This is a genomic window from Thermoplasmata archaeon (assembly GCA_036395115.1).
Classification (GTDB): domain Archaea; phylum Thermoplasmatota; class Thermoplasmata; order RBG-16-68-12; family RBG-16-68-12; genus RBG-16-68-12.
Genome location: DASWDU010000050.1, coordinates 1 through 55324, shown reverse-complemented (window position 1 = coordinate 55324; position 55324 = coordinate 1). Strand labels below are relative to the sequence as shown.

The following is a 55324-nucleotide window of genomic DNA, read 5'->3' as shown; positions in this document are numbered from 1 at the left end:
ATTCCGACGGCGCATCAGCTCGCGCATCGTCACGATGCCGACGAGCTTCTTCCGCTCCAGGACGGGGATCTCGTGGATGTCCCTCGTCTTCATCTTGCCGAGGACGTCCCCGATCGTGTCGTCCGGCATCGCGGTCACAAGGTCCGTGGACATGTAGTCCGAGACGCGGAGGTCTTGGACCTTGTTCCGCTTCATTGGCGAACCTGCCGTCGGGGGTGCAGCGATAGCGGGGGCGCGTATAATAAAGTTCTTTAGAGGCCGGATCGGCCGGGCGTCTCATTCCGTCGGGACGCCTGCCGAGGCCGGCCGACTACCACCACCGGCCGTCGCCGAGCCGGCGGATGACCCACTCCTGATCGCCGCGTTCGGCGATCTCGGCGAGGGACCGGCCGATTGCGTGATGCAAGGGCTCGTGAGTGAACACGTGAACGAATACGCGACGCCACGAGATCCTCGACGGAAGACTGTCTATTTGCCAGAGATGCACGGCGGTCGTGCTCCGATACTCGCGCGACGCCGGATCCGTCGAGCCGAAGGTGACGGCGAGGCGGAGGAGCTTCTCCTGCTTGGCTTGCGAGACCACTCGGAGTTCCCGGGGTGGGACGTCGGACTTTCGGAAAAAGAAGACCCAGCGGATGCCTCCGTCGCGGAGCCGGTACATCTCGTTCGGATCGGACACGTGGCCCTCCGCCGCGCGAATATGCGGACGGGAGCGGTTTCGTAAAGTTCTTTCCATCCCTCTCGATTTGGCAACGCCATGGACGGCCGAGCCCGCGTGATCTTCCGCGGCCGCGTGCAAGGTGTCTACTTCCGCGCGCACTGCGCGGAGAGGGCGGAGGCCCTGCGCCTCGACGGATATGTGCAGAACCTCCCGGACGGGAGCGTCGAGGCGGTCTTCGAGGGCGATCGGTCCGCCATCGAATCGTGCATCGAATGGAACAAAGCCTCCCAGCCGTACGCGCAAGTCACCGGCGTCGAGATTTCGTGGACGTCGCCGAGAGGGGACCTGAAAGGGTTCCACGTACGACGCGGTTGAGATGGGACCCGCCGTCGCCGCGTCATCCGCGAAGCTCGATGCCGTACGTGCGCTCGGGGAGGTCCTTGTGGATCTGCCACGCGTCCTCTTCCCGGAGGACGCCTCGTTCGAGCCAGGCCCTCGTCTTCCGCGGGACGGTGGCGGGGCCGAGAACCGCACCGGGCCGCCGAGGGTCGTCGATGTAGTCCGTCTCGAGCAAGAACCGCGGACCGCCCCGAAGGGCCGTCGCCACGAGATCCTCCTTCGCGAGGATCGAGGGCACGACGCCGTGCGTGTCCTCCGGCCGCGTGACTGGCGTCGAGTGATGTTTCACGACCCGGTCCGGGGCGAGGCCGGCTCTCGACGCGATCTCGGCGAATTCTGCGAACGTCTGCGGCGTCGGATCTTCCGTGTGCAGGATGACCGCGCACCCGAGGCCTTTCGCGCTCCGCATCGCATATTCGAGGAGACCATTACACGCGGAAATCGCGTCGGCGGCGACGGGGAAATGCGGCCGTCCGACTTCGCCGAATGCGATCGCGCGACCCTCCGCGATGTGTCGGGCGGCTCCGTCGATCCCCTGCTGCATCGCCTCGACGGCCGCCTCGGGTCCGATCGTCTCCCGAAGGCCGAGGAACTCGACGGGATATGGACCCAGGGCGACGAAGACCTGAAGCGACGTCGCCGCGCGCACTGCGTCGGCCATCGACAGGGTCTTGCGGTACGCCCCTTCGAAATCTTCCCCGCGGAGGATTGGCACCTCGTCGTACGGCGTATGGGTCAAGAGCATCGCGGTGCCGCCGGCTTGCTCGAACGCCTTCGCCGCCGTGACCCCTTGGAACTCGGCTCGAAGGTGGATGTGATTGTCGAAAATGGGTGTCCGCACGGTCGGTCGCACGCGTTCGCCGAGACGTACCCCGCCGCGGAGATAAGCCTTCTCGCCCGCGCCGTCCCGACGTTGTCAGGGAGGCGGCATCGACTCCGTCCGCGTTCTGAGTGCACGGTTCATCTCCTCGAAGCCGCGTCTCGCGTCCCGATCGAGGCTCCGAGTGAGGAGCGGGACCAGGATGCCCCGGAACCGCTCGCGCTGGACGAAGCGCACGCGTTTCGGTCCGGCCTCCTCGATTTCGAAGATGTGCTCGCCGTCGAAGAGCCCGGGCACGCCGAGATGCCCGAGCCAACGGAGTTCGCGGTTCCGGTCCGCCTTCGTCACGGTCGGTCGGAATGTCATTCCCCGGGTCCCCGACGACTGCATGAACACCTCGAGTTTCGTGCCGACCTTCGGTACGCCGGACACGTGACGGATGAACGGATTCCATTCGGCAAAGGCGGGGAAGTCCGTGAGCGAATGCCACACACGGTCCGCGGAGGCCTCGATGTCGATCTCCGTCCGGATTTCCTTCATCGATCCTCCGGCGACAGACGGCGCGAGGTCAGCGGAGCAACCCGGCGGCCTTGAGCTCCTGCGTGATCTTCTCCACGGCCTGCTCGACGTCAGAGGGCTTCCGCGCGCCCGTGCACACGAGCTTGCCGCTGCCGAACAACAGGACGACGACCTTCGGCACGTCGATCCGGTACACGAGGCCCGGGAACTGCTCCGGTTCGTACTCGACCTTTTCCAGTCCGAGGGAGATCGCGATCGCGTTCAGGTTGATCTCCGTCCCGAGATCCGATGAGGCGACGATGTTCTGCACCTCGATCTCCGGGTTCTTCTTGATCGGGATGCCGGCGGCCTCGATCTGCTTCGCGACCATGTCGATCGCGGTCTTGACGTGCTCGAGGCTCTTCGCGCCCGTGCAGACGACCTTGCCGCTTCGGAACAGGAGGGTCGCCGTCTTGGGCTCCTTCAGGCGATAGATGAGGCCGGGGAACTGCTCCGGTTCGTACTCGGCGCCGCCGAGCGCGAGGGCGATCGCCTGAAGGTCGAGTTCCTCTCCGAGGGAGGTCGACGCGACGACGTTCTCGATCTTGATTTTCGCCAAGGTCACACCTCCGATCCTCTCCGCTCCCGGATCGAGGCGCGGACGGGGGTCGCCGCGGAGGGGAGTTAAATAGTCGTTTATAAAGGTTAGTTGGCGAACTTCGACTCCGACGTCTCCCGGACCGCCGACTCTCGCGCGCGTACGAGGGCGTGCAGCGCCCGGTTCAGTGGTACGGGGATTCCGTGCCGTCCCGCGGCGCGGACGACCGCACCGCTGATCGAATCGATCTCCGTGCGTCGATGCCGGTCGAGGTCTTGGAGCATGCTGCCGCGGTTCGCCGCGGTCCGGCGCGCGACGAGGACCGTGCGGTGGAGGAGTTCGTCCGGATCGACGGAGGCCCCCTCCGCCTTCGCGACGGACGTTGCCTCGCGGCACACAGCCTCCATGCACGCCAAGAGACCGTTGTCACGGACGAGCCGTCCGTTCGGGACGCCGGCGAGGGCGGCGAGCGGATTGATCGACGCGTTCACGACGAGCTTCGACCACAGTTCGGTCTTGGCATCGCCGGTGATCTGGGCGACGACGCCGACGTCCGCGAGGAGGTCGCGCAGTCGGACGAGGTCCGCTTCGCGAACCCCGGCCCACGCGCCGAGGACCGTCTCGCCGACGCCCGCATGGCGAATCTCCCCGGGCCCGAGGTACGTCACCCCGTGCGCCGTCGTCCCCGCGACGACTCGGTGCGCGACCTTCGCGATCGCCTCGGCGTTCCCGAGGCCGTTCTGCACGGTGACGAACAGCGCTTCATCGGCGAAGGGGCGCAACGTGCTCATCGCCTTGGCCGTGTCGTACGACTTCGTCGTGAGGAAGATGAGCTCCGGCTCCGCGCCGGCCGGGAGGCGCGTGGCCGCGTGGGGCCTCGCGATCATCGCGGTCTTCCCGGTGATGCGGAGGCCGCGCGCTCGGATCGCCGCTACGTGGTCCGCTCTCCCGATGAGCGTGACGTCGTGACGTCGTGACAAGAGGCCGCCGAAAAAGCTCCCCATGGCGCCGGCGCCGAAGACGACGATTCGCACACCGCGGGGATGCTTGCGCGCAGAAAAAACGGTTTCGATTCGCCTATCGCATCCCGTCTTTTTTATAAAAGTCGAAAAATGGACCATCTATCGATGCTTCGCTACTTTTAAAACCCCACAAACGATACAGATGACAGGGAGGAAACGAGTGGCCAAGAAGAAGAAGGGCAAGAAAAAGAAGAGATAGGCCGCTTGCCCGCACAACCTCGCGGTGACCCGCGACGGTCGCGCCTCACCGCCTCGCACCCTTTTCCCGTTTTTCATTCCTTTTCATTTCTTTAGATGCTCGATCGGCGAGCACGAGCGGTTCCGGATACCGGTGTCGCGTCGTCCGCCTCACCAGGTCCAGTGACGTCGCGAGCGAGATCCGATGGCCCACGGAGACGAAGATCGGTCGGCCGCGACCTGGAGGGACCCAAGCGTAGCCGCGCGTCACGCCGCCGAGGGCGACCGGAATCGCCGCCGCGTCGCCGCCTAACGCTTTCATCGCGTGCCCAACGAGGGGATGCTTCGCCACCCCGATCGTCGGGATGTCGAGGCGCACACCCGCGTCGCATGCGACGCCGAACAGAGCGGGGTGCAACCGTCCGTGGCCGTCCACCATCAGGACGTCCGGTCTCGCGGAAAGGCGGCGAGTCGCCGCCTCGATTCCCGGAAACTCACGCCTCGCGAGATACGTGGGAATGTATGGGAACGAAACGGCGCGGGCGACCGTTGCGACCTCGGTGACGGCCAGCGTGCTTGCGTCGACGCAGACCGCCGCCGCGTACATCCGACCGTCGTCGTACGCCACGTCGACGCCCGCGATCCGTCGTGCGGGGCCACCCTCGTCCTTCTCGGTCACCGCGCGGGAGAGGTCCCGTTGCTCCCGGCGGAGGCGGTCGAGCAGCCCCTCCGGCGTTCGCACGGGCACGAACCGATTCGCCGGAACGCGGTCGCCCCGCAGCGGGATCCGTTCGCTCACGAGCCGTTGGCTTGCGGTCGGGAGCACCGGCCGCCCGTCGGCCCGGACGACTCGGTGGCCGGTACGGGTCGCCGGGTACTCGGTCAACCAGGAGGCCACGGCCCGAGCGGCCCGGACGTCGCCGAGGGCGCGCGCGATCCCACCGCACGTCGCAACGCGACCACGGGGGATCTGTCGCAGGCATCGGTCGAGCGCGTCCCGGAACTCGTCCACGCCCGCGTATCGGCGCCCGCCCGCAAAACCTTTCTACAGATCGTCCCATCGACGCCGCTGCCTTGTCCCTCCTGCTCCGCGGCGGGCTCATCGTCACGCAGGACGCTCGGCGGCGGATCCTGACGGGGGACGTCCTCGTGGACCGCGATCGGATCGCGGCCGTGGGCGCCGTGGCGGCGACCGGAGACGAGGTGATCGACTGCTCGGGCTGCGCGGTCCTGCCGGGTTTCGTCAACCTCCACCAGCATGTCGCGAACACGCTCCTCCGGGGCATCGCGGACGACGTCCCGCTCGAGGAGATGGTGCCGAGGGCCTCGGCGATCGACGCGAAACTCACGCGGCGCGACGTGCAAATCGGCGCCCTCCTCGGATGCGTCGAGATGATTCGATCCGGCACGACGAGCTTCCACGACCTGTTCTACTGGGAGGACGAAGTCGCCCGCGCCGTCCGTGAGTCCGGCATGCGCGGTTTCCTGTCGTGGGTGACACTCGACGAATCGGCGACGACCCAGCACGGGAGCCCGGTGAAGAACGCCGACCAGTTCGTCGCGAAGCACAACGGCGACCCGCTCGTCACCCCGTCCGTCGGCGTTCAAGGCGTCTACGCCGCCTCCGAGGAGACCTACGTCAAAGCGAAGGAGGTCGCATCCCGACACGACGTCCGGATGCACACGCATCTCTCGGAGACGCGCGGCGAGATCGAGGCCCATCGCCGGAAGACGGGCCTCCGTCCCGTCGAGTGGCTCGAGAAGATCGGGTTCCTCGATGGCCGCCTGACGGCCGCGCACTGCGTGTGGATGACCCTCAACGAGGTACGGTCCCTCGCGCGCCAAGGCGTGAGCGTCGCCCACTGCCCCGTCTCGAACATGAAGCTCGCCTCGGGCGGGGTCGCGCCCGTCCCCGAGATGATCCGCGAAGGCGTTTGCGTCGGCCTCGGCACCGACTCGCCCATCTCGAACAACGGCATGGACATGTTCGAGACGATGAAGGTCGCCACGCTCCTGCACAAGGCGACGCGCTGGGACGCGTCCGCGTTGCCCGCGCAATCGGCGCTCGACCTCGCGACGATCGAGGCGGCACGGGCGCTCCGCGTCGACGCCACACTCGGATCGATCGAGCCGGGGAAACGGGCGGACCTTGCGGTCGTCTCGTTGAAAGGCGCGCACACTACGCCTTTTTATCCCGCTAACGTCATCAGTCACCTCGTCTACGGTTGCCGCGGGAGCGATGTCCGGGCGACGGTGGTCGATGGACAGATTCTCATGGCGGACGGCGTCGTTCGGACGGTGGACGAGCCCGAGGTCGTCGCGCGAGCGCAGGAGACGGCCCGGGAACTGTTCGAGGCATGATCCGTGATTGCGGGCGTCGACGAGGCGGGCCGCGGTCCCGTCCTCGGACCCCTCATCGTCGCCGGCGTCGCGATCGAGTCGGACGTGCCGTTGCGGCAGATGAACGTCCGCGATTCGAAGAAGCTCACGCCCGAACGGCGGGAGGTCCTGGCCCCGGAGATTGAGAAGGTCGCGCGGTACGAGCTCATCGTGATCCCGGCGGAGCGGATCGACGTCATGCGGGCGGAGATGTCCCTGAACGACTTCGAGGCGAAGCTCTTCGCCGAGCTGATCGACAAGCTCCGGCCCGAGACGGCGTACGTCGACGCGGCCGACGTCGACGAGATTGAGTTCAAGAAGGCGGTGCAGCGGGAACTGCCCGTCCATGTGGAGATCGTGTCGCAGCACAACGCCGACGAGCTCTTCCCCGTCGTCAGCGCCGCCTCGATCCTGGCGAAGGTGCGCCGCGATCGCGAGATGCGATTGATTGAACAGGAGTTCGGCGTGCCGATCGGGTCGGGATATTCCCACGACGCCGTGACGATCGCCTTCCTGGAAAAGTGGATTAGGGACCACGGTTCTCTGCCGCCGCACACGCGGGCCTCGTGGGACACGGCCCGCCGCCTCATTTCGGAGTCCCGCAACCGGAAGCTCGACGAGTTCGGCGGGGGCAAGTCATGAGGGCGATGCTTGAGGGCCTGATCCAGAAGTTCAACGCGAAGGCCGAATCGGACCCCACGTTCCGGGCGGAGCTCGGCGACCTCTCGAAGACCGTGATGATCGATCTGAAAGACGGGACGAAGTATCACTTCACGGTCAAGGATGCGAAGGTCGCGGAACTCCTCGAGGGCGGAGTGGACCAGGCGGACATCACGATCCTCACGGACGCGGACACGCTCCGCGCGCTGATCCTGCGGGAGATTGGTCCGTTCAAGGCGTATGCCACGGGCAAGATCAAATTGAAAGGCAGCCTCGAAGACCTCGCGCGGTTCCGGAAGTTTTTCTGAGATCGCGCGATAGGTTTATCCGACACATCCCAATGCGGACGCTCGACCGCCTCCGCGGGCCGCGAATTGATCCGAAGATGAAGCGGGGTGGGGTAGCCAGGATATCCCGTCGGGCTCATACCCCGGGACTCCCAGGTCCCCGGTGAGACACCCGGAGATCGATGGTTCAAAAGGGCCGCGAGGACGGACCTCCGGCCCGGGACATCCATCCCCCGCTATGGGGACGCGCGGCACGCGGAGCGGCCTTCCGAGGCGCCGGAGGCGGATCGGCGGTTCCTTTCGGCTGTTCCGCGCCCGCTCAGTCGCAACGCCCGGCCGTCTCTGGCGCGCGCTGATTCTCACGACGCAACGTTTATCCTGAATGGGCCGGGTGGCTCGATTGGCGGCAGGCCTTCGATGGATCGCATCAAGACAGGCGTGGCCGGCCTCGACACGATGCTGAGCGGGGGACTCTTGCCCGCCCGGCCGTACGTCGTGTCGGGCCCCACGGGGAGCGGCAAGACGATCCTCTCGGCCCACTTCCTTCTAGAGGGCCTCCATGCGCAGGAACCGTGCCTCCTCGTCACGCTCGACGAGCCTCCGATCGAGGTCAAGTCGAACATGGCCGTGTTCGGCTGGAACATGGACCGCCTCAAGATCCTCGACGCGACTCCGGATGTGCGCGCGCACAAGCGCACCCGCTCCGTGATTGACGTCGGCACTTCCCTCGACGTCCGCGACATGGAACAAGTCACGGACATCCGGCAGTCTTCCGTGGTGCGCGCCCTCGAGGTGACGGTACACAGCGTGCAGAAGATGATCAAGCAGGAGTTCGCCCAGCACCTGGAGCGGACGAAACAGCGGTACAAGCGGATCGTCATCGACTCGATGACGGCCCTGAAGATGTTCTCGATGCATGGCGAGGACAGCCGCATCCTGATCCAGTCGTTCCTCCGATTCCTCTCCGAGCTCGAGGCGACCACGATCATTGTGTCCGAGCACCTGGACCGAAAGGCGCTGGAGACGGAGTTCTTCCTCTCGCGCGGGGAAATCCGCCTGCACAAGTGGCTCGACGGAAGCGTCATTCGCCGCGCGATCTCGATCGAGAAGTTCCGGGGATCGTCGTTCGACGACCGCATGCGTCCCGTCGCCATCACCGATAAGGGAATGGCCGTCTCCCTCGACCCAACGCCTCAGTCCCGCGAGTCGGTGTCGGGTCCGAAACCGGGCGAATCGTTGCTCGAGACGCGCATCATCGATGAGGTCTCGAACGTCATCGAGTCCGTGATGCGGGGGATCGAGGAAGCGCACCGCCGGCAGATCGCGGTTCGGGATGTCGAAGTTGCACTCTCGCGCGCGATGCTGGCGTTCCAGCGGCGCAACTACCAGAAGGCGATGAAGATCGCCCTGTCCTGCGATTCCTCGCTGAAGGAGCGCGTCGGGTCGGCGCCGCCCCCGCCGACCCCGACAGTGCCGCCGCGGCCGCCGGTGATCCGGTGACCAGCGCCGCGAAGATTCGCACGGGCGTCTCCGGACTCGACAAGATGCTCCACGGAGGCCTCGTCCCCGGGCGGCCCTACATTCTCTCTGGCTCGCCCGGATCCGGGAAGACGATCCTCTCGGTGCAATTCCTTCGCGAAGGCCTCGAAGGCGGGGAGCGCTGTCTCTTCGTCGCCCTCGAGGAGCCGCCGAACGAGCTGAAGATCAACATGCGGGCGTTTCGCTGGAACCTCGACGACCTCGATGTGCTCGACGCGAACTCCGACATCCGACGCTTCGAGCCGACGCCCCTGCTCGAGATCAGCACGGAAGAGGAGCCGATCAAGATGCGCGCGATCGGCGAGCGCATCCGGAAGACGCCGGATTTCGAGAGCAAGGAGGTCACTGTCCATTCGCTGCAACAGCTCCTCAAGAACCTCCTGATCAAGAAGAACTACGAGCGCGTCGTGATCGACTCGATCACCGCGCTGAAGTACTTCTGCATGCGGGAGTTCGAGACGGTGCTCACGACGCAGTCGTTCATGCGGTACCTCGCGGAGTCGAAGGTCACGTCTCTCCTGACACTCGAGCTCCCCGAGGAGGGAGACGTCCCCCCGGAGTCGTTCCTGGCCCGCGGCGAGTTCCGGCTCCACAAGCTCCGGGACGAGACCGGCATCAAGCGATTCGTCTCCGTCGAGAAGTACAAAGGTTCGTCCCACGACGAGGTCGTCTTCCCTTTCGACATCACCAACTCCGGGATCGTCGTGAACTCCGCGGCGAATCCCTCGATGTCGACGTAGGCGGCCGCGCGCGCGGCGGCTCCGCGGCGGATGTCAAAGCCTGTTTTGTCTGACGAATGTATGACTATCTTTAAATAGCCCTAGTAGGATTCGCCGCCATCAGACTCCATCGGGATGGGATGGCACGATGAAATCGCTTCTGAACGAAGCCTTGGCCCGACACCAGGAAGCCGAGGAAAAGGAAGAGCGCGAGGCCGCGAAAGCCACGAAGGCGCCGGACAAGTCCAAGTCCGGCGACGACGAAGAGATTGAGAAGATCGTCGAATCGATCAACGTCTCGATCAAGATCGTCGGCTGCGGCGGCGGCGGTTCGAACACGATCAACCGGTGCAGCGAGGCCGGCATCAGCGGCGCGCAGCTGTGCGCCGTGAACACGGATGCGAAGCACCTGCTGTCCGTCCGAGCCCCGAAGAAGATCCTCATCGGCAAGCGCCTGACGAAGGGCCTCGGAGCGGGAGCGCTCCCGGAGGTCGGGGAGCAAGCCGCGCACGAGAGCGAAGAGGAGATCCGGGACTTCATCCGCGGCGCCCACGTCGTGTTCATCACGGCGGGCATGGGCGGCGGGACCGGGACCGGCTCGGCGCAGTACGTCGCGCGCGTCGGCAAGGAGGAGGGCGCGCTCACGATGGGCGTCGTCACGATGCCGTTCAAGTCGGAAGGCCGTATCCGGATGGAGAACGCGGAGGCGGGCCTGGACAAGCTCCGAAAATTCTGCGACACGACGATTGTCATCTACAACGACAAGCTACTCGAGCTCGTGCCCCGCCTGCCGATCAACGCGGCGTTCAAGGTCGCCGACGAGATCCTCATGCAGTCGATTAAGGGCATGACGGAGATCATCACGAAGCCGGGCCTCGTCAACCTGGACTACGCGGATCTGATGACGATTATGAAAGGCGGCGGCGTCGCGATGATCGGGATCGGCGAGAGCGAGGAAGAGCGCGATCGGATCGAGTACGCAATCAACGAGGCGCTCGAGTCGCCGTTGCTCGGCGAGGTCGACCTGACCCACGCCCGCGGCGCGCTCGTGCGCGTCGTCGGCGGTCCCGACCTGACCGTCTCCGAGGCCGAGAAGGCGGCAGAGGTCGTCGGAGAGAAAATCAACCCGCAGGCGCGGATCATTTGGGGTTGCTCCGTCGAGGACGATCTGGACCACACCGTCCGCGTGCTCCTCGTGATCACCGGCGTCAAGTCGAAGTCCCTCCTCGGCAAGGAGGTCTACACGGGACCCGTGCGGACATCCGCCGAAGTGGACGAAGTACGCTGACCTCCTCCCTTTTTGTCCCCAACCTTTTTCCCTTTCCCTTCGTTGGCGCGCGCGTGAGCACGCGACGCCCGCGGTACCGCTACATCGCCTTCCGAGTGGATGGAGCCCGAGCCTTCAGCCGGCGTGAGGTCGTGGCGGCGCTCCGCGATGCATCGGAGCCCCTGTGGCTCGTCTCCTTCGAGAGCCCGTTGGGTCTCGTGCGATCGACGAACCTCCGGAAGGACCGGGCGATTCGCGCGCTCCAGACCGTCACGGCGATTGCCGGCGAGCCGGTCCGAGTGACGACCCTCGGCACATCCGGCACGATTCGGCGGGCGAGCGCGAAGTACCTTTGATTCGGCGCAGGGCAAAGTCGGGACGATCGCCGCCGATTCACAGTGGTGGTGAGCCCTATAACCGTCAATGTCGTTCCGTCGCCGCAAGTGTTTCGAGCTTCGTCTAACGAAAGCCAAAATCCTTATAGGACGGCTTAATAAGCGGCGAAGAGGGACGTTATGCAGCCGGGCCAGATGGCGTACGACCGCGCAATCACGGTCTTCAGCCCCGACGGACGACTCTTCCAGGTGGAGTACGCTCGTGTCGCGGTCACACGCGGCAACACGACGGTCGGCCTGAAGTTCAAGAACGGGATTGTCCTCATGGCGGACAAGAAGATCGGCTCGCGGCTCGTCGAGACCTCGTCGATCGAGAAGATCTTCCAGATCGACGAGCACGTCGGCGCGGCGACCTCGGGCCTCGTGGCGGACGCCCGGGTGCTCGTGGACTACGCGCGGCTCGTCGCGCAGATCAACAAGGTCACGTACAGCGAGCGGATCGGCGTCGACCTGCTCGTCAAGCGGATCTGCGATTACAAGCAGAACTACACGCAATACGGCGGCGTCCGGCCGTTCGGGACCGCCCTCCTCGTCGCCGGTGTGGACGACCTCGGGACCCATCTTTTCGAGACCGACCCGAGCGGAGCGCTCATGTCGTACAAGGCGGACAGCATCGGCCAGGGCCGCCAGGCGGTCATGGAGCTCCTCGAAGAGAAGTACAAGGAGGGGATGAACCAGGACGATGTGATGGTCCTGGGTCTCCAGGCCCTGCAGAAGGCGTCCGAAGGCGAGAAGCTCGATGCCCGCGCGATCGAGGTCGGGATCATCGTCGAGGGCGAGCGGTTCCGGCGGCTCTCCGAAGCCGAGGTCGGACAGTACCTGTCGCGGATGCCGACCGCGTCCTAGGCGAGGTCATGCCCAAGGAGCTGCGATCGGACCGTCGCGACGACATCTTCAAGGAGTACGTCATCGCCCGGGTCGAAAAGGCGGGCGAGAAGTTCGAGGTCCTCGTCAAGCCGGATGCGGTCCAGCGGATCCGGGACGGCAAAGAGGTCGACCTCCTCGGGGAACTCGCGATCGACGAAATCTTCCGGGATGCGCACAAGGGGTCGAAGGCGTCCGAGGAGAAGATGACCGAGTTCTTCGGGACGACGGAGCCCCTCGCCGTCGCCAAGCAGATCATCCAGCGCGGCGAGATCCAGCTGACCACGGAGCAGCGCCGCCAGATGCTCGAGGCAAAGCGCAAGCAGATCGTCCAGTACATCGCGGCGAACGCGATCAACCCGCAGACCGGCGCGCCACATCCGCCGCAACGGATCGAGAACGCGATGGAGGAGGCGAAGGTCCATGTGGACCCGTTCAAGGGGATCGAGGAGCAGGTGAAGGAAGTCCTCGACGCCTTGCGGCCCCTGATTCCGATCCGCTTCGAGAAAGTCCGAATCGCCGTCAAGCTGAGCGCGGAGGATAGCGCGAAGAGCTACGGGGACATCAAGTCGTTCGGAACAATCGTGAAGGAGGAGTGGTCTCCAAGCGGCGCGTGGATCGGCGTCGTCGAGATGCCTGCGGGGATGCAGACGGAGTTCCTCGAACGACTGAACGCGAAGACGAAAGGGAACGTCGAGACACGAATCATGAAGGCGGACCAGCGCGTCTAGCCACGTCTATCGACGCCGGACGGCCCCGCCGCGGGATGCGTTCATCGCCGCGCGGGCTGGAACAGTTCGATCGCGTTGCCCGAGGGATCATCGATCAAGATTTGGGAACCCCCAGGGCCGGTGACGATATTGTTGCGGAACCGCAACCCCGCCGCGCGAAGGCGCTCGACTTCCGCCGCGATATCGTCCACGATGAGTTGAATCCGGTTCCAGCCGCCCGCACTCGGTACGCGGCCATCGGGCATCGGGCGTCCCGCGGAACTCGTGGGCCCGCTGAGGAGGAGCCGCAAGTCGCCACGGGTGACATCGGCGAATGCCGGAGCGGCGTTCGAGAGGAGCTTGAAACCGAAGTGCGTCGTGTAGAAGGCGACGGCCGCGTCGACGTCGTTGACCATGTATCGGACGTTAACGATCACGGCGAATCTACGAGGCCCAGTTAAGGGGCGATATTTGAACCTGCGGAGGACGCCGTCCGGATGCGTCACCGACGGGCGTTGTGGGCGCGGCCGGGAGACCGGAAGCCTCAAGTAGCCGCCTCCGTTTCGACGCGCTGCGTGAGAGAGAAACACCAATGCAGGGTAGTGATTCGCTTCGTCAGCTCGTCATTCCCGGCGAAGCCGTCGGCCGCCCCGGGTTGAAGCCGGGTCCCGGTACCTACATCGAGGGCGGAGAGATTTTCGCGTCGCAACTGGGCATCCGGAACGAGAGCGAGGGCCGCGTCAGTGTCATCCCGCTGAACGGACGGTACATCCCCCTGCGGGGCGACGCCGTGATCGGCGAGGTGACCGACCAAGGTCCGTCCCACTGGCTCGTCGACATCAACTCCCCATATCCGGCCCCGCTCCACGCGACGGAGTCGCCGTGGCGGGTCGAGTTCGGGGACACGGCCCGGTACCTGAAGGTCGGGGACGTCATCATGTGCCACGTCCTGAGCGTCGACGAGATCAAGCGGGTCCAGCTGACGATGCAGGAACACGAGGCACGCAGACTGAACGGTGGCATCCTAATCGAGGTCTCTCCGACGAAGGTGCCGCGGGTGATTGGGAAACAGGGGAGCATGGTCTCCCTGATCAAGGACCTCACGAACTGCAGCATCTACGTCGGGCAGAACGGCCGGATCTGGCTCGACGGGACGGATCGCGAAACCGCCATCGCCGCGATGGCGATCCGGCTCATCGAGGAGCGGGCGCAGGCCCTCGGGCTGACGGAGGCCGTGCGGGAACTGATCGAACGTGCGACGCGCGAAGGGCGAGGGCCGGGGCCCTCGTGAGGAACGGGGTTTCCATGGAAGACATCGAGCACATCGAGAAGGAAGTCAAACTGATGGACGCGTCGGGCCGACGGCTCGACGGTCGGAAGTCCGACGAGTTGCGGCCGATTCGGATCGAGGCGGGCGTGCTGCAGCGCGCCGACGGGTCCGCGTACATGGAGTGGGGCGGGAACAAGATCTTGGCCGCCGTCTACGGGCCGCGGGAGGCGCACCCGCGGCACCTCCAGGATCCCGCGCGGGCGCTCGTCCAGTGCCGCTACAACATGGCGCCGTTCAGCGTCTCCGACCGGAAACGGCCCGGGCCGGATCGGCGGTCCGTCGAGATCTCCAAGATCATCTCGGAGGCCTTCGCCTCCGTCGTCTTCTCGGAGCAGTTCCCCCGGACGTCCGTCGACATCTTCATTGAGGTGCTCCAAGCCGACGCCGGCACGCGATGCGCCGGTCTCAGCGCGGCGAGCGTCGCGCTCGCCGATGCCGGCGTGCCGATGCGGGACCTCGTCGCCTCGTGCGCTTCCGGGAAGATCGAAGGGGTCGTGTGCGTCGATCTCAACAAGGAGGAGGACAACTTCGGAGACGCGGACTGCCCCATGGCGATCGTGCCCCGCACGGGGGAGATCGTGCTCCTGCAGATGGACGGCCACCTGACCTACGACGAGTTCCAGAAGGCGATGGACCTGTCGATCGGCGCCACCCATCGGATTTACGAGTTGCAGCGCGACGCGCTCCGCCGCCGGTATTCCGTCACGCTCGAGGACATCCTCAAGGAGTCGCCGCCCGTGCCGCCTCCGCCTCCTTCGGAAGAACCGCCCCCGTCGGAGGACGATTTCGGGCCGGAGGGGATCTGATGAGCGAGGAGATCGTCTCCGAGCTGATGCGCGCCCATGTCTACCGACTCGCATCGACCGGACAGCGCGTGGACGGCCGAGCGCTCGACGAGCCGCGGAAGGTGACGATCGAGCGGTCGTTCGTCGGGACGGCAGAGGGCAGCGCCCGCGTCAAGCTCGGCAACACGGACGTCCTCGTCGGCATCAAGATGTCCGTGGGCGAGCCGTATCCCGACACCCCGAACTCCGGCGTGCTCTCGACGAGCGTCGAGCTCATCCCGATGGCCAGCCCGACGTTCGAGGCGGGCCCGCCCCGGCCCGACGCGATCGAACTCGCTCGGGTCGTGGACCGCGGGATCCGCGAGTCGAAGATGGTTGACATGGATCGGCTCTGCATCACGCCGAAGGAGAAGGTCTGGATCATGTTCATCGACATCCACGTCCTCGACTACGATGGCAATCTGTTCGACGCATGCTCGTACGGCGGGGTCGCCGCGCTCGCGTCGACCAAGGTGCCGGCCAAGGCGATGGGGGTCGGCGAAGACTTCGCGCTCCCCGTCGAACACTGGCCGGTCAGCGTGACGAGCGCGAAGATCAAGGACATCGTCTTGGTCGATCCGAGCCTCGACGAGGAGCGCATGGCGGACGCGCGGCTCACCGTGACGACGGACGAGAACGGCGACATCCGCGCGATGCAAAAAGGCTTAAGTGGAAGCTTTACTTACGAAGAAGTCAAGCGGATTATCGAGACGGCCCAGCGCGTTGGCCGCGAGATCCGTCCTTTGCTGAACCCTTGAGGTCCTCGATGGCGCGTCGCACGCGAAAGGCTGGTGTCGTCGGCCGATTCGGCCCCCGCTACGGGGTGCGGATCCGCCGACGGGTCCAAGAGATCGAGGAGGGCCGCCGAGCGAAGCACACCTGTCCGCGCTGTCAGGCCGTATCCGTCCACCGGAAGTCGAGCGGCGTCTGGGAGTGCCGTCGGTGCGGGAATGTCTTCGCGGGGGGCGCCTACCGACCCGTCGTGACGACGTCCTTCAAGCGGGAGCTGGTGGAGGCCGCGAAAGAGCCCGAGGCGAAGGCCGAGGAGACCTGACCGTGTACAAGTGCGCGAAGTGCCTCGAGCCGATCCGGACGAACATCAACACGGTCGGGATCCAGTGCGAGCGGTGCGGCTCGAAGATCTTCTACAAGGAGCGGCCGAACGTCAAGAAGATCGTCAAGGCGCGGTGACCATGCGCCGAGCGACGATCACACTGGTCGGCCCCGAGGCGCGGGTCGTTGCCGAGGCGCTCGGGCCGGAGATGGGTCGGGACGTACCGAGGGCCCGCGTCTCGATGCGACCCGGGCGAAACCGCCTCACCCTCACGATCGTCGCCGAGGAGACGAGCGCCCTGCGCGCGGCGGTCAACTCGTACCTGCGCTGGGCCGACGTGGCCTCGCGCGTGCATGAGGTGGCCGCGTGAAGGACATCTCCCCGCAGCTGCAGAACCAGATCGCGCAGTACCAGAACCTGCAACAACAACTCCAAGTGCTCGCAACCCAACGCGTGCAGCTCGAGGCGAAGCTTCGTGAGGTCGAATCCACCCTCGACGAGCTCGGGAAGATCTCGAACGAGACGCCGGTGTACAAGAGCATCGGGATGCTCCTCGTCCGCCAGGACGACCGGGAGGCGCTGAAGAAGGAGCTCGAGGAGCACAAGGAGACGCTGACGATTCGCGTGAAGTCGCTCCAGAAGCAGGAGAAGTCGCTCTCCGAGCGTTACAACGACCTCGCGGGGAAGATCCAAACGGCCTTGGGCGGGGCCACCGCCACACCCGAAGGCGACTGAGGCGTTCTCCCTGCGGCGTGGCGGCAAACCCTTATAACACGAGGTCCGTTGGCGAATCCGTGGACGAGGATTCCGGCTCGTCGGAGCCCGCCGAACCCCCCGCCGAACCGATGGAGACGAGGCCTCCCCCTCTGGTCCTCAACCGGACGAGTTTCTCGCGATTCTTGATGATTTTCCTGTTCCTTCTCGCCCTCTACGCCCTCATCGATCCGCAGGTGGGGCTTGGCTTCGCGGCCATCGCGAACTTCCTCTTCGCGCCCCTCATCGGATTCAACGGCGCGCTGCCCGTCTTGACGATCCTCCTCGCGGGCATGCTCACGACGACGATCTCGTCGATCATCCGGGACCACTACACGAACTGGGTGAAGATGGCCCGCACGCAGAAGACCATGGCGGCGTGGCGGAAGGAGCAGATGGAGGCGTTCCGGAAGGGCCAGCAGACGAAGCTCGAGAAGCTGAAGGAAGCGCAGGCGGTCTTCATGAAGGACCAGGTCGAGGTGCAGATGGCGCCGATGAAGTCGACCGCCTGGACGATGATCATGTTCATCGTCGTCTTCACGTGGCTCCGTCTCTTCGTGGGCATCACGCTGGACCATCTCGGGAACCAGTGGATCACGGTGCCGTGGTCGAGCCATGTGTTCCTGAACGAGTCGGAGCTGGGCTTCCCTCTGTTCACCCATTGGATCCTCCTGTACTCGCTGCTCGCGATCCCCTTCGGGCAGATCATCGTCCGCGTCCTGAAGTACCTCCGCTTCACGCGGCGACTCGAAGAGATGGGGGTCCCGCTCCAGGCGGAAGAAGCCTGAGGAATCCCCGATGATCCTCGCAATCGGCGGCCCTCCGGGCAGCGGCAAGACGACGGTCGCGGAGCGGTGGGCCGACACGCGCGGGTTCGTCCTCGTGTCGGCGGGCATGCGGTTCCGCGCGATGGCGAAGGAGCGGGGGATGGGCCTCGAGGCGTTCGGCAAGGCGGCGGAGGCGGATCCGGCCATCGACCGCGCACTCGACGCCGCCGTTCTGGAGGAGATCCGCGCGAAGGCGGCGTCCGGGGCGAACGTCGTCGTGGATGGACGCATCCAAGCGTACCTCCTCGCGAAGCAAGGCATCCCGTGCACGAAGGTCCTGATCGACGCCCCGCTCGCCGTGCGTGCGGAACGGATCGCGACGCGCGAGGGGAAGAGCGTGCGGGAGGCGAAGCGGGAGATCGTGTCGCGGGAGCGCTCGGAGCGCGTCCGGTACCGCGCGATCTACGGGATCGACCTGCGCGATGCGCGGATCTTTGACCTGATACTCGACTCCGGGCGCAAGACGCCGGACGAGATCGTCGCGGCGATTGCGGCGCGGGTGGGGGGATGAGCGAACTCGTCGTCCTCCATGAGACGCCCGATTCGAAACATGGCAAGCGCCCGGACGATCGTTCGATTGAAGAACGGATCCGCTCGGGCGTCGCGGTCGTCGACAAGCCGGCCGGACCGACGTCCCACCAGGTGAGCGCTTGGGTCCGGGACATGTTCGGAGTCCCGAAGGCGGGCCATGCGGGCACGTTGGACCCGCGCGTCACCGGAGTGCTCCCGATCGGCCTCGCCGGCGCCACCCGGGCGCTCGAAGCGCTGCTCGCGGGGGACAAGGATTACGTCGGGGTGTTGCAGCTCCACCAGGACGTCGACGATCGGAAGGTGCGATCGATGATGGGCCGGTTCGTGGGCGAGATCTATCAGATTCCCCCGGTCCGTTCGGCCGTCCGGCGGGAGCAGCGGACCCGGCACGTGTACGAGTTCGATCCGCTGGAGATCGAGGGCCGCAACGTCCTCTTCCGCGTCCGCTGCGAGTCCGGCACTTACGTCCGGACGTTGTGCTCGGACGTGGGCGAGGCGCTCGGGGTCGGCGCGAACATGGTCGACTTGCGGCGGACCCGGACCGCCTCGTTCTCCGAGGCGGACGCCCATCCGCTCAACGCGTTCCGGGACGCCATCGCATACTGGCGGGAGGGGGACGACGGCGCGATCCGGGCGATCGTGCGACCGATGGAGGATCTGCTGCGACATCTGCCGCGAATCATCATCAAAGACACCGCAGTCGACGCAATCTGCCACGGTGCGAACCTCGCGGTGCCCGGCGTCGCGAAGCTTTCACCGCACATCCGTCGAGGTGACTTGGTCGGCCTTTTCACGGGGAAGGGCGAGGCGGTCGCGGTATCGAAGGCGCTCATGACGACGGACGAAATCGTCGTCGCGAAATCGGGGGCGGCGGCGGACACGGCCCGCGTGCTCATGGACCCGGGGACGTACCCGAAGCTGTGGAAGTGAGCCATGGGCGTCGACGCATGGGGATTCGACGCGGAGCGGCAGCTCCTCGCGCGCCGCCTTCGGTCGAAGCGACTCGTCCTGCGCGCCGTCCACGGGGCCGTGATCGGTGCCCTCGCGACCGTCCTGGTGGCGGGAGGCGCGGCGTCTTTGGAGGGTGCCGTCCTCCGACTCGGATGGCCGGCCTGGGCGTCCGCGGTAGCGTTCCTGTCGATCCTCTTCGGCGCCTTCGCGGCGGCGGAACTCCCCTTCGCCTACGTCGGCGGATTCCGATGGGAGCGCGCCTTCGGCTTGTCCAACCAACGCCTGGTCGGTTGGCTCAGTGACGTCTGGAAGTCCCTCGCCCTCGGACTCGCCTCGACCCTCGTCGTCGGCGGTGGGATGCTGTGGTTGCTCGCGGCCACGCCGTGGTGGTGGCTGGTCGCGTGGATCCTCGGTGCCACGGCCTCGCTCGGAATCGGATTCCTCGCGCCGATCGTGCTCGTGCCGCTGTTCTATCGCTTCCGGCCGATCCGGGAAGAGAGTCTCCGGAATCGGTTCGCATCGCTCGCAGCTCGCGCCGGCGTCCCGGTCATTGGAGCCTTCGTGCTCGAGGCCTCGCCCAAGACCAGGCGGTCGAACGCCGCCGTGATGGGATTCGGCCGGACACGCCGGATTGTCGTCACCGATACCCTCCTGGCCGAGTTCCCGGTCGGGGAAGTCGATGCCGTCCTGGCGCACGAGCTCGCTCATCAGCGCCACTTCGATCCGCTGTGGGGGTTTCTCCAGGGCTCGCTCACATCCCTGGCGATCCTCACGGTCACGGCCCGGCTCTATGATGCGACGCGCGTCTCCCTCGGGATTGCGTCGGCCGGCGACATGGCGGGCCTGCCGTGGCTCGCCGTCCTCTTCAGCCTCGTGGCCCTTCCGTTTGGCCCCCTTCAACTGCGGTGGTCCCGCGAACGCGAGTCGCGGGCCGACCGGTTCGCGTTCGAGTTGACCGGGGATCCAGCCGCACTCGCGGCCGCGATCGTCCGGCTCCATGACCGGAACCTCGGCGTCGCGAATCCGAGCCGTTGGGACAAGTGGCTGTTTTACAGCCATCCCACGGGACGGGAGCGGGTCGAGTCCGCGCGGGTGTTCGCGTCAGCGCGCGCCTGAGCCCGGAGAATCTTTATACCGACGGATAGGATGGGCGCGGCGTTCGGTGCCGGGGTCGCCTAGCTCGGTAGGGCGCGGCGCTGGAGTCGGCGTCTTGCCCCGCCAGTCACGCCGTGGTCGAAAGACTTCGGGAGTTCAAATCTCCCCCCCGGCGTCTCGCTGCCGCTCCACAGATCGCAAGAGGAACACCTGGCTGCAATAGGTCTAGGAGACACCTCTGCGAACAGATTTTGCTTCAGGATTCCAACCCGATGACGACGGGGTCCGGTTCTCCAACAATATGTGGCGTCTTTCACTTTCCAGAACCTGACTGCGGGTTGAGGAGGCGGCTTGCAGGGAGAGGTCCGTGAAAGCAAACGCCACGACGGAGCTGTCGCCGATTCTGGCCGGCCTCCGATTGGTGCGCTCCCGCCGCTCGCGTGACGGCTGCCTGAAAATCTCACCCTCGGCGTTCAGTTTTTTCGGCGTCCGCGGGCGAGGCGCCTCTTGAGTTCCGCGATCGGAGGGACGGGCGTCGGATCGACGCGCCGGAGCGTCGCGAGGTACAAGCTCACGTAGTCCCCGAGGTATAACGTGCCGAGCAGACGACTGAGGAGGCTCTCGCCTTCGGCGTCGACCTCGATCGCGGACGCTCGGCGGGACATGAGGTCGACCGTGATGTCGAGCTGCCGACGGACCTCGGGAGGTTCGTCCCGATCGCGGAGCAAGATCGGGGTGTGCCGGCGGGCGCGCGCATCCTCGGACCATCCGACGAGTTCGTTGTGGTCCGCCTCGGGCAACGAAGAGGAGAAGGCGAGGACCTTCGCGTTCTCGTTCAGCTGCGTCTGCCATCGTTTCGCGATCGGCGTGAAGGGCGTGGTCGCGTAGATGATCGGCACCGTGCCGCGCAGGCGAATCGCGAGGCGCTTCGCTCCGTTCGAGCGGACGCCGGCTTCCGGGCGCAGCCGCTTCCGGATCTTCCGCAGATGCGCGATCGTTCGCTCGAGCTCGGCGCGGAGCGGCCCGACGACCCACCCCTCGCCGATGGCGGGAAGCACCCCGAACAGATGGCCGAACGCCCCGCGCGGCGGCAGGCCCGTGGGAACCTCGAAGACCGGCACGCCGTTCCTCCGTGCGAGGTCCCGCAGGGAGCCGCCGGACGTGACGGCCGCCATCCGACAGCCGAGCTTCATCCCCTGGGCCGCCGCGTTCAGCGTCTCCTCTGTGTTCCCCGAATAGCTCACGGCGATCAGCAAGTCCTCCGGCCTCGCGTACGACGGAAGGCGGTAGTCGCGCACAACCTGGATCGGCACCTTCGCGCGGTCCGCGACCCAGGCCGCGAAGACGTCACCCGCGATCGCAGACCCGCCCATCCCGACGACGAAGACCCGCTGCGCGTCGCCCACGTCGTAGGAGGCTTCGGGGGCGAACCGGAGCGACGCCTCGAGCTGGTCCGGCAACGAGGCGATGATGTCCCGCATCCCCTCGGGATCGATCCGGGCGACCTCCTCGGGGTCGAGCATCCCGGGCCCCATCGGGGTGGTCCGGATAAGGCCTGCGTCCCGTGCGGTCTGAACCAGCAACTTGGTTCCTACAATAATATTGATATACGCTGGTGGGCTCGAAGGGGCCGTGGCCGAAGTCGAGCGGGCGCTCGACGCGCTGCGCCGCGGGGCGTTCGTCCTCATCTATGACGGCGACGGCCGCGAAGAGGAGACGGACCTCGCGATCGCCAGCGAGTTCGTCACCCCAGCCGCGATCCGCACGCTTCGGAAGGAGGCGGGCGGGCTCATCTGCGCGACGTTGTCGGGCGAGGTCCGCGTGCGACTCGGGTTGCCGTACATGACGGACGTCCTGCGCCGCGCCGGCGGGATGTATCCGATTCTGAGCGCCGTGTCGACGGAGGACATGAAATACGATCGGCACAGCGCGTTCTCGATTTCGGTCAACCACCGGGACACGTTCACGGGCGTAACGGACGCGGACCGCGCGAAGACCATTGCCCGATTGGCGGCGATCGCGAGGGATGCGGTCCGTCGGGAGAACGGCTGGGCCGCGCACGTCTTCGCCGAGGAGTTCCGGTCCCCGGGACACGTTCCCCTGCTGAACGCTGCGGAGCCGTTGTTCGCGGAGCGCCGGGGGCACACGGAGCTCACGACGGCCCTCACGATCATGGCCGGACTCGCGCCGAGCGCGACCATCTGCGAGATGATGGCGGACGATGGACGGGCCCTCCCGAAGGAGCATGCAAAGGCATATGCGCGGGAGAGGAATCTCGTCTTCCTGGAAGGGCAGGACATCGTCCGGGCGTGGCGTTCGTGGTCCGTGTAATGGCGACGGGGGTCTTCGATCTCCTCCATCCCGGTCATCTGTATTTCCTCCGCGAAGCCCGGAAGCTCGGCGACGAACTGTGGGTCGTGGTGGCGCGGGACAGCACGGCGCGGCGGTTCAAGCACGAGCCGATCATGCCGGAGCAGTCGCGGCTGGAGATGGTGGCCGCCCTCAAGCCGGTCGACCGGGCGGTCCTCGGGAACGAGGGCGACATCTACGAGATCCTCGGGGACATCCGCCCCGATGTCGTCGCCTTGGGGTTCGACCAGGCGCACAACGAGGAGCGGGTCCTCGATGAATGCCGACGTCGCGGGCTCACGACGCGGGTCGTCCGCCTCGCGCGCTTCGAGGGCGACCTCGACGGCACCCGCAAGATCGTGAGGAAGGTGGCGGAATGGCTCGCGCTCCAAGAGCGGCTCGGACGCGTCGAAACGGGGGAGGTCCGAGGGGACGGCGCCGCGGCGCCGAGGCGTCGGCGGAGAAAGGCCTGAAACGGATCGGGATCGTCGACACGGCCTTCGCTCGCTACGACATGGCCGCGGCCGCGGTCGACGAACTCCGGAAGGAAGGCGAGGGCTTCGTGATCGAACGCTACACGGTCCCCGGGATCAAGGATCTCGCGGCGGGCGCGAAGATCCTGTTCGAGCGCGGATGCGACCTCGTCCTCGCGCTGGGCATGGTCGGCCGTCAACCGGTCGACAAAGACTGCGCGCTCGCGGCGGATTTCGGCTTGCAGGTCGTCCAGGCGAATGTCGGCAGGCACATCCTCGGCGTCATGGTGCACGAGGACGAGGCGGCGGACGAGGCACAGCTCGCGTGGCTCTTCGACCGCCGCACCCGGGAGCACGCGATCAACGCGTACGACCTGCTCTTCCGCCCGGAGGCGATGCGGGCCCGGGCCGGGACGGGGCAACGCGAAGGGTTCGAGGACGCGGGGCCCCTCAAGAGGACCGGTCGATGAACCTCGCGATCGTCGCGGCCGAGTTTAACCACGAGGTGACGGACGTCATGGTCCAGAAGGCGCTCGCCCGCGCGGAGGAGCGGGGGATCCGCGTGACGTCGGTCGTCCGCGTCCCGGGGGCGTTCGAGATCCCCCTGGCCGTCCAACGCCTCCTGGAGCGCGGCGACGTCGACGCGGCGGTGGCGATTGCCGCGGTCATCAAGGGAGAGACGCTCCACGACGAAGCCCTCATGGCCGCGGTCCCGAAAGCTCTCCTCGACGTCGGCCTTCGGACCGGCAAGCCCGTCGGGTTCGGGATCACCGGCCCGGGGATGACCGACGAGCAGGCGATGGCCCGGGCCGGCAAGGGCGCGGACGCGGTCGACGCCGTGGCCACGATGCACTCCTTGCTCCGGAATCTGTGACCGTTTTCTCCTTGAGATTTACGGCGGAAAGGTTTAATCCCGCGAGGCTTCCATCCGGACCGGTCTGGGAGCGCCGCATGGTCGACACGACCGCCCTCGAATCGATCCTCCGCGACATCGAGCGGAGCGAGGGCGTGCAGGAGGCGATGCTGGTCTCCCTCGCGGGGACGTACCTCGCGGGGAGCTTCCCGAAAGGCGTCCATGTGGATACGTTCGGTTCGATGTTCGCGGTGCTGGTCGGCTCCGCGGAGACCGTGACCTCCGAGGCGAGAGACGCCCTCGAGAGCATCACGATCAACGCGAAGGGGACCCGCTACCTGATTGTCCACGGCGGCCGCAAGGCGCTCCTCGTGATGCGTCTCCCGGCATCCGCCGACTCACAACGGACGAAACAAGCCGTCGAAAAGTACGTCCCTCGCATCGAAGAACACCTCTAGATTCGATGCATCCCGCGGCCGATCCACTCGGACACGGCTTTTGTCACGTACCGAACCGTCGCGCCGGCGTCGCGGTCCCTGCCTTGAGCGGTGGTCTTGCCTCGGGCGATTTCCTGGAGGACGTGGTCGAGGGGCAGATCGCCCGCGTCGATCGCGGTGACCGCCTTTGCGACTTCGTCGAGGAAGTGGCTGTCGCTCCCGCCCGTCTCGCCGATCTTCCGCTCGCGGGCGAGTGCACGGGCTCGCATGTTGCCGCGTCGCAGGGTCCTGGCGTTGCACGTCTCATAGGCGGGGAAGGACGCCTGTTCCAGCGCCGCGGCACCGAGTCCGGACCAGAATCGGAACGGATGCGCCGCCACCGGCACGCCACCCGCGGCGACGATGCGCTCCGCCGTCTCCCGCACCGTGAGCCCGCGCGGGATGCCCTCGCGGACGCCGTACCCGAGGACGTGGCCGGACCGCGTCGAGACCTCGATGCCTGGGATGACCAGGAAGGCCCCCTGCGCCGCGTCCCTCGCCTCGCGAACGCCGTCGATCGAGTTGTGGTCCGTGATCGCGATGCCCGCGAGGCCGACGCGCTGCGCGGTCGCCACCAAGTCCGCGGGCGCGACGCGGGAATCGGGGGAGTGGCGGGTGTGATTGTGGAGGTCGAGCAGCATCGAGGGGGCGACAGAACGAGGCGATTCGCTTAAAGGCTTGCGAAATGGGCCGTTGAGCGGTCTAGTGGACCCACGTCCCCTCCTTGAATCCCTTATCGACCCGCACAGGGGAGTCGCCCGCCCTGAGAGGGATGCGGACTTCGCCGGTTCGCCCGAGGAACATGACGCTCCCTCCTTCGGCCACCTGCAGTTTGTATTTTTGGAATTCCAAGAAGGGCAGCTGCGGCGCGCCGCGGACCCCGAGGATTTGCGTGCCGGCCGCCGCGTCCTCTGGCGGCAGGACGAGTCCGACGGTGGCGTCCGTCTCGCCGGCGAGGAGCATCCCCCGGCTCTCGATCCCGCGGAGTTTCGCGGGCTCGAGGTTCGCGACGACCGCGATCTTCCGGCCGACGAGTTCCTTCGGCCCATAGTCTTTCCGAATTCCTGCGACGATCTGGCGGCGCTCGTCCCCCAGGTCGATCTGCAGGACGTACAGATTGTCGGCGTTCGGGTGGGCGTTCACGTCGAGGATGGTCGCGACGCGGATGTCGAACTTGCTTGCGGGGTCTTCGTCCGCCGGACCGAGCTCGATTTTCGCGAAGAGTGGTCGGCCGACCCGGAGTTTCTGTCCGTTTGGCACGTCTTCGAGGGCATCCTCCCAACGCCGCTCGTGCACGTCCGAGTCGTACCCCAGCGCGTTCCACAGCCGCGACGAGCTGAAGGGCAGGAACGGCGCCATGACGATTGCGAGGGATCGCGACACGCGGAGGGCGACGTGGATGGCCGTGCCGCACGCGGCGCGATCTCTCTTGAGCAGATCCCACGGCGCCTTCTGGTCGATGTACTGGTTCCCGAGCCGGGCGAGCTGGATCGCCTCCTTCATCGCGTCCCTGAGGTGCATGTATTCGAGATTCTGGCCGACGCGCGTCCACTGCTGCTCGATCGCACGGACCATCGCTTTGTCGACGGGATCGAGGAAGCCGGCGGCCGGGACCTCGTGATTGAAGTTCTTGTCCGCGAACGTCAGCGCCCGGTGCACGAAGTTCCCGTATACGGCCAAGAGCTCGCTGTTGTTCCGCTGCGCGAAGTCCTCCCACGTGAAGTCCGTGTCCTTGAGCTCAGGCATCGTCGCGATCCCATAGTACCGGAGTTGGTCCGGGTCGAATCGTTCGAGCAGGTCCGGGAGCCAGACGCCGCGGCCGCGTCCGGTGCTCATCCGTTCGCCGGAGAAGTTGAGGTACTGCGTCGCGGCCACGTCGTACGGCAGGACGAGTTTCTCATCGTAGCCCATGAGGATCGCGGGCCAGAACAGGGTGTGGAACACGATGTTGTCCTTCCCGATGAAGTAGTAGTGACGGGACTCGGGGTCGAACCAGAAGTCCCTCCATCCCTCCGGGCGGCCGCGGCGGAGGTACCATTCCTTCGTGGCGGTCAGGTAGCCCATCACGGCTTCGAACCAGACGTAGATCCGCTTCGTCTCGTAGCCGGGGACCGGGACCTCGATGCCCCAGTCGAGGTCCCGGGTGATGGGGCGGTCCTTGAGCCCCTCCTCCAGCCAGCTCCGGGAGAACGTCACGACGGGGAGCCGCCAGTGGTCTTTGCCCTTCGCCATCCACCGCCGCAGCGGTCCCTCGAACGCGCTGAGCCGGAAGAAGAAGTGGTTCGTCTCCCGGCGTTGCGGCGGCGTGCCGTGAATGCGGCAACGGGCGTCAATCAGGTCGAACGGGTCCCAGAGGTGGCCGCAGTTCTCGCACTGGTCCCCGCGCGCCCGTTCGAATCCGCAGTTCGGGCATTTGCCCTCGACGTAGCGGTCCGGAAGGAAATGATTTCCCGTCGGGCAGAACGGAGCGACCATCTTCGCTTCGTAGATGTGGCCCTTGGCGCGGAGCGCGAGGAAGATCTCTTTGACCCACTCCTTATGATGCGGCTCCGCCGTGTTCCAGTAGAGGTCGTATCGGACGCCCAACTGTTCGATATTCCTTGCGTGGAGGGCGTGGTACCGTTCCGCGACGACGCGTGTCGGCACGCCTTCCTCGTCCGCGCGGACCATCGTGGGCGTCCCGTGCATGTCGCTCCCGCCCACGACGAGGACCTCGTCCCCTTTCATTCGGTGGTAGCGGGCGAACACGTCCGCGGGGATGAACGTCGAGACGGCGTGGCCCAGGTGCCGGGGCCCCGAGGCGTACGGCCACGCGACGCAGACCAAGATTTTCGTCATCGGCGGAGCCCAGAAGGGAGGCCTCCTTAAAGCATTCGCGGCGGTCCCTCGTCGGCGTCCCCATGGAGGGCGGAGGACGGACTCGATCCTGATTCTCACGCTCCACTAGTTTTGACAAGGGTGTTGACCCTCGAAAACCGCGATTCGTGACCATCCTTGGGAGGTCGTTCAACCGTGGCGCAACGCGCAGGGCACGTCGATGTCGGCGGCCGACGCGCTCCGGACATGGAAAAGGCCCTGGCGAAGCTCGGCCCCATGCCGCGGATCCTCTGCTGGAAGTGCCGCAAGCTGACGCCCTTCGAGCTCGACCACTGTCAGCATTGCGGATCCGCGTTCGCCGGGGGGACCGGAGGCGCGTACGGCGCCGTCCCTGCGGTCCGCCCTCGGATCGCCCCCGTCACACATGAGACATCCCGCACCCGGGAGCGAAACTTGACGCAAGTCTTCGAAGACCTCCAGCTCGTCCATGATGTGTCTGGACCGTCGAAGGGACGACAGGCGGGTCGGCCCGGTGGCGCCGAGCGGTCGGCCCAGACCTATCAGTGCCCCGCATGCGGGCGCTTCGTCTCCGAAGAAGCGACCGATTGCGTCTGCGGCGTGCGATTCGGCTCGCTCGCGTCGAACACGTTCGCATGCCCCGAGTGCGGATCGCACGTGCCCGCGGGTTCGGGTGCGTGTCCTGTTTGTAGCGCGGCGCTCGGCCCATCCGGGGACCTCGATCTCCTCCTGTATTCCTGCCCGCGATGCGGCTCTCGCGTCGCGTCCGACCAGTCGCGCTGCTTCTGTGGCGTGTGGTTCGCGGACTGATAGAACAAAGTTTCAGATTTGAAACCGTCCAATGGGCGATGTTTCAGATTTGAGAACTGTCCAATAAGCGATTTATCATCCCATCGCGTGATTTCTTCCGTTGACGGAATTCCCGTCGAAGGGCGAACCCATGATGAAGCCGAAACGCCCGCGCATCGTGTCGAAGAAGACGTACTACCTCGTCCTCTGGTGGATGTCCCAGACGCCCTACGCCGCGATCTTCGAGAACGAGGTGGCGGCGGAGGCGGCCGCGAATGTCCGTAACGCCCTCATGGTCGCGATCTCGGGCCGGGACCTCAAGGTCGATCAGGTCTTGGATTGGTACCGTCGGGACGACTCCGGACGGCCGATGCCCGCGGAGTGGCGCGATCTCGTCGGGCAGATCCATGTCCCGTGGCTCGCGAGGCCCAAGGTCGCCCTCTGATTTCCGTAACGTCCCGGAGGCGCGCGGAGGAGGCGAACGCCTTTTCGGAAGGAGGCGAATCCGCGTGCCGTCTCCGTCTCCCTCAGCCCCCCCGAGTTCCTTCCTATCAATTCGGATAGGAGGGACCAAACCGCTATAGCCTCGGAATGCGGGAGACGTGGGCGGCCATGGCGCAGCCCCAAGCGCTCGTCGCCGAGTGCCCCACGTGCAAGGCGATCGTCCCGATCGAAGCGACCGAGTGCCCGAAGTGCGGCGAGCTGTTCCAGACGGAAGCCGCCGGGTTGGAGCCCACCGCGGAGGCGGCCACCGAACCCGAGGCGGAGGATCCCGATGACGACGCCCGCGGCTCCAAGTCGGGCTTCCGGGAGAAGTTCTTATTCTACACGGGGATCTTCCTCATCCTCCTCGGGGGCCCCGGGATCGCCCTCGGTTCGTGGCTTCATGACGTCCTGCGGATCGGCTTCGGCGAGTTCAACGCCTTCGACGCGTTCGGCTCGTGGAACCGAGTCGTGACCGCGATCGGGCTGATCGTCCTGATCGTCGGGATTGTGTTCCTCATCCTCTCGTTGCGTTTCTCACGTCCCTCCGAGGTCGAGGCGGACCTGGACGCGCTGCGCGAGTCGTGAACGAATCCCCTCCCGGCACACGCGACCGGGGCACCCCTATATCATTAAATACCGCACAACGCGTTGCGAAGCGGACGGCGAGCCGGCCTCGCCGCATGGAGTATCGGATGTCGTATTCGGGCTCTGGCCTCCGACCTTCGAACCTTCCGGTGGAAGAGGGGAAGGTCTATGAGGCGAAGATCGAGGACATCGGTCGAGAAGGCGACGGACTCGCGCGGATCCAGAACTTCGTGGTCTTCGTCCCGGGGACGAAGATCGGGGATCAGGTCAAGATCCGCATCACGAAAGTCCATCGCCGGATGGCGTTCGGCGAAGTCGTCCGCGAATGATGTCGCGTCAGGGCGGGGAGACGGGAGAGGGGGCACAGCGCGAGCCCGACATGGACGTCGGTGGAGCTTCGAAAACCGTATAATAAGCTCCATATATCCGCCGCTGCCCATCGAGTCGGGAGGCCGCTCCGTGGCTCCTTCCCGTGTGTTCGTCCGTATATTCGCCGCGACCGCGGCATTCGCGCTCGTTCTCGCCACGGTCATCGTTGTTCGGACCGTGACCGCCGACACCGATTCTGACGGGGATGGGGTTCCCGATGCGATCGAGCAGGCGACCCAGCGTCTCGTCACCGCGCCGAGAGAATCGCCCAGCGAGTTCCTTGTTTCGAGCGTGCTCGCGAGTCCGGGCCTTCAAGATCTGTTCGGGGTCTCGTACAAATCGGGCACGTTCGACGTGTGGTACGCGAGCACGGAGGGAGCGTCGAGCGAATACCAGCTCGAGCTTCGCAATCTTACCGAATGGGTCGACTCGAACGGCAACGAACGGATTGACTCTGGCGAGATTCGCGGCAATTTCCCCCTCGGGTGGGCGGTTCCCGTCGTGCGTTTCAACCGGACTGACCCGGACGGGGGCCGGGTGTTCAACTTCATCATAAAAAGCACCGGAGACGAGGTAACGCTGAATCTGACGATTGCGGAGCGTTTCATGCGGATCGCTAGCAACCGTATCCTCACGCCGATGGAAATGAAGATGGGAATCGAGATCAACCACAACCTCCTGAACCCCGGTGCGAGCGTCGGGATCGAGATGCACTTGGATACGGAGGGCCCGGAGGACCTTTTCGAGTACAGCGAACGCAGCTGGGATGACGTCCACGCGTTCGCACAGGGCGAGGGGGCAGTGAGTGTAACCGGAGGGCCTCCCGACCACCCGGCGACAGTATTCTTCTCGTGGTCCAAAAGGGCCATGGCGGATGGGCTCCCTGTGAATGCGACGGTCGTGAGTTCCGAGCCGCCAGCACCCTATGTGCTTTACGTTGCCTATCCCGCGCAGGGCGCCTCCGCCGCGCGCGTGGGAATCGAGCACGATCCGACGCTGGGCGTCGAGAGCGCGGTGTACGAACGCATCCTGACCACGCCTCCGCCGCTGCAAGCCGACCTCGTCCTGTACGCGGGATCCCTCGCCGCGGTGGCCCTCCTCCTCGCGCTCACGATCCTGGCCGTGAATCGGAGCCGGAAGAGGGGCGAACATTAGGGCCGGAAGCCTTAACATTCCGGTTCACTACGCCTTCCCGTCGGTCCCATGGTGGCCATCGAGAATGTGGTCCTTGCGGCCGTGTCCGTCTTCGCGCTCGCGCTGACGGTCATCTCCTTCTTCGCGTTTCGCCGGACGAGAGACGCCCACCTGCTCTTCTTGGCGGCGGCGTTCGGTGTCTTCTTCGTGAAGGGCCTCGTGCTGACGATCGCTCTGTTCTCCGCGCCCCTCAGCCTCGAGCAATACGGGCGGATTTTCGTCCTCTCCGGCGCGCTCGACCTCGTGATCCTCGGTTTGTTCTACGGGTTTACGCTGCGGCGGTGAGCGCCGTTTGGTCTCCATGGACGAGGAGATCCTGGCGGTCAAGACTCGTAGGGACCTCTACGAGTTCGTCCGGAAGAACCCTGGCTTCCATCTCCGCGAAGTGTCTCGTGCCCTTGACCTGTCGATCACGCTCGTGGACTACCACCTTCGGTTCTTGGAGAAGCACGAGCTCATCACGTCGTCGATGGACGGGGAGTACAAGCGCTTCTACCCGCGCTCCCAGCCCGGCCAGTCGGATGCGCGCCCCGCACTGACGGACTCGGAGAAGCAGGTCCTCGCGTTCCTCCGCCAGCCGGTGCCGTTCCGCGTGATCGCGTTCCTCATGGAGCACGAGGCCGGGACGCACAAGGAGATCCTGGAGCACGTCCCCGTGTCCCCCTCCACGCTGTCGCATCACCTCAAGAAGATGCAAGCGGCGGGACTCATCGATCGTGCGACGCCGGCGGAACGGGGATACCAAGTCACGGGTCCCAAAGCCGTCGCTCGGCTCATGGCGACCTACGAGATCGCGACGCCCGATCAGATCGACACGTTTCTACGCGTATGGGGCGAGTTCCGCCTCTGATTGCGGCGATCCTCTCTCGCTCACAGAATCGTCCGGAGCTCTTCCGCCGCCCACTCGACGAACTCTCGGTCCGTGTCTGAGAACGCATCTTGTTGGTCCGAGTCGATGTCGATTTCCGCGACTGGAGCGTCCCCTTTCAGGATCGGGACGACGATCTCCGCGCGGGTGTTGATGAAACACTGGAGGTACCTTGGATCGCTCGTCACGTCTTGCACGAGGATCGTCTTCTTGTCCGAGACCGCGGCGCCGCAGAGGCCCTGCCCGATCGGGATTCGGTTGTGCAGGGTCGCGCTCGGGCCGGACCACGAGGCCAGCGCTAGATCCGAACCGTCGACGACGTAGATCCCGACCCAGGTGTAGTGGGGGATCTTTCGGAGTTCGCGACACACGAAATCCGTGATCGCTTTGCGCTGGCTTCCTGAATGGATGATTTTCATGAGCCGAGCCGCGACCTCGTCGTAGCTGACCTTGCCCTTCTCGCCGGCCATGATCTCGCCGAACTTCCCGACGCCTTTCATTCGAAGACGCGCGGTCGAACGAGCGTCGCGCGCATAAGCCTTGCGGAGCGGCGTCCGATTCGTTTGGCCGGCCGCGGGAGGCGCGGCCGGGCTGCGTTTTGTCCGAGCGACGTGAGGCTTCGAGCCACGTCCGAACATATTCTGCTAAACCTTGAAATACTCCCGCGCCGTGGGAATCGCACAAGCATCCCTCCACAACGGGCCGTTCCCCGTTTTCTCCATGAAAGGGGGACGGCCAAGCCCCTTTTTTCCGGTCCCGTTTTCGTCGTGAGCGGGCGCGTGCCCGCCCGTGTCGCGGCCCTCGACTTGCGAGGACGGAAAAGCGTTTTATAGAATCTCGTCGTATCGGTATTGCTTAGACAAGCATCCCTCCACAACGAGGCCGTTCAGGATTCCTGGACGGCCCTTTATTTTGTGAAGTCGGCGCGCCGCCGTCTTCCTGCTAGGCCACAGGTGGCAGGCTCAGCCCGGTCGTGCGTATCCGAACCCGACGCCCCTCGACCTTCAAGCGGCCTTCCGCGAACAGGCGGACCGCAATCGGGAGGAAGATGTGCTCCTGCTCGAGGATCCTTGCCGCCAACGTCTCTTCCGTGTCGTCCTCGAGGACGGAGACCGCCTTCTGGAGGATGATCGGCCCCCCGTCGACCGTTTCGTCCACGAAGTGGATCGTGCACCCTGAAATCCGCACTCCGTGCGCGAGGGCGTCCCGTGGGGCGTGGGCGCCGGGGAACGCCGGCAGGAGCGAGGGGTGGATGTTCATGATGCGGTTGCGGAACTCCCCGATGTAGTAGCCCGTCACGATTCGCATGAAGCCGGCATGGACGACGAGGTCCACGCGCTTCTCCTTCAGGACTTTCACGACCTCCCGCTCGAAGGCCTCGCGATCTTTCCCGAACTTGCGGTGATCGATCACAATCGCCGGGACGCCCGCCGACCTCGCGCGCTCGATGACCGGAGCCCCGGGGACGTTGCAAACGAGCACCGCGAGGTCAACGTCGAGATCGCCCCGCTTGCGAGCGTCGGCTAGGCTCTGGAAGTCCGTGCCCCTTCCGGACGCGAGCACTCCCACCTTGACCCGAGCCATCGTCCCTCAGTGCTTGAACAGGCGGATTCCCGTGAAGACCATTGCGATCCCGTGCTCCTCCGCCGCCTCGATCACTTCGGCGTCCCGGATCGAGCCGCCCGGTTGTGCGACGGCCGCGACCCCCGCCAGCGCGAGTTCTTCGATGCCGTCACGGAAGGGGAAGTACGCGTCGCTCACCGCGACGCTCCCGCGCGCCGCGTCCTTGGCCTTGAGGCGCGCGATCATACATGCGTCCACCCGGCTCATCTGGCCGGCGCCGATCCCGACCGTGCGGTCGCCTTTCACGAGGACGATCGAGTTCGACTTCACGTAGCGGCTCACGGTGATCCCGAACAGGATGTCTCGCATCTGGTCCGCGGTCGGCGATGCCTTCGTGACCACCTTGAACGCCTTCGGCCTCGGCTCGGGGAAGTCCGTCGTCTGGAGGAGGACGCCGCCGAGGATGCGGACCATGTCGACGCCGTGGTCCTTCCGGAGTTCGCCGTGCGTCCGCATGATCAGGAAGTCTCCCTTCTTCTTCTGCTGGAGGATCGCGAGCGCCTGCGGCTCGTATCCGGGCGCGATGACGGCGTCCAGGACGTCCCTTCGCATCGCCTTCGCGGTAGGCAGGTCGACGGTCCGGTTCAGCCCGACGACGCCGCCGTAGGCGGAGATGGGATCGCACGCGTGTGCCGCCTCGTAGGCCGACTCCAGATCCGAGGAGAGGGCCGCCCCGGCCGGGTTCGTGTGTTTGATCACGACGGCCGCGGGACGATCGAACTCCGACACGATCCGCAACGCGGCGTCGAGGTCGATGAGGTTGTTGTACGACAGGTCCTTGCCCTGGAGCTTCTCCGCGTTCGCGGTCGCGGCGGACGGGAACGACTCCCGATAGAGCGCCGCCTTCTGGTACGGATTCTCCCCGTACCGGAGGTCCGCGATCTTGTCGTACGCGAGGCGAAGGGCGGGAGGCAGGGTCGCGCCTTGCCGCTTCGCGAGGTAGTTGAAGATCGCCGCGTCATATCGCGACGTGTACTCGAACGCCTCCACGGCGAGTTCGTCCCGCAGCCGTTGCGGCACGGTCTTCTGATCCTGCAGGGCGCGCAGCACGTCCGGGTAGCGTGAGGGCCGCACGATGACGGCGACCCGGGCGGCGTTCTTCGCCGCCGCGCGGATCAGGGAGACGCCCCCGATGTCGATGTTCTCGATCGCCTCGGCCATCGTGACGTGCGGCTTCGCGACGGTCGCCTCGAACGGATAGAGGTTCGCGACGACGAGGTCGATCGCGACGGCGCCGAGGTCCGCGAGATCCCGCTCGTCGCCTCGCGGCGCAAGGATCCCCGCGAAGATCCGCGGATGCAAGGTCTTCACGCGGCCACCGAGGCCCTCGCGCAGCCCCGTGTACTCCGCGACGGTCGCGGCGGCGATGCCGGCCTCCTGCAGCGCCTTCGCCGTGCCCTCCGTCGCGATGAACTCAAAACCGAGGTCCCGTAATCCCCGAGCGAATTCGACGAGCCCCTCCTTTTCGGAGACGCTGAGGAGGGCCCGGCGCGGGGAGACCATCCTTATTACCGAGTCGCAATGGGGAGGCCCCCATTAAACCTTCGGAGGGCTCGGAGGCCATCGGGCTCGTTCACACGAGGGCGGCGGCGGGCTCGGGGCGAGGAAAGAGTCCCGCCTCCTTCACGAGTTCCGTCACGACGTCCTCCCATCCGACCGGCATGATGTGGACGCCGCTGACGCCGTCGATCCGCTTCAAGGCCTTCACGGTCCGGACGGCGATGCTGAGGCCTTCCGCCCTCGGGTTCGGGGCGCCCTCCATCCGGTCCATGATATGTTTCGGGATCACGGCCCCGAGCTTCTCCGTCATGAACCGCGCCATCTTCGGGGACTTGAGCGGGATGACGCCCGCGAGGATGTAGACTTTCTCGTGGAGCCACTCCTTGCGCACGAGCCGCATCCAATCCTCGAACCGATCGACGTCGTAGACGCCCTGCGTCTGCACGAAATCCGCGCCGGCGGTGACCTTCGCCCGGAGCTTCGCGAACGACTCCTCCTTCGAGCCGCGGAACGGATCGGCGGCGGCGCCGATGAAGACTTTCGGCGGGACCTTGACCATGTCGCCACCCCGCAACGTGCCCGCGTCGCGGAGAACCCGGAACGTCGCGATCATCTCCTCCGTGGTCAGGTCGTAGACCGCCTTGGCGTCCTTCTCGTTCCCGGCGGTCGGTGGGTCACCCCAGAGGCAGAGCACGTTGCGGATGCCGAGGGCAGACGCGCCGAGGAGGTCCGCCTGGATCCCGATGCGGTTGCGGTCCCGGAGGACCATCTGCATGATCGGCTCGATGCCCGACTGGAGGACGAGGGTCGCGGCGGCGAGGGACGAGATCCGCACGAGGGCTCGCTGCCCGTCCGTCACGTTGCACGCGTCGACCAGGCCCCGGTACATCGCGACTTGCCGTTCGATGCTCGAGGGATCCGCGGATCCCGGAGGGTGGATCTCTGCGGTCACGGCGAAGCCTCCGGACGCGAGGACCTTCTCCAATCGGCTGCCCGCGCGCATGACGTGCGACGCGACGCCGACGGGCATCGTCCGCAGGAAGTCGCCCGGAATTTATGTAGGCTTCGGTCGCGCGTCTCGACGGAGGTCGCGTTCACCATCCGTAGCGGTCGCAGAGCTCGAGCGTGCGGATCATCCGGTAGAACTCGCGCACGTGCAAGGTGAGCGAGGGCCTTCGGATCCCGGCCGAGAGCATGTGCTTCCACGTGAGCCCACGCCAATCGAGCCCCGATAGCTCGCCGACGACCGAATTCATCAGCCGGTCGCTCCACCGACGCACCCGATCGATCATCCACCACAGGAGCGGATCGAGGAATGGCGAGGATCGGATCGCGCGGTCGTACGCGAACATCGCGGCGGGGTCTTCCGCCTCCAAGGCCGCAACGGCGATCTCGCCCGCCAGGCGGCCGCTGAAGAGTCCCGGATGGATTCCGGCGCCGTTCATCGGATTCGTGATTCCCGCGGCGTCGCCGACCACCGCGAGCCCCGGCGCGGCGAGCGACGCGAGATCATAGCGGTACGGGATCGTCCCGGCGATCGTCTGCGTCTTACGGTCGACGTCGATTCCGTGGTCGCGACAGAATGCGACCGTCGCCGCGTGCGCGTCGATGGGTCCGCCCGCGCCCACGTTGACGTCGTCGCCTTTCGGGAAGACCCACGCGTACCCGCCCTTGTACCGCTCGGCGATGAACAGCAGGAAATATTCCGGGTCCAGCGGGGCGACGTCCTCGCGCCGGAACCGATACTCGTACGCGAGGATCCTCTCGAGGCTCCGGATCAGGCCGGCGTCCCGCGCCACGAGGCTCGCGGGACCGTCGGCGCCGATGACCGCGCGGGCATCGATCGTCTCGCCGTTCGCCTCGAGCCGCCATCCGCCGTCGTGGGCCGCAAGCCGCGTGACCCGCATCGCGGTCCGCAGGTCCGCGCCATCGTCCACCGCCTCTTCGACGATCCAGCGGTCGAACCGCGCGCGGTCGATCGCGTACCCGGCGAGCCGGGTGATGAAGAACCATTTCCCGTTCGGGGCGACGCACTTCGCCCCCGCGACCCGCTGGGCGATCCACTCCTCGTGCGGCGAGAGGCCGTTCGAGAGCAGGCCGAACTCGCTCACGCCTTCGGCGCACTGCACCGGCTCGCCGACGACCTTGCGTTTCTCGAGGATTACCGTCTCGAAGCCCGCGGCGGCGAGCTGCCGAGCCGCCATTCCGCCGGCCGGTCCCGCGCCTACGACGACCGCGTCGATCACGCGGTGCCCAGGAGGCCATCCACGCTACTTTTGCCTTCCGACGAGGCGCGCCCGGGCAGTCGCTCGATGAGGTCGCGCCCGTGCGGCGTCGGCCGGAACACGTACGGGGGCACGCCGCGGCGCACCGCGGGGCCTCGCTGCTTCGTCACGAGCTGGATCGCCGTCAGGACGCGCAGGCTCTTCCCCGTCGTGTAGTCCGAGAAGCCGAGTTCCTCCGCGATCTCGTTCGCGCTCGCGTCCGGACGGTCTCGGAGGAACCGGAGGATCGTGATCGTCTGGCGGTCCAACGCCTCGGCCGTCTGTTTCTTCTCGGGCCGTGGCTCGAGCTCCAGCCGCTCGTACACGCGCTTGCCTTGCTCCGACGGGCTCACGACGACGTTCAGGAGCGCCGTCTTCTCGATCTCGAGGAGGTGCTTCGCGACGGCGACCGGAGCGATCCCCATCTGGGCGGCCAACTCCGGAATCTTCGAATCGCTGTTCCGGTAGACCTTGTTCTCCACGACGATGGAGAGGACCTCGCGCTGACGTTCCGTCAGGACGCGGGACCAATCGTTGGAGTGCATCCGCCGGCGCCATGGCCGCGACCGGACTTAAGCGTTTTCCTCCATGCGAATGCAAGGGGTCGTTGTCTGACGCTTCTGGAGGTACGATTCTGCGGCGCCAAGGTCAACGGTCGGCAGTGCTGTCGGAGGACGCTCAAGACTATAACCCGCAGGCGGATTCCGCCCCGCGGTGTCGTCGTGGCGGCCGAGATCATCGACGGCAAGAAGATCGCGACGGAGATTCGGGATGACCTCAAGCCCAGGCTCGCCAAGCTCGCCGACGCCGGCAACGTCCCGGGTCTCGCGGCGGTCCTCGTCGGCGAGGACGCCGCGTCGCAGCTGTACGTCAAGATGAAGAGCAAAGCCTCCGAGGAAATGGGGATGGCCCACTGGACCGTCCAGTTGCCCGAGGACGTGTCGGAGGCGCGGCTCCTGCAGGAGATCGGCCGCCTCAACTCCGATCCGAAGGTCCACGGAATCCTCGTGCAGCAGCCCTTGCCCACGCAGATCGCGGTCGAGAAGGCGGTGTCGGCCGTCAGCCCCCTCAAGGACGTGGACTGCTTCCATCCCGTGAACGTCGGCCTCGTCCTGATCGGTCGCCCGCGCTTCGCCCCCGCCACGCCTGCCGGCGTCGTCGAACTCCTGATGCGCAGCGGGAACGATCCGAGCGGCAAGGACGTCGTGATCATCGGACGGAGCAACATCGTCGGGAAACCGCTCGCGGCGCTCCTCATGCAGAAAGGCCCGAAGGCAAACGCGACCGTCACGATCGTGCACAGCGCGACCCGCGACCTCGAGACGCACACGAGGCGCGCGGAGATCCTGGTCTCGGCGATGGGCTCGCCTCGGTACGTGAAAGCGAACATGGTGCGCCCGGGCGCGGTCGTCATCGATGTCGGGATCAACCGCATCGCGGATCCGAACGCGAAAGGCGGAACCCGCACGGTGGGCGATGTCGACTTCGACGCGGTGCGCGCCCTGGCGAAGGCGATTTCCCCGGTGCCCGGAGGCGTGGGCCCGATGACAATCGCGATGCTCCTGTCGAACACCGTGTCGGCCGCGGAACTCGCGGCGAAAGCCGGCGCTTCCGATGCAACGTAGCGGATAGGACGCCGTCTAGGTCCGCGCCCCTTCATCCTCCGTTCGCGAAACTAGAAATCCCGGCGGCCGTTTTCTCTGTGGTCGTCGCCATGAGAGTCCTGGTGGTCGGTGGAGGCGGCCGCGAGCACGCAATCGTCGAGGCGCTCCGGCGATCCGACGCGGAGATCCTCGCGGCGACGTCGAGCCAGAATCCGGGGATCCGCCGCGCCTCGAAGGAGATGCTGATCGGCGAGGTCACGGCGGTCGACCGCATCGCGTCGTGGGCGAAGGGCCAAGGCGCGGACCTGGCGGTCGTCGGTCCGGAGATCCCTCTCGAGAACGGAATCGCGGACGCTCTGGAGGCTGCCGGGGTTCCGACGGTGGGCCCGTCTCGCGGGGCGTCGCAGCTTGAGACGAACAAGGAATTCACCCGCGAGCTGATGCGTGAGCGTCGGATCCCAGGGCTTCCGCAATTCTGGGCGTTCGACCAGATGAGCGGCTTCGAGGAGTTCGTCAACGACTCCGATTTCGAGTTCGTGATCAAGCCTCTCGGCCTCACGGGCGGAAAGGGCGTGCGGGTCTGGGGCGATCACTTCTCCACGAAGGCCGAGGCGCTCGCGTACGGTCGCGAGATTCTCGAGAAGAAAATCGGCGGGACCGCGCGGTTCCTCGTCGAGGAGAAACTCGTCGGCGAAGAGTTCTCCCTCCAGGCGTTCTGCGACGGCCGCTCGTTGGTGCCGATGCCGTTGGCGCAGGATCACAAGCGCGCCTATGAAGGGGACAAGGGGCCGAACACCGGCGGGATGGGGTCGTACAGCGAGGCCGACCATCTGCTTCCGTTCGTCACGCGAGACGAGTACGAGCGGGCGCTCGAAACGATGACGAAGACCGTCGATGCGATGTTCGCCCGCGACACGCCGTTCAAAGGGATCCTGTACGGCGGATTCATGGCGACGCGCGATGGGCCGAAGCTCCTCGAGTACAACGTCCGCTTCGCCGATCCGGAATCGATGAACGTCCTGCCGATCCTCGAGGGCGACTTCCTCGACGTGTGCGTGCGCCTCACCGGCGGGAACCTTCCGACGAACGTGAAGTTCTCCCGCAAGGCGACGGTATGCAAGTACGTCGTGCCGATGGGCTACGGCTCCCACCCGAAGGCCGGCGAGCAGCTCAAGGTCGACGAAGAGAGCATCCGCCGCACGGGGGCGAAACTCTACTACGCGAGCGTCGACGAGAAAGGCGGCCATCTGTACACGACGACATCGCGGTCTCTCGCTGTCGTCGGCATCGCCCCGGACCTGGAGGCGGCCGAGTCGGTTTCGGAGGAGGCCCTCGCGTTCGTCGCGGGCAGCTTCTACGCCCGCCGGGACATCGGCAAGCCGGATGTCGTCGCCGAAAAGGTCGAGCGGATGCGGAAGATCCGCGACGGGTGACGAGACGCTTCCCAACTGGCCACGAGCCCTCGGCAACCCAAACGCTCGACGCTTTGGTCAACATGTTAGTCCAAAGCACCGGAGGCTTGCGGAGGTTTCGGCAGCGATTGGGCGGGGGAACTCCTTCCCGTTTGGACTAACTTGTTAGTCCAGAACTCGGCCGATGGCGATCGGAGGCGCTCGTCGACACGTACGAGCGGAGCGGCTATCTGAAGGAAGACGTGAACGGCCTCCTCGCCCTCCGTTGGCGCTCCTATACGGAGGTCGACGTCAAGCAATTGGTCGCGCGCATCCTCGCGGTCCCCGGGCTGCGTCAGACGGAAATCCGTCCGAAGAGTCGACCGAGGAATGAGCCCGCCATCGCACGGGGCCAACCCTCATATAACGGGTCGGGCCATGGGCGCGGCGTGAAGAACCTCGACGACGTGATTTCGAACATCGAATCGCGCCTCGACGAGAAGGACGAGGTCCGCGAACTCACGATCAAATCGTCCCGCACGATCGCGCGACTGAGCGGCAGCGTGATCCAGGGCATGCATCGCGGTCAGGATGTCTCGGCGGTGCTCACCGAGGCCCGCGACGAGGTCCTCAAGTTGAAGAGCCTCCTCCACGACCACCCGGACCTGTACCACACGGGCATCGTCGAGAACGCGATGCAGGAGGCGTGCGAGGCGTTCCTCGTCCATGCGATCCTCGAAGCGGAACCGTTGCCGAGCCCGAAGGAGCTCGGCGTGACGGACACTGCGTACCTGCTCGGCCTTGGCGACGTCGTCGGCGAGTTGCGGCGGTTCGCGCTCGAGCACCTGCGCCGCGGGGACGTCAAGCTCGCGTCGTCGTTCTTAGAGAAGATGGAACGGATCCTCGACGCTCTCATGCGGTTCGACTATCCGACCGCGCTCGTTGCCCTGAAGAGGAAGCAGGACGTCGCGCGAAGCCTGATTGAGAAGACGCGCGGTGAGGTCGCTGTCGCCGCGCGAAGCCAGGATCTCGCGGAGAAACTCGACGCGGTCCGCGAGAAGCTCTGACCCTTCGTTATCAGGGTCGATTCCGGAGTCGGAATTCACTTAAAAGCCCGCAGGCATCGAATCGCGCATTCCACCCAGCGAGGCCCTCGCCTCCCTCTGGAGGGCGAGCCTCGAGAGGGGACCACCATGGCCGATGTACAGAAAGTGCCGAGCGGGATCCCGGGACTCGACGACCTGATCGAAGGCGGATTCTGGCCGAAGTCGACCGTCGTCATCCTGGGGTCGAGCGGGACGGGCAAGTCCACATTCGCGATCCAGTTCCTCATGGAAGGCATCGAGCAGGGTGAGCAGGCCTTGTATGTGACGCTCGAAGAGCCGCCCGAGCAGATCATGCGCGAGGCGGACCTGATGGGCTTCGACATGCGCAAGTACTACGAGAAATCGCTCTTCTTCATCCACCTCAAAGGCCGCAATTTCAAGAAGATGATTGAGGAGCAGCTGCCGCAGCTCGTGAAGGCGCGGGCGGACTACAACATCGCCACGCGCGTCGTGATTGACCCGATGACGCCGGTGATCTGGGCGACGGCGGAGCGACTCGAGCAGCGCGAGCTGATCGGCAAGCTGTTCTACACGCTCAAGGAACTCGGCGTCGTGCTGTGCACGGTCGAGGAGCACGCGAAGCCGGGCGAGACGATCGGGGAGGACGTCCTCCTGCCGATCTACCTGTCCGACGGCGCGATCCACCTCGAGTATTACCCGATCGGCGGGGCGTTCAACCGCACGCTCAAGCTCTTGAAGATGCGGGGCTCCCATCACGGCGAGGGCGTCTATCCCTACCTGTTCGCGCGCGGGGTCGGCATCGTCGTCCGCGCGAGTCCCACGCCGATCCCCGAGGAGCTGACGCGATCGCACGCGAAGACCTTCGACGAGGCCCTCAGGACGGCCGAGGGGATGAAGGCGCCCGCGCGCGTCGTCGAGCGGATCAAGAAGATGCAGAAGAGCTGGGACTACGATTACTCGCCCGAGGAAGCCCTGCAGATCCTCTTCAATTCGTACGGGCTCAAGCGGGGCGGCTAGATGCCCTACGCCGGCACGGTCGACAAGACGATGGGGGCCGAGACGGCCGGTCATCTGAAGCACCTCCTTGAGACGGAACTCAAGCGGGCGCGCGAGGAGAACGATCTCAACATCGCGATGTTCCTCGGCGTCGACGGCCGGATCTTCTCGTCCTCGATCCCGAACCAGCTGGATCCGCGGCAGTATCGGCTCCTGAACCTGCTCAAGGGGAACCTGGCCCACATCTGCAACCAGCTCGGCGGCCAGAACATGATGATGTCCGTCCAGCAGTTCGAGGCCGGGACGATCATCATCTCCGGCGTCGGCGACCGGGCGTTCCTCGTCTTCCTGACGGCGAAGCCGGTCGAGATCACGAAGATGCAGGGCGTCCTCGCGAACGTCGTCAAGACCTCGATTGTCGTGCGACACCTGTTCGAGTCGAAGCCGATCACGCCCGCCGTCCTCGCGACGTACGACGAGGCCGTCGCGCTCGAGCTGAAGCGGCTCACGCGCATCCTCTTCGTCGAGAAATTCGGGGAGACGAAGGAGTTCAAGAAGAACAAGGAAATCGCGCAGCATCTCCAGGCGAGGCTGGGCGCGCTCGTCGGCCCCGGCCCGCTCCAGGAGATCGTGACGATGGCGTACAACGAGGTCGGCACGACGGCGCCCTACATGACGGCGGCGCACTGGGACCAATTCGTGTCGATCGTGACCGAGAAGGTGCGCGACCTGCGCGGCGACACCGTCACGGCGAAGGCGGAGAAGGAGTGGCGGGCGTACCTGAAGCAGGTCCTCACCTCGTTCGTGTGATCCCATGATCGGTGTCCGCCCATGATCGATGTCGCGCTCGCGTCCCTGATCGAAGACATGATCGAGAAGGCCGGCGCCGACGGCGTCGTCGAGTTCTGGCAGCGGGTCGGGGACAATCTCGCGAGCCGGATGGGCAAGGAGGCGTACCTCGGGTGGACCTCCTTCAACGTCGCGGTGCGCGAGGGCCGGACGGCCTTCAGCATCGAGGGCGAGGTCACGCCCCTCACGGACATGGCCATCACCGATGTCGACGGGGACGTCGTCGGCTACCTGTACGCGATGCGGCAGTGCTGCTACGTCCCGACGATCTTCCGCACGCGCTTCGCCGTCGGCCGGATGAGCCCCGCGGATCGCATCGTGACGGAGGAGTACAACGAGAACGTCCACAACATCGCGGTATGCAACTTCTGCGTCTTCCACGAGCGATTCCGCGAGGAGATCGCGAAGAACGTCACCGTCTCGGGGAACTCCCTCGCGTGCTACCTCCTCGCCACCCGCGGTTGGAGCGGAGCAGCGAAGATCTCCCCGAAGAACGTCTCGCAGGTGAACATCAACGAGGACCACGTCCGCGCCTTGCTCCGGAACTACGAGTGCGTGTACGCCCTCGTGCTGCGCGGCGCGCGGATCAAAGGTGACCGCTAGCATGCCGGAATCCCGGATCCCCGACAGCAACCCGTTCGTCGAGATCGCGACGCATCTGTTCCTCGAGGACATCGCCGCAAAGGTCGGCGTCGGGGGCCTGCACAACTACCTCCTCTCGCTCGCGAGGAACCTCGCGAACTCGATGCCGAAGGAGGAGTACGGCACGTGGCCCGAGTTCCTATCCGCGCTGACGACGGGCCAGTCGATCCTCTCGACGTTCGAGGAGGTCCTGCCGGTCACCGAGCATTGCATGTCGACCTTGCGTTCGCCCTTCGAGCGCGGATGGCGGGAGTACGCGAAGCGCGTCGGGGAGTTCGCGCCGGTCCACCGCGAGGTCGCGCGGTTCTACAACCACAAGGTGCAGCCGACCGCGGTCACGTCCGTGCACGTCGTGCTCCACACGTTCCGAGAGGCGGCCGCGGCGCGCGTCCGGGTGGCCGACCGCGGCGTGCGGTACCAGCCCGTCGCCACGGCATGGGTCGACGGCGAGGCGCAGGTGCCCGAAGAGGCGAAGCTCGAACCGCTCTTGAAGCGCGCGGGGATCACCCGCACGAAGCTCGGGATGTTGCTGCGGAACCGTTCCGACGTGTGGCTGCTCGAGTCGGCCTGATTAGGGGCGCCCGCGTCGGCGCACCGCGACGGTCGCAATCAGGACGGGCAGGAACACCGCGATCCCGATGAGGACCGTCCAGCCGGTCCCGAGGCCGGGCGTCGTCCGATAGAACAGGTCGGAAGCAAAGGCCTCGCCGCGGGACGAATCGATGATGCCGTTCCCGTCGAGATCCGCCTCGATCCGCACGCGATGGGCGCCGGGCTGGAGCCCGATCGGGAGGTAGTTGAACGACGCGGTCGCCTGCGCATGCGAGTCGATCCTCGCGATCTTCCGCGAACCCACGAGGGCGTCGTCCACGAAGAAGCGCGCCGTCAGGTTGACGGCTGCGGTCGTCCCGTCGTTCCGGAACGTTGCCGACAGGAGAATCGGCGTGATGACGATAATCGACTTCTCGACGCTCGTGTTCTCGGACGTCGTCCCGACCTGCGCGCCCACGCTCACGACGAGCCTCACGTCGGTGTCCCGCGGCGGCGCGGTGATGTTCAGCCGGAAGGACGTCGTGTTCCGCGTCTCCGTCGTCGGGTTCGAACTGGACGGGACCGCGCCCGCCGCATCGGGGCCTGTGACGTACCAGCGGGCGGTGTACGTCACCTCGCCCGTCGGCCCGCCGGAGATCGTCAGGTTGTACGCCGCCCGTTGGCTCGGGGCGAGGGACGAAGGACCCGTGAGGTTGACGACGAGCGGCAACTGGGCGGTGGCCGAAGGGACCGCGAGGGCGAAGACCGCCAGCAAGACTGCGGCCCCCAGGATCGCCGTGCGCGCGGCCAGTTCACCGCCTCCGGGTGAGGAACAGGCCCACCCCGACCGCGGCCGCGCCCGCGACGAGGGCCGCGACGAGTTGCATGTTGAGCGGCACCTCGTGGGCGATGTCCGGCCCACCCTCCGTGACGGCCCCGGCGGCAAGGGCCGGCAGCTGGAGCGTGAAGAACCCCGTCGAAGCGACGGCCATCGAGTCCTGCGCGGAGGCGCGCACGATGGCGGTCGCACCGCTCGCGCCGCCGGACGACTGCGACTGGAGGCGCACCTTCGTCGTCGAGTTCGCCGGGACGGTGACGTCGGACAAGCGGATGTCGTTCGCGGGCCCGCCGACCGTCCCGAGCCGGGCGGTCCAACCGCCCGCCGCGAGGTCATCGGGGTTCGTGATCTCCACGTCGATCGTCTCGTCGGCGTTCCCGGAATTCTTGATCGTAAGCGTGTAGTTCAGGAAGCGGCCGTCGAACACGCCGGAGTTCGGATCGAGGGTGAGGGAGAGGCCGCGCGTCCGGACGATGTCGACTTGGACGTCGACGGTGCCTTGGGTCGTCCCGTCCGTCGTCGAGGTCGCGACGAGGGTGATCGTGCCGTGGTCCACGAGGGCGTCCGACGGACTCGTGAGCGTCACGCTGACGGCCGCGCTCGTGCCGGAGGCCCCGAAGTTCAGGGAGACCGTCGAGGGCGCGAAAGCGAATTGCCAGTCGGCGGGGCGGCCGGAGAGCGACCAGGTGTCCGCGACGTTGCCCGTGTTCCGCACGACGATCGTGTACGTCGCCGACGAACCGGCGGCGATCGCCTGCCGCTGAGACGCGTCCCACGACACGACGACGGACCGAGAGACGACCTTTTCGAGGGCGAGGTTCGCGACGGTGTCCAACTGCAGCGCGACGGACGTCGTGGCTAGGTACGTGACGGAGATCCCGTTCTCCGTGGCCGCCTTCGTCGCCGTGATCGTGTAGACGCCCGTGGGCAGGACGGTCGAGTACGATCCGCTCCCGTCCGACGTCAGCTCGAGTGTCGCCGTCGACTGGATTTCAATGGACGCAGACGTCCGCGCTCCCCGCGGGTCCGTCGTCACGCCGAAAAGGGCGAACCCGCTCGCCAGGGCGATGTCGCGGACGGACTCGGAGGCATGGGGGACGGTGATCTGGAAGAACGACACGGCGCTCCCGAGGGCACGAGACGCATACACGTCGTACGTGCCCGGCGCGAGCCCCACCGAATAGGAGCCGTTTGAGCCGGACGAGGCGGTGGCGGTGATCGCGCCCCCTCCCCGGGCGTTGAACGTCACGGTCGCGTCGACACCGAATCCGCCGAAGCTCACGGTCCCCGAGACGGTCGTGTTGTCGAAGCTCCGCGAGACGGCTATGTCGAACGAGATTTCCGCGACCCCGGGTGCGACCGCGAGGCCGCCCGTGAAGGCGTACGCGTAGAAGCGCGGCACGCCCGCCTCGGTCGCGGAGTTCGTCCCGGTCAGCGTGACGGTGTAGTTGCCGGGGACGAGGTACGCGGTGTACGCGCCGGAGGAGTCGGTCGAGACGTTCACGAGGCCGCCCTCCGCCCGCGCGAAGGAGACGGGCATCGGCCCGACGACGCCCGCGCCGTTGAAGAGGGCGTGGCCCGCGACGCGCGTCGCCTTGACGAGCGCGAACGTCAGGTTCGTCGCCGGCACCGTCGCGGTCGAGATGAATGCATACACCTCCGGGACGATTTGCTTGGTCCCGTAGACGGCGTAGGAGCCCGGCACGAGGTAGACCTCGAACCCTGCCGTCGTCGCCTCGGCGGTTCGGTGCTCCGGTCCGTCGAACGACAGCGACGCGGACTGTGGGGCGCCGGACAAGGTGACGTTCCCCGTCACTCGGGTGCGGACGACAATCGCGATGTCGACGCCGAGGGCCGCCTGGCCGACGGACACGTCGATGCCGTTCGATTCCTCGTTCTGGTACCTCGAGTCGCGCGTCGTCGAGACGTTCTCGTCCACGACGAGGTCGTACGTCCCCGGGACGACCCGGAAGCCGTAGCCGCCGTTCGAGTCGGTGACGGCCGTCTGCGCGACCGCGCCTTCGCCGATGGCGACCGCGCGGACCGTGACGGGTCGATTCAGGAGCGGGGCGCCGCCGAGCAGGACGCTCCCTCGGACGTCGACGGAGGTCGGGACGAGGGCAATCGGCAAGAGGGTTCGGAGGCCCGCTGGCGAGGAGGTCGGGATCGCGCGCGTCTCGAACCCGAGGGCGGACACGGAGCCCTGGTACGTGTGGTTCCCGAACAGGGGGACGAAGAACCCGCCCGTTGCGTTCGTCGTCAGGGCGATGTGCGCCCCAGCGTCGTCCGTCAGGGCGATGTGCGCGCCGGCGACCGCCTCGCCCGGATCGAGCGCGGCGTTTCCGTTCACGTCGCGGTAGACGGACCCGCGGACCGCCTCGGAGGCGTTCACCAGGCGGATGTCGACCGTCCGGCTGCCGGTCAAGGCGACGGACCTGAACGACGCCGCGGCCGCGGTGAACGCCTCGACGTCGTACGTGCCCGTGGGCAGGAAGGCGAGGTAGCCGCCACTCGCGCTCGTCGTGAGCCACCGCTGGCCCGCCCCGTTCGTGAACGCGACGGAGGCTTGCGGGTTCCGGATGGCGGGATTCGGGTCGAAGACGGTGCCGCCGACCCGGACGCCCTGGACGAACATCGCATCGAAGGCGGTCGTGGCGCCGGCGGCGACGAGGACGCGACCCAACGACGCGTAGAGCGTCGTGCCCTGGTACAACCGTCCGGAGACGAACCACTCCCCGGCCGGGAGGCGGATCGAGTACCGGGCGGACGCGTCGGACGTCGCCGTGCGGACCGTCGAGGGGTCCGTCGCGGCCTGGAAGTCGAGGCTGGCGAACGGCTGGTCCGTCCCGAAGAGGGTCGTGCTGCCCGCGACGGTGCCCGACGGCCGGAGCGTCAGGTTCAGGAAGAAGTCGGAGTTCTGCGCCCGCACGCGCGCGGGGTTCGAGGCAATGTCGCCGGACGCCGCCGTGACGGTGTAGTTCCCCGCCATGAGCGGCCGGATCAGGTACGACCCTTCGCGATCCGCCGTGAACCGGAGGGTGGTCCCGTTCGTCGCGTCGACGGCCTCGAGCGACGCGCCCGCGACGGGGCCGCCGAGGCTCGAGCTCGCGGTTCCCCGCACGTTCGCGTACGGCACGGCGACGTTCGCCGTCACGTCCGACGTCCCGATCGTGCCGTCGGCGGCGCGGACCGTATGTCTATTCGCCTGCACCGTCACGGCGTACGTGCCCGCCGGCATCGGCGACACCGTGAACGAGCCATCCGGCCGGCTCGTGGCGGTCCGCGCGTACGGGAACTCCTTGTCCGTGAAGGTGAGGGTCGCGCCCGGCAGGACCGCGTCGCCCGCTTGGAAGGCGCCGTTCCGGTCCAGGTCGAAGAAGAGCGTGCCGCTCTCCGAGTGCGCGGGGACGTGCAGGTCCCGGGTCATGATCCAGTCCGGGATGCCGTCGCCGTCGGAGTCCGAAGGCACGCGCATCGCCTGGTCTTCCGACACGGGGAGCGTGGCCGCCGCAAGGGTGCGCGTCCCGATCAGGCTCGTCGACCGCCGTCCAACGGACGCCGTGATCGTGACGTTGCCGAAGGGCACGAGCGCACTGTAGCGCCCGCCCGCATCCGTCGTCGTCCAGTAGTGCGGCGTCCCGAGCTCGTCCGTCACGGTGATGTTGACGCGCGCGAGGGGCACGCCATCCGCCGACACGGTCCCGTTGACCCAGGCGCCGTCGTAGTACCGCAGGAACACGACGCCGTTCGCCACGGTGCTCAGCGTGCTCAGGTCGACGGTCCCTTTCATCTTCCCCGCTTGGATGTCCGCCTGCTTCTTCTGGGCGTCGACGTAGTTCATCGCCTGCCAGGCGTCCGTGTGGTTCGCGACGTCCGGGAACGGGTTGAAGTACGACGTACGGTAGACGACGCGCCAGTGGGTCAGGTTCCACGCGGGCTCCGGTGGGAACCCCTGCATTCCGGGATCGAACCCGGGGATCGTCGGGTTGTTGGGGAAGCCGATCTCCGGGGGGGAATACCCGACGTACGCGCGGTAAAACATCGAATTGTAGAACGCCGGCTGGTACGCGATCCGCTGGCTCGTGATCTGGTCCCCGGGCTGCACGAACTGGATCTGGACGTTCGACGCCCGGGTCGTGTTCACGAAGATCTGGAAGAACTCGGCCGGGAGGACGCGGCCGTCCGGGAGCTGGATGACCCGGTGGTCCGCCAGCTTGACCGGGGCGTAGAAGATGCCCGTGTTCTGCGCGCTGATCGGGAACAGGCGCGAGTCGACCGCGAAGTAGCCGATGTCCCGATCCGTCGCGTCCCGGAGCGCGTGGTACAGGTCGACCATGCGTTCCTCGCCCATTCGTGCGGTGAGGAGGTGTGTCAGGACGATGTACTGCGCGTTGAACGGGTGCATGTTCGAATCCCAGACGCCGTACGTCAGGGGGTCCGCGAGGACGAGCGCCACGTACTGGTCCGGGTGGCGCAGGACGCCGGCGAACGCGTCTGCCGAGATGCCGTACGCCGACAAGGCGTCCCGGACCTCCGGGCCGATCGTGCGGCCGTGCGCCCAGTAGTCACCCTCGACGAGCCGGACCGCGAGCAGCGCAATCCCTTGCGTCTCGTTCTGGGCGGTGAGGAACTGGCCGGCGAGCGCGTAGCCGTTCTGGAAGTTGTCCGCGACCGTCGGATGGGCGCCCCGGTCGACCGCCTCGAAGCCGTAGTCCCACCACGACAGGTAGGCGGGCCGCAGCTCGGGCGGTTCGCCCGCGTCTTGCGTCCGAAACCAGGTCCACGCCGCGGGATAGTAGTCCGTGACCTTGGGCAAGGTGTACCCGAACGCCCCGAAGTAGAACGGGCTCGTGCTGCTCGGATTGTAGCCTGGGGCGCGCAGGAACGACGGCAGCGTGGAGGCGACCTGGCGGTCGTACTGCGTCTTCAGTTCGAACGGGATCGCCGCGTCGAGGCCGAACCAGACGTTCGGCACGAGGACGAGGAACACGATGCCGAAGGCCGCGAGGATGTGCCGCACTTTCAGGGACTTCCGGACCGCGTTGCGCCAGCTCCCCTCCGCGAGCGAGCGGTACGTGCGCCGCATGGTCGCGAAGTCCGCCCGGACGAGGACCAGGTCGATCGCATACCCCGCCGCGATCGCGAAGGCGGGCGATGCGTTGAAGATGAACCGCGCCGCCGTGATGGCCATGAAGGCCGCGACGACGGTCCAAATCACCGCGATCCGGTACGCGGGGTCGCGCCGCCGCGGGATCTGCCACAACATGTACGCGATCGCGACGAGGCTCATGCCGAACGTGAAGAGGCCGAAGCTCAGGATCAGCTGGGACATCCCGGGCGCCTGGTCCTCTGCGATCGTCGTGACGAGCTTCGACTGGATGAAGTAGCCCGCGCCCGTGACGAACGCGCTCGCGAGGGTCGGGTTCACGACGACGGCGACCGCGAGCCCGACGCCGCCGGCGATCAGGGTGCTCGGAATCACGAGCGTCCACGGGTAGTCGCGCGTCACGGTGAAGGCGAGGCCGAGGACCATCGCTGCGAGGAAGAGGTACGCGGGGACGTCGAACCAGACGCGGATGTTGTTCCGTACGTAGTACCATTGGAACGCGAGGGCGATGGGCGTCGCGAGGGCGATCACGAACAGGATCCAGGCGCCCATCGGGTCTTCGTTGCGGAAGCGGTCCACGAACATCTCCGCGGCGAACCAGACGAGCAAGATCACGCTGACGTACGCCCAGCCTTGCCACGCCAGGGCGATGACGGTGACGCAGAGGCCCGCCAAGAGCGCGTACAGGACGCTCGTCCGATTCTCCCGGAAGAACCCGCCCACCCCGGCGGAAATCGACTCTCGCCGGAACCAGTTCTCGACCCAGCGGCGGCCTTTCATCGTCTTGAGGGCGCGCAGGAAGAAGTAGAACGTCGTGACGACGAAGAATAGGGTGAAGGCGTCGTGGTCCGCGTCGGTCGCATTGCTCCGCTGGAGGTGGCCCACGCTAACCGCGAGCAGCAACGCCGCGATGATTCCGGCCTTCCGGCCGAACGCCTCCTTGCCGAGCGCGTACGTCGGGAAGACCGTCAAGGCGCCAAACAGGCCCGTGGACAGGAGGAAGACGAATTCCACCGCGTTCCAGGCGCTCGGGAAGAGGGGCGAGAGCGTCCGCCCGACGAGCAACGAGAACCACGGGAAGAGCGGCGGCCTCGGGTTCTGGAAACAGACCGGGAAGTTCGTCATGCAGTCCTTCCCGAGGTCCTTCCCGGTCTGGAACGAATAGCAGAGGGCGCGGTCCCAATAGTATGAGTCCGACCCGCCGGAGACCTCGATGAGGGTGTTCGCGTCGCACGTGCTCGGAGCGCCCGCGAAGGCGAGGCCGTACACGAAGTACACGCGGACGAAGAGGGCCAGGCCGAGGATCAGCACGAGGATGGCAGCCGTCCGCCACGGGGCGCGGAGCCATCCTTTCCCTTCGTCCACGACGCGATAACCCTCCGGGAGGTTGCGCCCATGAGGGAGCCCCTATTTATCCGTTCTCGGGAATCCGCGGAGGGCGCGAGGTCCTCCAGAAGGGAGGGCGTCGCAAGAGGCTTTTGGCGCAGCCCTCGAACGGCTTGGGACCGCGATGGGCTTAAGCCGCGGGCCGCAATTCCACGCTCGATGAAGCGGGACCTCATGGAGATCCTGTGCTGCCCCGTTTGCAAGGGCGACTTGGAACTCACGGTGAAGACGGAGAAAGAGGAGATCCTCGAAGGGTCCTTGTTCTGCAAGAACTGCAACCACCGCTACGAGATCACGGACGGCATTCCGGATCTGCTGCCGCCGGACTTCAAATGACCCTGCGTTCGCGGTGGATTCGTCGTCAGCGGTCCCCGATGAGGATCGGTTCGGTCACGACGATCTTCGAGGCGTCCGAACAGTATCCGGTGGTCCAGTACATCGTATGCGGACCTGCGGTGACGGGAGCGTCGATGGTTCCGTTGAACCGGGTCCACGCATATTCGAGGGGCAGAATAGCAGGGGAGGGGGCCAAGGCTTCTCCACGGTCCCGTTCAAGACCACGAGGCCGATCCATCCGTACCCATCGAACGCGGTCCACGCTCCGACCACGTGCGCGCCCGCCGCGGAAACCGTGAAGTGCAGGACCCACGTCCGGGCCTCGGTCTCGGAGAAGACCCTCTCGGCGGGGACGAGGAGCGCCGCGTGGACGGAGAGGGCGTAGGCTCCTGCGACGACCACGACGAATACCGGGACCACCACGGAGAGGGCACGATCCTCGGCCTTCATTTCGAACGGATCAGACCGCAACCCGGGATGATGAAACCTTGGCGGTCGTTCGGGGATGTCCTGATTTGGGCCTGGCCGGCCTCGCGTCGGCGGACGAAACCTCCGAACTCTAGGGCTAGACGAATTCGGCCTGCGCGGCGACAATCTGCGCGCTGTCTCTCGCGCGCGCGTACGCGTCGAGGGGCTCGCGATTCAAGGTGAGGAACTGATTTCCCCACGTGAACTTCGAGAGGATCGCACGCGCTTCCGGCTCTCGTCCGAAGATTACGAGGGCCGCGGCGAGCGCTTCGACCGACGACAGGACGAACGGCTTTCCGTAGTTCACTGGATTCGCCGCGAGGAGATAGGGGAGCGCCCGCGGCGTGGCGTGCGGGACCGTCGGGAAGGTCCCCCGCTTCCACGAGACGTCGATCACCGCGAGGCCGTGCCGCTCCGCGCGCGGCGCGTCGGCGGGCGACAGGGCCCGTTCCGCCTTCGGGGTGAGCAACACGGCTCCGCGGGGCAACGAGGAGGGTCGCGGGACGAACGTCATCAGGCCAAGCCGCTCGAGGCGGCGTGAGGTGCATTTCTTCGGATCGCACTGGCCCGCGTGGTACGCAACGAGTCGGATTGCGGACATCCCATCCTCACGCTCTCTCGAACTCCGCGTACAGTTGTAGGCCCATCGGCAGGGGTCGGGTCCCAAGGACCGCGAGCCGTCGCGAGAGGCGGCGGGGGACCGCGTTCATCACGCGGTCGGGGAGAGGGATGCGGTACGCGAAGCGCCGGACGACCCGCAAGCCGGTCCGAGCCCCGAGCGACCGGAGTTCCGAGAGCGTGAATCCCTCCCTTCGATGCTCGTCCGGATGGCTTGGCGTCGTCGCGTGCGACGGGTCGTGGAGGAGTTCCGGATGGAGGGCTCCGTGCGTCAGCGGACCAGCCAGGTTGCGCACGACGGAGTCCGGAAGAAACCGCAAGAGTCGGTACGGGAGCGCCTCGGCATTGGGTGTCGTCATGAAGAAGCGGCCTCCGGGTCGCAGGACCCGGTGGACTTCACCGAGCAGGCGGACCGGTTCGTCGAGGTGTTCCAGGACCTCCGTCGCCACGACCGCCTCGAACGTCTCGTCCCGGAAAGGCAGGCCCCTCTCCGCGTTCGCGAGGAGGACGTGGAGGGTCGCCGGCCTCTCGCGGCCTCGCTTCCGGGCCTGAACCGCGGAGGTGCGGAGAGGGAGGATGTCCATCGCGACCAGGTCGAACCCCGCGGCCTCCGAGAGGGTCAGGGAGAGGGCGCCATTCCCGCATCCGATGTCGAGGACCCGCGCTGGGACGTGTTCGCGGAAGCTCGTAATCTGGGTCGCTAGGAGGCGCTGGCGGGACAGGTACTCCCAGCGGATGTAGTCGGCCGGTTGCACGAGGTCCGCGAGGATCCCTTCGATGCGAACCACCATCGCCGAAGGCTCCACCGAAATGGCCCAAGCGGAGGGCCGGAGATATAGGTGTCGTCGTCTCGGGATCCGACACAAAACCTTTCAGCGACGGAGGCCTTGTTCGGCCGCCACCGTGATGATCGAAAAACGCTGACCTGTGATGAATGATGGGCGATCTGAGTGGCCGTGTTTGTCAACACGGGCACGTCGTGCGGACGGATTCTTTTTCTAGCAAGACGCCGTTCGAATCGCGGGATGCACTCATGGTGAGCGGATTCGACCTCGTCGGCCACAATCGGACATTCCAGATCCACTGGGTGAAGCGCGTCGTCGCGTTCTTCCTCGATCTCGCGACGGTGTTCGCGCCGCTCTGGTCGCTCCTGTACTTGGGAGGCATCCGGCAGACGTGGGTCTACGGCGTCCTCGGGGGCTTCTGCCTCTATGCCTACTCGACCGCCATGGAGGCCGCCACCCGGTGCACGATCGGCAAGTTCATCCTCGGCCTCGAGGTCCGCTCGCTCCGCGGGCCGATGACCCTCGGGAAAGCCGCCATCCGGAACTTCCCGAAGCTGTTTTGGTTCGCCTTCCCGCTGCTCGACACGCTCGCGGGCCTCGTCGTCGACGGAGACCCGCGGCAGCGGTGGTCCGACAAGATCCTCGGCACGACGGTGGCCCAGTCCCACCTGATCCATGTCCGCACACATCGCGTGGACGGAGCCGAGACGGACGGGCCGTAGCGGCCCGCGGCACGGTTATATAGCGTCTTCCGGATGATGGCGGCCGCGTGAGGCCATGCTCTTCGTGACGCAGCTCCGAGTCCTCCCCGGCCAGTGGGAGGATGCGACCCGGCTCTTCAAGCACCCGAAACTCCCGAACAACGTCATGGTGCACGAGTTCCTCGGCCTCCTGGGGAAGCCGGACGCAATCGTGATTTTCGAGGCGCCCGACGCCTCCACGGCAGCGGACTTCATGGTGCAGTTCAGCCGCTTCACCGACGCGACGACGTCACTCGCGCTGCCCATCGAAGAGTTCAAGTGGACGTGGTGAGGGTCCCAGGCGCGGAACCGGAGCCGTCAGCGCAGGAACCACTGCCAGATGAAGGCGACCGCGACGATGGCGATGGCCAGCACCTCCCACCATCCGACGCCTGCCAGTTCCCTCTCGGCCTTCGAGTCGATCGATCCGGCCATCGCGATCCTGCGGACGGCACCGTGTTCGTCGTACATGGTCGCCTCCTCTCGCTGCACGGTCCACGATGGGAGTCGCTCGGGGATATCGATTCCGTGGGAATGCCGCCGGAAAGCGGGAAAAGCGCCGGGTCGCCTTGGAGGGAGAGGGTCAGCGGCACCGGCGCATCATTGGAATGGACCCTTCGGCGTCAAGATGCAACCCAGGGGCCGACCGTATAAACGGGTTATTGTACACCCGTGAAATTCCTGCGGAGCAAACCCTCACGTGCCGCGACGTACGGGGCGGGCGCCGATGTACGGCCAATCCCGAATTCCGATTGCGAGAAAGCAAGGAAGAGAGGGCCGCCACGGCCCTCGTTCGTACGACTACGCGATCGTCCACGCCCGGGTTTGGATCTGGCCGCCATCGCTCCAGAGCAGGTAGAACGTATAGCTACCCGACGTCAGGGCGACGTTGTTGCCCGTCACGCGGAACTGGTCGCCTTCATTGATGGTGTTCCCACCACC

The 55324-nt window shown here is 66.3% G+C and carries 66 protein-coding genes and 2 tRNA genes (1 of these 68 cut by a window edge); 45 read left to right on the top strand and 23 right to left on the bottom strand.

The annotated features are described in order from the left end of the window. Positions 1–195: the 5' portion of a CBS domain-containing protein gene (locus tag VF992_12555; protein ID HEX9341980.1), read on the bottom strand. 960 nt of this gene lie to the left of the window's left edge; the window shows 195 of its 1155 coding nt (coding positions 1–195); it begins with the start codon at positions 193–195; its stop codon lies off the left edge, out of view. Between the two features lie 115 nt (positions 196–310). Then, positions 311–679, bottom strand: a complete 369-nt coding sequence (locus tag VF992_12550) for a hypothetical protein (GenBank protein ID HEX9341979.1) — start codon at positions 677–679, stop codon at positions 311–313. 78 nt (positions 680–757) lie between these two features. Between VF992_12550 and VF992_12545 the strand changes: the two genes are divergently transcribed. Further along, a complete protein-coding gene (locus tag VF992_12545; protein HEX9341978.1) occupies positions 758–1036 on the top strand; it encodes an acylphosphatase in 279 nt (92 codons plus the stop codon). Between the two features lie 22 nt (positions 1037–1058). Here the strand turns inward: VF992_12545 and VF992_12540 are convergent, their stop codons facing one another. The 5 genes from VF992_12540 to VF992_12520 form a co-directional block, all read right to left on the bottom strand. Further along, entirely contained in the window at positions 1059–1913 is an 855-nt protein-coding gene (locus VF992_12540; GenBank protein HEX9341977.1) for a TatD family hydrolase, read from the bottom strand. A gap of 63 nt (positions 1914–1976) precedes the next feature. Further along, entirely contained in the window at positions 1977–2420 is a 444-nt protein-coding gene (locus VF992_12535) for an SRPBCC domain-containing protein (GenBank protein HEX9341976.1), read from the bottom strand. A 28-nt stretch (positions 2421–2448) separates the two neighbouring features. Continuing rightward, positions 2449–2997, bottom strand: coding sequence for a TATA-box-binding protein (locus VF992_12530; protein ID HEX9341975.1), 549 nt, complete (start codon positions 2995–2997; stop codon positions 2449–2451). Between the two features lie 86 nt (positions 2998–3083). After that, complete coding sequence (locus VF992_12525) at positions 3084–4010, bottom strand: 2-dehydropantoate 2-reductase (protein HEX9341974.1); 927 nt, start codon at positions 4008–4010, stop codon at positions 3084–3086. A 232-nt stretch (positions 4011–4242) separates the two neighbouring features. Then, complete coding sequence (locus tag VF992_12520; protein ID HEX9341973.1) at positions 4243–5187, bottom strand: endonuclease V; 945 nt, start codon at positions 5185–5187, stop codon at positions 4243–4245. Positions 5188–5249: 62 nt separating this feature from the next. On the opposite strand from VF992_12520, the gene VF992_12515 reads away from it, so the two are divergent. From VF992_12515 to VF992_12470, 10 genes are all read left to right on the top strand, one after another. Then, positions 5250–6536 carry an amidohydrolase family protein gene (locus VF992_12515; GenBank protein ID HEX9341972.1) on the top strand — a complete coding sequence of 429 codons (1287 nt, stop codon included), beginning with the start codon at positions 5250–5252 and terminating at the stop codon, positions 6534–6536. A gap of 3 nt (positions 6537–6539) precedes the next feature. Next, positions 6540–7196: a ribonuclease HII gene (gene rnhB, locus VF992_12510; protein ID HEX9341971.1), complete on the top strand. Its 657-nt coding sequence runs from the start codon at positions 6540–6542 to the stop codon at positions 7194–7196. Further along, positions 7193–7522 (top strand): SCP2 sterol-binding domain-containing protein, encoded by a 330-nt coding sequence (locus VF992_12505; protein ID HEX9341970.1) that lies wholly within the window; start codon positions 7193–7195, stop codon positions 7520–7522. The genes rnhB and VF992_12505 overlap by 4 nt, the downstream gene beginning before the upstream one ends. Positions 7523–7603: 81 nt before the next feature. Continuing rightward, positions 7604–7740 (top strand) — tRNA-Met (locus tag VF992_12500). 178 nt (positions 7741–7918) lie between these two features. Then, a complete protein-coding gene (locus VF992_12495) occupies positions 7919–9001 on the top strand; it encodes an ATPase domain-containing protein (protein HEX9341969.1) in 1083 nt (360 codons plus the stop codon). Beyond that, complete coding sequence (locus VF992_12490; protein ID HEX9341968.1) at positions 8998–9780, top strand: ATPase domain-containing protein; 783 nt, start codon at positions 8998–9000, stop codon at positions 9778–9780. Before VF992_12495 ends, VF992_12490 begins: the two co-directional genes overlap by 4 nt. A gap of 127 nt (positions 9781–9907) precedes the next feature. Then, entirely contained in the window at positions 9908–11047 is a 1140-nt protein-coding gene (gene ftsZ / locus VF992_12485; GenBank protein HEX9341967.1) for a cell division protein FtsZ, read from the top strand. Positions 11048–11100: 53 nt separating this feature from the next. After that, entirely contained in the window at positions 11101–11382 is a 282-nt protein-coding gene (locus VF992_12480; GenBank protein ID HEX9341966.1) for an Rpp14/Pop5 family protein, read from the top strand. A 159-nt stretch (positions 11383–11541) separates the two neighbouring features. Beyond that, positions 11542–12267, top strand: a complete 726-nt coding sequence (gene psmA, locus VF992_12475; protein HEX9341965.1) for an archaeal proteasome endopeptidase complex subunit alpha — start codon at positions 11542–11544, stop codon at positions 12265–12267. 8 nt (positions 12268–12275) lie between these two features. Next, positions 12276–13016, top strand: coding sequence for a ribosome assembly factor SBDS (locus VF992_12470; GenBank protein HEX9341964.1), 741 nt, complete (start codon positions 12276–12278; stop codon positions 13014–13016). A gap of 41 nt (positions 13017–13057) precedes the next feature. Here VF992_12470 and VF992_12465 read toward each other — a convergent pair whose 3' ends face one another. Continuing rightward, positions 13058–13411, bottom strand: a complete 354-nt coding sequence (locus VF992_12465; GenBank protein ID HEX9341963.1) for a VOC family protein — start codon at positions 13409–13411, stop codon at positions 13058–13060. Between the two features lie 176 nt (positions 13412–13587). Here VF992_12465 and rrp4 point away from each other — a divergent pair, with 176 nt between their 5' ends. The 12 genes from rrp4 (at position 13588) to VF992_12405 (ending at position 20535) form a co-directional block, all read left to right on the top strand. Then, positions 13588–14286: an exosome complex RNA-binding protein Rrp4 gene (rrp4, locus tag VF992_12460; GenBank protein ID HEX9341962.1), complete on the top strand. Its 699-nt coding sequence runs from the start codon at positions 13588–13590 to the stop codon at positions 14284–14286. Positions 14287–14300: 14 nt separating this feature from the next. Continuing rightward, positions 14301–15131, top strand: a complete 831-nt coding sequence (gene rrp41, locus VF992_12455; GenBank protein ID HEX9341961.1) for an exosome complex exonuclease Rrp41 — start codon at positions 14301–14303, stop codon at positions 15129–15131. Continuing rightward, positions 15131–15907 carry an exosome complex protein Rrp42 gene (gene rrp42, locus VF992_12450; protein ID HEX9341960.1) on the top strand — a complete coding sequence of 259 codons (777 nt, stop codon included), beginning with the start codon at positions 15131–15133 and terminating at the stop codon, positions 15905–15907. The genes rrp41 and rrp42 overlap by 1 nt, the downstream gene beginning before the upstream one ends. Positions 15908–15915: 8 nt before the next feature. Continuing rightward, entirely contained in the window at positions 15916–16203 is a 288-nt protein-coding gene (locus VF992_12445; GenBank protein HEX9341959.1) for a 50S ribosomal protein L37ae, read from the top strand. 2 nt (positions 16204–16205) lie between these two features. Then, positions 16206–16340, top strand: coding sequence for a DNA-directed RNA polymerase subunit P (locus VF992_12440; GenBank protein HEX9341958.1), 135 nt, complete (start codon positions 16206–16208; stop codon positions 16338–16340). Between the two features lie 2 nt (positions 16341–16342). Next, positions 16343–16573, top strand: coding sequence for a KEOPS complex subunit Pcc1 (locus VF992_12435; protein HEX9341957.1), 231 nt, complete (start codon positions 16343–16345; stop codon positions 16571–16573). Then, entirely contained in the window at positions 16570–16938 is a 369-nt protein-coding gene (locus VF992_12430; protein HEX9341956.1) for a prefoldin subunit beta, read from the top strand. Before VF992_12435 ends, VF992_12430 begins: the two co-directional genes overlap by 4 nt. Before the next feature lie 59 nt (positions 16939–16997). Further along, positions 16998–17744, top strand: coding sequence for an EMC3/TMCO1 family protein (locus tag VF992_12425; GenBank protein ID HEX9341955.1), 747 nt, complete (start codon positions 16998–17000; stop codon positions 17742–17744). 10 nt (positions 17745–17754) lie between these two features. Beyond that, on the top strand, positions 17755–18294 hold the full coding sequence (locus VF992_12420; protein ID HEX9341954.1) for a cytidylate kinase family protein: 540 nt from the start codon (positions 17755–17757) through the stop codon (positions 18292–18294). Then, a complete protein-coding gene (locus tag VF992_12415) occupies positions 18291–19244 on the top strand; it encodes an RNA-guided pseudouridylation complex pseudouridine synthase subunit Cbf5 (protein HEX9341953.1) in 954 nt (317 codons plus the stop codon). The genes VF992_12420 and VF992_12415 overlap by 4 nt, the downstream gene beginning before the upstream one ends. Before the next feature lie 3 nt (positions 19245–19247). Further along, positions 19248–20381, top strand: coding sequence for a M48 family metallopeptidase (locus tag VF992_12410; protein HEX9341952.1), 1134 nt, complete (start codon positions 19248–19250; stop codon positions 20379–20381). A gap of 48 nt (positions 20382–20429) precedes the next feature. Then, positions 20430–20535: transfer RNA gene (locus VF992_12405), tRNA-Ser, on the top strand. Between the two features lie 298 nt (positions 20536–20833). On the opposite strand, the gene VF992_12400 is transcribed toward VF992_12405, so the two are convergent. Next, a complete protein-coding gene (locus tag VF992_12400) occupies positions 20834–21883 on the bottom strand; it encodes a bifunctional phosphoglucose/phosphomannose isomerase (GenBank protein ID HEX9341951.1) in 1050 nt (349 codons plus the stop codon). Between the two features lie 109 nt (positions 21884–21992). Between VF992_12400 and ribB the strand changes: the two genes are divergently transcribed. The 5 genes from ribB to VF992_12375 all read left to right on the top strand — a co-directional run bounded on the left by ribB (position 21993) and on the right by VF992_12375 (position 24493). Continuing rightward, positions 21993–22691 (top strand): 3,4-dihydroxy-2-butanone-4-phosphate synthase, encoded by a 699-nt coding sequence (gene ribB / locus VF992_12395; protein HEX9341950.1) that lies wholly within the window; start codon positions 21993–21995, stop codon positions 22689–22691. After that, positions 22691–23182, top strand: a complete 492-nt coding sequence (locus tag VF992_12390) for an adenylyltransferase/cytidyltransferase family protein (protein ID HEX9341949.1) — start codon at positions 22691–22693, stop codon at positions 23180–23182. The genes ribB and VF992_12390 overlap by 1 nt, the downstream gene beginning before the upstream one ends. Further along, entirely contained in the window at positions 23179–23652 is a 474-nt protein-coding gene (gene ribC, locus VF992_12385) for a riboflavin synthase (protein HEX9341948.1), read from the top strand. Before VF992_12390 ends, ribC begins: the two co-directional genes overlap by 4 nt. After that, on the top strand, positions 23649–24056 hold the full coding sequence (gene ribH, locus VF992_12380; GenBank protein ID HEX9341947.1) for a 6,7-dimethyl-8-ribityllumazine synthase: 408 nt from the start codon (positions 23649–23651) through the stop codon (positions 24054–24056). Before ribC ends, ribH begins: the two co-directional genes overlap by 4 nt. 77 nt (positions 24057–24133) lie before the next feature. After that, positions 24134–24493 (top strand): roadblock/LC7 domain-containing protein, encoded by a 360-nt coding sequence (locus VF992_12375; protein HEX9341946.1) that lies wholly within the window; start codon positions 24134–24136, stop codon positions 24491–24493. On the opposite strand, the gene VF992_12370 is transcribed toward VF992_12375, so the two are convergent. Together VF992_12370 and metG are read right to left on the bottom strand one after the other, a co-directional pair. Continuing rightward, complete coding sequence (locus tag VF992_12370; GenBank protein ID HEX9341945.1) at positions 24490–25152, bottom strand: CehA/McbA family metallohydrolase; 663 nt, start codon at positions 25150–25152, stop codon at positions 24490–24492. The genes VF992_12375 and VF992_12370 overlap by 4 nt on opposite strands. Before the next feature lie 61 nt (positions 25153–25213). Beyond that, positions 25214–27349: a methionine--tRNA ligase gene (metG, locus tag VF992_12365; protein HEX9341944.1), complete on the bottom strand. Its 2136-nt coding sequence runs from the start codon at positions 27347–27349 to the stop codon at positions 25214–25216. Between the two features lie 174 nt (positions 27350–27523). Here metG and VF992_12360 point away from each other — a divergent pair, with 174 nt between their 5' ends. The 7 genes from VF992_12360 (at position 27524) to VF992_12330 (ending at position 31619) form a co-directional block, all read left to right on the top strand. Next, a complete protein-coding gene (locus VF992_12360; GenBank protein HEX9341943.1) occupies positions 27524–28156 on the top strand; it encodes a hypothetical protein in 633 nt (210 codons plus the stop codon). A 100-nt stretch (positions 28157–28256) separates the two neighbouring features. Next, complete coding sequence (locus tag VF992_12355; protein HEX9341942.1) at positions 28257–28580, top strand: hypothetical protein; 324 nt, start codon at positions 28257–28259, stop codon at positions 28578–28580. A gap of 167 nt (positions 28581–28747) precedes the next feature. After that, positions 28748–29206 (top strand): hypothetical protein, encoded by a 459-nt coding sequence (locus VF992_12350; protein ID HEX9341941.1) that lies wholly within the window; start codon positions 28748–28750, stop codon positions 29204–29206. A 107-nt stretch (positions 29207–29313) separates the two neighbouring features. After that, entirely contained in the window at positions 29314–29535 is a 222-nt protein-coding gene (locus VF992_12345) for a TRAM domain-containing protein (GenBank protein HEX9341940.1), read from the top strand. 130 nt (positions 29536–29665) lie between these two features. Further along, entirely contained in the window at positions 29666–30730 is a 1065-nt protein-coding gene (locus VF992_12340) for a hypothetical protein (GenBank protein ID HEX9341939.1), read from the top strand. A gap of 48 nt (positions 30731–30778) precedes the next feature. Next, positions 30779–31054 (top strand): hypothetical protein, encoded by a 276-nt coding sequence (locus VF992_12335; GenBank protein ID HEX9341938.1) that lies wholly within the window; start codon positions 30779–30781, stop codon positions 31052–31054. Between the two features lie 16 nt (positions 31055–31070). After that, the gene (locus tag VF992_12330; protein HEX9341937.1) at positions 31071–31619 is read left to right on the top strand and encodes a helix-turn-helix domain-containing protein; all 549 of its coding nucleotides are present in this window, start codon (positions 31071–31073) and stop codon (positions 31617–31619) included. 20 nt (positions 31620–31639) lie between these two features. Here VF992_12330 and VF992_12325 read toward each other — a convergent pair whose 3' ends face one another. The 6 genes from VF992_12325 to VF992_12300 all read right to left on the bottom strand — a co-directional run bounded on the left by VF992_12325 (position 31640) and on the right by VF992_12300 (position 37569). Then, on the bottom strand, positions 31640–32107 hold the full coding sequence (locus VF992_12325; GenBank protein HEX9341936.1) for a GAF domain-containing protein: 468 nt from the start codon (positions 32105–32107) through the stop codon (positions 31640–31642). A 472-nt stretch (positions 32108–32579) separates the two neighbouring features. Continuing rightward, positions 32580–33221, bottom strand: a complete 642-nt coding sequence (purN, locus tag VF992_12320) for a phosphoribosylglycinamide formyltransferase (GenBank protein HEX9341935.1) — start codon at positions 33219–33221, stop codon at positions 32580–32582. Between the two features lie 6 nt (positions 33222–33227). Next, positions 33228–34763, bottom strand: a complete 1536-nt coding sequence (gene purH, locus VF992_12315) for a bifunctional phosphoribosylaminoimidazolecarboxamide formyltransferase/IMP cyclohydrolase (protein ID HEX9341934.1) — start codon at positions 34761–34763, stop codon at positions 33228–33230. A gap of 70 nt (positions 34764–34833) precedes the next feature. Next, a complete protein-coding gene (locus VF992_12310) occupies positions 34834–35790 on the bottom strand; it encodes a methylenetetrahydrofolate reductase (GenBank protein HEX9341933.1) in 957 nt (318 codons plus the stop codon). Positions 35791–35854: 64 nt separating this feature from the next. Continuing rightward, positions 35855–37006: an NAD(P)/FAD-dependent oxidoreductase gene (locus VF992_12305; GenBank protein ID HEX9341932.1), complete on the bottom strand. Its 1152-nt coding sequence runs from the start codon at positions 37004–37006 to the stop codon at positions 35855–35857. Continuing rightward, entirely contained in the window at positions 37003–37569 is a 567-nt protein-coding gene (locus VF992_12300; GenBank protein HEX9341931.1) for a MarR family transcriptional regulator, read from the bottom strand. Before VF992_12300 ends, VF992_12305 begins: the two co-directional genes overlap by 4 nt. Positions 37570–37746: 177 nt before the next feature. Here VF992_12300 and VF992_12295 point away from each other — a divergent pair, with 177 nt between their 5' ends. The 7 genes from VF992_12295 to VF992_12265 all read left to right on the top strand — a co-directional run bounded on the left by VF992_12295 (position 37747) and on the right by VF992_12265 (position 44144). Beyond that, complete coding sequence (locus tag VF992_12295; GenBank protein HEX9341930.1) at positions 37747–38649, top strand: tetrahydrofolate dehydrogenase/cyclohydrolase catalytic domain-containing protein; 903 nt, start codon at positions 37747–37749, stop codon at positions 38647–38649. A gap of 89 nt (positions 38650–38738) precedes the next feature. Then, the gene (gene purD, locus VF992_12290) at positions 38739–40061 is read left to right on the top strand and encodes a phosphoribosylamine--glycine ligase (GenBank protein ID HEX9341929.1); all 1323 of its coding nucleotides are present in this window, start codon (positions 38739–38741) and stop codon (positions 40059–40061) included. A 407-nt stretch (positions 40062–40468) separates the two neighbouring features. After that, positions 40469–41086 carry a translin family protein gene (locus tag VF992_12285; protein ID HEX9341928.1) on the top strand — a complete coding sequence of 206 codons (618 nt, stop codon included), beginning with the start codon at positions 40469–40471 and terminating at the stop codon, positions 41084–41086. A gap of 126 nt (positions 41087–41212) precedes the next feature. Beyond that, on the top strand, positions 41213–42103 hold the full coding sequence (locus tag VF992_12280) for an ATPase domain-containing protein (GenBank protein HEX9341927.1): 891 nt from the start codon (positions 41213–41215) through the stop codon (positions 42101–42103). Continuing rightward, positions 42104–42892, top strand: a complete 789-nt coding sequence (locus VF992_12275) for a hypothetical protein (GenBank protein ID HEX9341926.1) — start codon at positions 42104–42106, stop codon at positions 42890–42892. Positions 42893–42913: 21 nt separating this feature from the next. Next, positions 42914–43534, top strand: a complete 621-nt coding sequence (locus VF992_12270; GenBank protein HEX9341925.1) for a hypothetical protein — start codon at positions 42914–42916, stop codon at positions 43532–43534. Position 43535: 1 nt separating this feature from the next. Next, entirely contained in the window at positions 43536–44144 is a 609-nt protein-coding gene (locus VF992_12265; GenBank protein ID HEX9341924.1) for a hypothetical protein, read from the top strand. Here the strand turns inward: VF992_12265 and VF992_12260 are convergent, their stop codons facing one another. Together VF992_12260 and VF992_12255 are read right to left on the bottom strand one after the other, a co-directional pair. Then, positions 44145–44879 (bottom strand): CARDB domain-containing protein, encoded by a 735-nt coding sequence (locus VF992_12260; protein HEX9341923.1) that lies wholly within the window; start codon positions 44877–44879, stop codon positions 44145–44147. A gap of 37 nt (positions 44880–44916) precedes the next feature. Further along, the gene (locus tag VF992_12255; protein HEX9341922.1) at positions 44917–51414 is read right to left on the bottom strand and encodes a carboxypeptidase regulatory-like domain-containing protein; all 6498 of its coding nucleotides are present in this window, start codon (positions 51412–51414) and stop codon (positions 44917–44919) included. Between the two features lie 180 nt (positions 51415–51594). On the opposite strand from VF992_12255, the gene VF992_12250 reads away from it, so the two are divergent. Next, entirely contained in the window at positions 51595–51771 is a 177-nt protein-coding gene (locus tag VF992_12250; GenBank protein HEX9341921.1) for a methytransferase partner Trm112, read from the top strand. Between the two features lie 54 nt (positions 51772–51825). Here VF992_12250 and VF992_12245 read toward each other — a convergent pair whose 3' ends face one another. The 3 genes from VF992_12245 to VF992_12235 form a co-directional block, all read right to left on the bottom strand. Further along, a complete protein-coding gene (locus VF992_12245; protein ID HEX9341920.1) occupies positions 51826–52221 on the bottom strand; it encodes a hypothetical protein in 396 nt (131 codons plus the stop codon). Between the two features lie 115 nt (positions 52222–52336). Then, entirely contained in the window at positions 52337–52840 is a 504-nt protein-coding gene (locus VF992_12240; GenBank protein ID HEX9341919.1) for a DUF367 family protein, read from the bottom strand. 7 nt (positions 52841–52847) lie between these two features. Continuing rightward, on the bottom strand, positions 52848–53663 hold the full coding sequence (locus VF992_12235) for a class I SAM-dependent methyltransferase (GenBank protein HEX9341918.1): 816 nt from the start codon (positions 53661–53663) through the stop codon (positions 52848–52850). Between the two features lie 227 nt (positions 53664–53890). Here VF992_12235 and VF992_12230 point away from each other — a divergent pair, with 227 nt between their 5' ends. Both VF992_12230 and VF992_12225 read left to right on the top strand, forming a co-directional pair. Continuing rightward, positions 53891–54364, top strand: coding sequence for an RDD family protein (locus VF992_12230; protein ID HEX9341917.1), 474 nt, complete (start codon positions 53891–53893; stop codon positions 54362–54364). A 55-nt stretch (positions 54365–54419) separates the two neighbouring features. Next, positions 54420–54674, top strand: a complete 255-nt coding sequence (locus VF992_12225) for a DUF3303 family protein (protein HEX9341916.1) — start codon at positions 54420–54422, stop codon at positions 54672–54674. A 26-nt stretch (positions 54675–54700) separates the two neighbouring features. On the opposite strand, the gene VF992_12220 is transcribed toward VF992_12225, so the two are convergent. Beyond that, entirely contained in the window at positions 54701–54874 is a 174-nt protein-coding gene (locus VF992_12220; protein ID HEX9341915.1) for a hypothetical protein, read from the bottom strand. Positions 54875–55324 lie beyond the last annotated feature (450 nt).

Coding starts and splice junctions, on each gene's coding strand:
- VF992_12545 (HEX9341978.1), top strand. CDS start 758: ATGGACGGCCGAGCCCGCGTGATCTTCCGCGGCCGCGTGCAAGGTGTC.
- VF992_12535 (HEX9341976.1), bottom strand. CDS start 2,420: ATGAAGGAAATCCGGACGGAGATCGACATCGAGGCCTCCGCGGACCGT.
- VF992_12505 (HEX9341970.1), top strand. CDS start 7,193: ATGAGGGCGATGCTTGAGGGCCTGATCCAGAAGTTCAACGCGAAGGCC.
- VF992_12495 (HEX9341969.1), top strand. CDS start 7,919: ATGGATCGCATCAAGACAGGCGTGGCCGGCCTCGACACGATGCTGAGC.
- ftsZ (HEX9341967.1), top strand. CDS start 9,908: ATGAAATCGCTTCTGAACGAAGCCTTGGCCCGACACCAGGAAGCCGAG.
- psmA (HEX9341965.1), top strand. CDS start 11,542: ATGCAGCCGGGCCAGATGGCGTACGACCGCGCAATCACGGTCTTCAGC.
- VF992_12470 (HEX9341964.1), top strand. CDS start 12,276: ATGCCCAAGGAGCTGCGATCGGACCGTCGCGACGACATCTTCAAGGAG.
- VF992_12465 (HEX9341963.1), bottom strand. CDS start 13,411: ATGGTCAACGACGTCGACGCGGCCGTCGCCTTCTACACGACGCACTTC.
- rrp4 (HEX9341962.1), top strand. CDS start 13,588: ATGCAGGGTAGTGATTCGCTTCGTCAGCTCGTCATTCCCGGCGAAGCC.
- rrp41 (HEX9341961.1), top strand. CDS start 14,301: ATGGAAGACATCGAGCACATCGAGAAGGAAGTCAAACTGATGGACGCG.
- rrp42 (HEX9341960.1), top strand. CDS start 15,131: ATGAGCGAGGAGATCGTCTCCGAGCTGATGCGCGCCCATGTCTACCGA.
- VF992_12445 (HEX9341959.1), top strand. CDS start 15,916: ATGGCGCGTCGCACGCGAAAGGCTGGTGTCGTCGGCCGATTCGGCCCC.
- VF992_12435 (HEX9341957.1), top strand. CDS start 16,343: ATGCGCCGAGCGACGATCACACTGGTCGGCCCCGAGGCGCGGGTCGTT.
- VF992_12420 (HEX9341954.1), top strand. CDS start 17,755: ATGATCCTCGCAATCGGCGGCCCTCCGGGCAGCGGCAAGACGACGGTC.
- VF992_12415 (HEX9341953.1), top strand. CDS start 18,291: ATGAGCGAACTCGTCGTCCTCCATGAGACGCCCGATTCGAAACATGGC.
- VF992_12410 (HEX9341952.1), top strand. CDS start 19,248: ATGGGCGTCGACGCATGGGGATTCGACGCGGAGCGGCAGCTCCTCGCG.
- VF992_12400 (HEX9341951.1), bottom strand. CDS start 21,883: ATGCTCGACCCCGAGGAGGTCGCCCGGATCGATCCCGAGGGGATGCGG.
- VF992_12390 (HEX9341949.1), top strand. CDS start 22,691: ATGGCGACGGGGGTCTTCGATCTCCTCCATCCCGGTCATCTGTATTTC.
- ribH (HEX9341947.1), top strand. CDS start 23,649: ATGAACCTCGCGATCGTCGCGGCCGAGTTTAACCACGAGGTGACGGAC.
- VF992_12375 (HEX9341946.1), top strand. CDS start 24,134: ATGGTCGACACGACCGCCCTCGAATCGATCCTCCGCGACATCGAGCGG.
- VF992_12370 (HEX9341945.1), bottom strand. CDS start 25,152: ATGCTGCTCGACCTCCACAATCACACCCGCCACTCCCCCGATTCCCGC.
- metG (HEX9341944.1), bottom strand. CDS start 27,349: ATGACGAAAATCTTGGTCTGCGTCGCGTGGCCGTACGCCTCGGGGCCC.
- VF992_12350 (HEX9341941.1), top strand. CDS start 28,748: ATGGCGCAGCCCCAAGCGCTCGTCGCCGAGTGCCCCACGTGCAAGGCG.
- VF992_12345 (HEX9341940.1), top strand. CDS start 29,314: ATGTCGTATTCGGGCTCTGGCCTCCGACCTTCGAACCTTCCGGTGGAA.
- VF992_12335 (HEX9341938.1), top strand. CDS start 30,779: ATGGTGGCCATCGAGAATGTGGTCCTTGCGGCCGTGTCCGTCTTCGCG.
- VF992_12330 (HEX9341937.1), top strand. CDS start 31,071: ATGGACGAGGAGATCCTGGCGGTCAAGACTCGTAGGGACCTCTACGAG.
- VF992_12325 (HEX9341936.1), bottom strand. CDS start 32,107: ATGGCCGGCGAGAAGGGCAAGGTCAGCTACGACGAGGTCGCGGCTCGG.
- purN (HEX9341935.1), bottom strand. CDS start 33,221: ATGGCTCGGGTCAAGGTGGGAGTGCTCGCGTCCGGAAGGGGCACGGAC.
- purH (HEX9341934.1), bottom strand. CDS start 34,763: ATGGTCTCCCCGCGCCGGGCCCTCCTCAGCGTCTCCGAAAAGGAGGGG.
- VF992_12310 (HEX9341933.1), bottom strand. CDS start 35,790: ATGCCCGTCGGCGTCGCGTCGCACGTCATGCGCGCGGGCAGCCGATTG.
- VF992_12300 (HEX9341931.1), bottom strand. CDS start 37,569: ATGCACTCCAACGATTGGTCCCGCGTCCTGACGGAACGTCAGCGCGAG.
- purD (HEX9341929.1), top strand. CDS start 38,739: ATGAGAGTCCTGGTGGTCGGTGGAGGCGGCCGCGAGCACGCAATCGTC.
- VF992_12280 (HEX9341927.1), top strand. CDS start 41,213: ATGGCCGATGTACAGAAAGTGCCGAGCGGGATCCCGGGACTCGACGAC.
- VF992_12275 (HEX9341926.1), top strand. CDS start 42,104: ATGCCCTACGCCGGCACGGTCGACAAGACGATGGGGGCCGAGACGGCC.
- VF992_12270 (HEX9341925.1), top strand. CDS start 42,914: ATGATCGATGTCGCGCTCGCGTCCCTGATCGAAGACATGATCGAGAAG.
- VF992_12265 (HEX9341924.1), top strand. CDS start 43,536: ATGCCGGAATCCCGGATCCCCGACAGCAACCCGTTCGTCGAGATCGCG.
- VF992_12250 (HEX9341921.1), top strand. CDS start 51,595: ATGAAGCGGGACCTCATGGAGATCCTGTGCTGCCCCGTTTGCAAGGGC.
- VF992_12245 (HEX9341920.1), bottom strand. CDS start 52,221: ATGAAGGCCGAGGATCGTGCCCTCTCCGTGGTGGTCCCGGTATTCGTC.
- VF992_12240 (HEX9341919.1), bottom strand. CDS start 52,840: ATGTCCGCAATCCGACTCGTTGCGTACCACGCGGGCCAGTGCGATCCG.
- VF992_12230 (HEX9341917.1), top strand. CDS start 53,891: ATGGTGAGCGGATTCGACCTCGTCGGCCACAATCGGACATTCCAGATC.
- VF992_12225 (HEX9341916.1), top strand. CDS start 54,420: ATGCTCTTCGTGACGCAGCTCCGAGTCCTCCCCGGCCAGTGGGAGGAT.